The 57,671-nt window shown below is 73.0% G+C and carries 34 protein-coding genes and 1 pseudogene (1 of these 35 running past the window's edge); 27 read left to right on the top strand and 8 right to left on the bottom strand.

Going from position 1 to position 57,671, the window contains the following annotated elements:
* Together ACFQ79_RS09055 and ACFQ79_RS09050 are read right to left on the bottom strand one after the other, a co-directional pair.
* Nucleotides 1-1,073, bottom strand: partial view of a glycerol-3-phosphate dehydrogenase/oxidase gene (locus tag ACFQ79_RS09055; protein ID WP_383580520.1) — the 5' portion only. 511 nt of this gene lie to the left of the window's left edge; only the first 1,073 of its 1,584 coding nucleotides appear in the window; its start codon is at nt 1,071-1,073; its stop codon lies beyond the left edge, outside the window.
* The gene (locus tag ACFQ79_RS09050; protein WP_383580518.1) at nt 1,070-1,669 is read right to left on the bottom strand and encodes a TetR/AcrR family transcriptional regulator; all 600 of its coding nucleotides are present in this window, start codon (nt 1,667-1,669) and stop codon (nt 1,070-1,072) included. Before ACFQ79_RS09050 ends, ACFQ79_RS09055 begins: the two co-directional genes overlap by 4 nt.
* Nucleotides 1,670-1,744: 75 nt before the next feature.
* Between ACFQ79_RS09050 and ACFQ79_RS09045 the strand changes: the two genes are divergently transcribed.
* From ACFQ79_RS09045 to ACFQ79_RS09035, 3 genes are all read left to right on the top strand, one after another.
* A complete protein-coding gene (locus ACFQ79_RS09045; RefSeq protein WP_383580516.1) occupies nt 1,745-3,340 on the top strand; it encodes an FAD-binding oxidoreductase in 1,596 nt (531 codons plus the stop codon).
* 31 nt (nt 3,341-3,371) lie between these two features.
* Nucleotides 3,372-4,253 (top strand): diacylglycerol/lipid kinase family protein, encoded by an 882-nt coding sequence (locus ACFQ79_RS09040; RefSeq protein WP_383580514.1) that lies wholly within the window; start codon nt 3,372-3,374, stop codon nt 4,251-4,253.
* A 194-nt stretch (nt 4,254-4,447) separates the two neighbouring features.
* Nucleotides 4,448-7,867, top strand: coding sequence for a PQQ-binding-like beta-propeller repeat protein (locus ACFQ79_RS09035; protein WP_383580512.1), 3,420 nt, complete (start codon nt 4,448-4,450; stop codon nt 7,865-7,867).
* A gap of 5 nt (nt 7,868-7,872) precedes the next feature.
* On the opposite strand, the gene ACFQ79_RS09030 is transcribed toward ACFQ79_RS09035, so the two are convergent.
* Both ACFQ79_RS09030 and ACFQ79_RS09025 read right to left on the bottom strand, forming a co-directional pair.
* Complete coding sequence (locus ACFQ79_RS09030; protein WP_383580510.1) at nt 7,873-8,412, bottom strand: MarR family winged helix-turn-helix transcriptional regulator; 540 nt, start codon at nt 8,410-8,412, stop codon at nt 7,873-7,875.
* 156 nt (nt 8,413-8,568) lie between these two features.
* Entirely contained in the window at nt 8,569-9,933 is a 1,365-nt protein-coding gene (locus ACFQ79_RS09025) for an MFS transporter (protein ID WP_383580508.1), read from the bottom strand.
* Between the two features lie 292 nt (nt 9,934-10,225).
* On the opposite strand from ACFQ79_RS09025, the gene ACFQ79_RS09020 reads away from it, so the two are divergent.
* From ACFQ79_RS09020 to ACFQ79_RS08965, 12 genes are all read left to right on the top strand, one after another.
* A complete protein-coding gene (locus ACFQ79_RS09020) occupies nt 10,226-11,710 on the top strand; it encodes an aldehyde dehydrogenase (protein ID WP_383580505.1) in 1,485 nt (494 codons plus the stop codon).
* Between the two features lie 169 nt (nt 11,711-11,879).
* Nucleotides 11,880-12,824 carry a VOC family protein gene (locus ACFQ79_RS09015; protein ID WP_383580503.1) on the top strand — a complete coding sequence of 315 codons (945 nt, stop codon included), beginning with the start codon at nt 11,880-11,882 and terminating at the stop codon, nt 12,822-12,824.
* Entirely contained in the window at nt 12,821-13,618 is a 798-nt protein-coding gene (locus ACFQ79_RS09010) for an aspartate dehydrogenase domain-containing protein (protein WP_383580501.1), read from the top strand. The genes ACFQ79_RS09015 and ACFQ79_RS09010 overlap by 4 nt, the downstream gene beginning before the upstream one ends.
* The gene (locus ACFQ79_RS09005) at nt 13,615-14,442 is read left to right on the top strand and encodes an alpha/beta fold hydrolase (protein WP_383580499.1); all 828 of its coding nucleotides are present in this window, start codon (nt 13,615-13,617) and stop codon (nt 14,440-14,442) included. The genes ACFQ79_RS09010 and ACFQ79_RS09005 overlap by 4 nt, the downstream gene beginning before the upstream one ends.
* Nucleotides 14,433-14,954, top strand: coding sequence for a cupin domain-containing protein (locus tag ACFQ79_RS09000; protein WP_383580497.1), 522 nt, complete (start codon nt 14,433-14,435; stop codon nt 14,952-14,954). The genes ACFQ79_RS09005 and ACFQ79_RS09000 overlap by 10 nt, the downstream gene beginning before the upstream one ends.
* Complete coding sequence (locus ACFQ79_RS08995) at nt 14,947-15,702, top strand: SDR family oxidoreductase (protein ID WP_383580495.1); 756 nt, start codon at nt 14,947-14,949, stop codon at nt 15,700-15,702. Before ACFQ79_RS09000 ends, ACFQ79_RS08995 begins: the two co-directional genes overlap by 8 nt.
* 19 nt (nt 15,703-15,721) lie before the next feature.
* Complete coding sequence (locus ACFQ79_RS08990) at nt 15,722-16,510, top strand: SDR family oxidoreductase (RefSeq protein ID WP_383580493.1); 789 nt, start codon at nt 15,722-15,724, stop codon at nt 16,508-16,510.
* A gap of 9 nt (nt 16,511-16,519) precedes the next feature.
* A complete protein-coding gene (locus ACFQ79_RS08985) occupies nt 16,520-18,154 on the top strand; it encodes a thiamine pyrophosphate-binding protein (protein WP_383580491.1) in 1,635 nt (544 codons plus the stop codon).
* Between the two features lie 55 nt (nt 18,155-18,209).
* On the top strand, nt 18,210-19,145 hold the full coding sequence (locus tag ACFQ79_RS08980; RefSeq protein ID WP_383580489.1) for a PDR/VanB family oxidoreductase: 936 nt from the start codon (nt 18,210-18,212) through the stop codon (nt 19,143-19,145).
* A 28-nt stretch (nt 19,146-19,173) separates the two neighbouring features.
* Nucleotides 19,174-19,398: a recombinase-like helix-turn-helix domain-containing protein gene (locus ACFQ79_RS08975; protein WP_030324628.1), complete on the top strand. Its 225-nt coding sequence runs from the start codon at nt 19,174-19,176 to the stop codon at nt 19,396-19,398.
* 3 nt (nt 19,399-19,401) lie between these two features.
* On the top strand, nt 19,402-20,412 hold the full coding sequence (locus ACFQ79_RS08970; protein WP_383580487.1) for a Rieske 2Fe-2S domain-containing protein: 1,011 nt from the start codon (nt 19,402-19,404) through the stop codon (nt 20,410-20,412).
* Nucleotides 20,413-20,591: 179 nt separating this feature from the next.
* A complete protein-coding gene (locus tag ACFQ79_RS08965; protein ID WP_383580484.1) occupies nt 20,592-22,187 on the top strand; it encodes an alpha/beta hydrolase in 1,596 nt (531 codons plus the stop codon).
* A 54-nt stretch (nt 22,188-22,241) separates the two neighbouring features.
* Here the strand turns inward: ACFQ79_RS08965 and ACFQ79_RS08960 are convergent, their stop codons facing one another.
* The gene (locus ACFQ79_RS08960; RefSeq protein ID WP_383580482.1) at nt 22,242-22,610 is read right to left on the bottom strand and encodes a MerR family transcriptional regulator; all 369 of its coding nucleotides are present in this window, start codon (nt 22,608-22,610) and stop codon (nt 22,242-22,244) included.
* Between the two features lie 70 nt (nt 22,611-22,680).
* Here ACFQ79_RS08960 and ACFQ79_RS08955 point away from each other — a divergent pair, with 70 nt between their 5' ends.
* Nucleotides 22,681-23,331 (top strand): flavodoxin family protein, encoded by a 651-nt coding sequence (locus ACFQ79_RS08955; protein ID WP_383580480.1) that lies wholly within the window; start codon nt 22,681-22,683, stop codon nt 23,329-23,331.
* Nucleotides 23,332-23,458: 127 nt separating this feature from the next.
* Here the strand turns inward: ACFQ79_RS08955 and ACFQ79_RS08950 are convergent, their stop codons facing one another.
* Complete coding sequence (locus ACFQ79_RS08950) at nt 23,459-23,800, bottom strand: YkvA family protein (RefSeq protein WP_383580477.1); 342 nt, start codon at nt 23,798-23,800, stop codon at nt 23,459-23,461.
* A 265-nt stretch (nt 23,801-24,065) separates the two neighbouring features.
* Between ACFQ79_RS08950 and ACFQ79_RS08945 the strand changes: the two genes are divergently transcribed.
* The 5 genes from ACFQ79_RS08945 (at nt 24,066) to ACFQ79_RS08925 (ending at nt 31,256) form a co-directional block, all read left to right on the top strand.
* Nucleotides 24,066-25,574: an aldehyde dehydrogenase family protein gene (locus tag ACFQ79_RS08945; RefSeq protein WP_383580475.1), complete on the top strand. Its 1,509-nt coding sequence runs from the start codon at nt 24,066-24,068 to the stop codon at nt 25,572-25,574.
* Nucleotides 25,571-27,097 carry a GMC family oxidoreductase gene (locus tag ACFQ79_RS08940; protein WP_383580472.1) on the top strand — a complete coding sequence of 509 codons (1,527 nt, stop codon included), beginning with the start codon at nt 25,571-25,573 and terminating at the stop codon, nt 27,095-27,097. The genes ACFQ79_RS08945 and ACFQ79_RS08940 overlap by 4 nt, the downstream gene beginning before the upstream one ends.
* Nucleotides 27,094-28,164 carry a glycine betaine/L-proline ABC transporter ATP-binding protein gene (locus ACFQ79_RS08935; RefSeq protein ID WP_383580470.1) on the top strand — a complete coding sequence of 357 codons (1,071 nt, stop codon included), beginning with the start codon at nt 27,094-27,096 and terminating at the stop codon, nt 28,162-28,164. The genes ACFQ79_RS08940 and ACFQ79_RS08935 overlap by 4 nt, the downstream gene beginning before the upstream one ends.
* Before the next feature lie 142 nt (nt 28,165-28,306).
* Nucleotides 28,307-30,280 (top strand): ABC transporter permease, encoded by a 1,974-nt coding sequence (locus ACFQ79_RS08930; protein WP_383580468.1) that lies wholly within the window; start codon nt 28,307-28,309, stop codon nt 30,278-30,280.
* Nucleotide 30,281: 1 nt separating this feature from the next.
* Complete coding sequence (locus tag ACFQ79_RS08925; protein ID WP_383580466.1) at nt 30,282-31,256, top strand: ABC transporter substrate-binding protein; 975 nt, start codon at nt 30,282-30,284, stop codon at nt 31,254-31,256.
* A gap of 45 nt (nt 31,257-31,301) precedes the next feature.
* Here the strand turns inward: ACFQ79_RS08925 and ACFQ79_RS08920 are convergent, their stop codons facing one another.
* Both ACFQ79_RS08920 and ACFQ79_RS08915 read right to left on the bottom strand, forming a co-directional pair.
* Nucleotides 31,302-32,528, bottom strand: a complete 1,227-nt coding sequence (locus ACFQ79_RS08920; protein WP_383580464.1) for a cation:proton antiporter — start codon at nt 32,526-32,528, stop codon at nt 31,302-31,304.
* 140 nt (nt 32,529-32,668) lie between these two features.
* Nucleotides 32,669-33,724, bottom strand: a complete 1,056-nt coding sequence (locus ACFQ79_RS08915) for a GlxA family transcriptional regulator (RefSeq protein WP_383580462.1) — start codon at nt 33,722-33,724, stop codon at nt 32,669-32,671.
* Nucleotides 33,725-33,851: 127 nt separating this feature from the next.
* On the opposite strand from ACFQ79_RS08915, the gene ACFQ79_RS08910 reads away from it, so the two are divergent.
* From ACFQ79_RS08910 to ACFQ79_RS08885, 6 genes and pseudogenes are all read left to right on the top strand, one after another.
* Complete coding sequence (locus tag ACFQ79_RS08910) at nt 33,852-34,775, top strand: NADP-dependent oxidoreductase (RefSeq protein WP_383580460.1); 924 nt, start codon at nt 33,852-33,854, stop codon at nt 34,773-34,775.
* Between the two features lie 243 nt (nt 34,776-35,018).
* Nucleotides 35,019-35,786, top strand: coding sequence for an SDR family NAD(P)-dependent oxidoreductase (locus ACFQ79_RS08905; RefSeq protein WP_383580458.1), 768 nt, complete (start codon nt 35,019-35,021; stop codon nt 35,784-35,786).
* Nucleotides 35,787-36,008: 222 nt separating this feature from the next.
* Nucleotides 36,009-38,756 carry an AAA family ATPase gene (locus tag ACFQ79_RS08900; protein WP_383580455.1) on the top strand — a complete coding sequence of 916 codons (2,748 nt, stop codon included), beginning with the start codon at nt 36,009-36,011 and terminating at the stop codon, nt 38,754-38,756.
* 298 nt (nt 38,757-39,054) lie between these two features.
* Nucleotides 39,055-39,828: a thioesterase II family protein gene (locus tag ACFQ79_RS08895; protein WP_383580453.1), complete on the top strand. Its 774-nt coding sequence runs from the start codon at nt 39,055-39,057 to the stop codon at nt 39,826-39,828.
* A gap of 274 nt (nt 39,829-40,102) precedes the next feature.
* A complete protein-coding gene (locus ACFQ79_RS08890) occupies nt 40,103-57,217 on the top strand; it encodes an SDR family NAD(P)-dependent oxidoreductase (RefSeq protein ID WP_383580450.1) in 17,115 nt (5,704 codons plus the stop codon).
* A 39-nt stretch (nt 57,218-57,256) separates the two neighbouring features.
* A pseudogene (locus ACFQ79_RS08885) lies at nt 57,257-57,671 on the top strand (transposase); the annotation flags it as partial.

Genomic DNA, 57,671 nt, shown 5'->3' with positions numbered 1-57,671 from the left:
AGGGGCCGCAGGCCCGCGAAGGCACCGACCACGTCGGCACGGTGGACGGTGACGTCGAGCGCGGAGCCGAGGACGTCGAGGAGGAAGCCGATGTCGGTCTCGGGGACCTCGGGCACGTCGGGGATGTCGCCGTCGACGGGTTCGTCGGTGAGGCCGACGTACACCCGTCCGTCGCCCTGCGGGAGGACCAGCACGAAGCGGTTCGTCTCGCCGGGGATCGGGATGTGCAGGCCCGCGGAGAGCCGGCCGAGGTCCTCGGAGCGCAGGACGAGATGGGTGCCGCGCGAAGGCCGCAGGCGTACGTCGTCGACGAGGCCGCCCGCCCAGACCCCGGCCGCGTTGACGACCGTACGCGCGCGGATCCGCAGCTCCTGGCCGGTGGTCTCGTCGCGGACCAGCGCGCCGTCGCGGTGCAGCTCGAGGGCCCGGGTGCGGGTGAGGACGCGGGCGCCGTACGCGGCCGCCGTGCGGGCGATCGCGGTGACGAGACGGGCGTCGTCGGAGAGCCTGCCGTCCCAGGAGAGCAGTCCGCCGCGCAGCCCCGTGGGGCGGAGGGCCGGGGCGAGGTGCCGGGTCTCGACCGCGGAGAGCGTGCGCGGCTGGGGCAGCGTGCTCCGCGAGGTGCGGGCGCCCACGCGCAGCAGGTCGCCCGCGAGGAATCCGGCGCGGGCGAGGGCGGCCTGGCCGCGGCTGACGAGCGGGGTGAGGGGAAGCACGAAGGGCTGCGCGCGGACGAGGTGGGGGGCGGTGCGCTCCATGAGGATGCCCCGCTCGACCGCGCTCTCGTGGGCGACGTCGAGCTGTCCGGACGCGAGGTAGCGCAGTCCGCCGTGGATCAGCTTGGAGCTCCAGCGTGACGTGCCGAAGGCGAGGTCGTGGGCGTCGATCGCGGCGACGGTGAGCCCGCGGGTGGCCGCGTCGAGGGCGGCTCCGGCGCCGGTGGCACCCAGGCCGACGACCAGGACGTCGACCACGCTGTCGGCAGCGCCGCCGGCGAGCCGGTCCAGTTCGCGCAGGCGCCGCCGGGCGTCGAGGGAGGAGCCGGGCAGGGCGGGGCTGCTCGTGGGGTTCATGGGGCGATGGTCCTCTCCAGCAGGGTGCGCAGCTCGTCGAGGAAGGCGGCTTCGCTCAGTTCGGGATCGGTGTCGTCGGTCATGGTGCGCAGCGAGAGCGTGAAGGACTGGACGACCAGCAGCAGGGACCTGGCCTGCAGGTCCGCCCGGACGCGGCGTACGGATCCGTCCTCGTGGCCGTCCTCGAGTGCCGTGTGGAGGAGCCCGAGCAGGGCGTCCTGGCTGGCGCCCCGGCGGTCGAGGATGTACGGCAGCAGCAGCTCGGGATCGACGTCGATGATCTTGTGGAAGAGCGGGTGGGCCCGGAACGCGGCCGCTCCCGCGACGAGTCCCTCGACGATCCGCTCCCGCTCGGGCCGGTCCTCGTCGGAGGCCGGCATGGCCCCGGCGGCGACGGCGATCCACTCACGGGTCATCAGGTCACCCACCAGGCTGCGCACATCGGGCCAGCGCCGGTAGATCGTCATCCGGGACACGCCCGCGCGCCGGGCGATGTCGGTGAGGGTGGTTCGCCGTACGCCGACGGCGAGCACACAGTCGCGTGCGGCGTCGAGCACGGGATCTGTGTCTTCATGGTTGTGACGAATGGGCGTCATCTGTCACAGTGTAATGCCAGCGTCGGCCGAGTGGCAGCGCCATCCGTGAAACAGACCGTTAGGAACCCTTTCGAAGTGGACATGTTGTGGAGCGGTTGGGGCGACCCGGCCAAGGCGGCACCCCTGCCCGACTCGGTCACCGGCCTGCTGCGTGACCTGCTCGGCGTCACCCCGCGCGAAAGCGGCCCCGCCGCACTCGCCGACATCGCGCCGCCCGCCCCGGCGCTGCCCGACGAGGCCCGCGCCGCCCTCGTCGAGGCCGTCGGCACGCCGGACTCCCTGCGGGAGGACGCCGAGAGCCGCATCCGGCACACCCGGGGGAAGTCGACCCCCGACCTGCTGCGCATCCGCGCCGGAGAGGTCGACGACATCCCCGCCGCCGTCGTGCTGCCGGGCGACCACGACGAGGTCCTCGCCGTGCTGCGCGCCTGCGCCGAACACGGCGTCTCCGCCGTACCGTTCGGCGGCGGCACCTCCGTCGTCGGCGGCCTCGCGCCCACCACGAAGCGGCCGTTCGTCGCGCTCGACCTGCGGCGGCTCGACCGGCTGACCGCCGTCGACGAGGTGTCCCGCACCGCGACGCTCCAGCCCGGACTGCGCGGCCCGCAGGCCGAGGCGCTGCTCAACGAGAAGGGCTGGACCCTCGGGCACTTCCCGCAGTCCTTCGAGTGGGCGACCGTCGGCGGCTTCGCCGCGGCCCGCTCCAGCGGCCAGGCGTCCGCCGGATACGGCCGCTTCGACGAGATGGTCCTCGGTCTGACGGTCGCGACCCCCGAAGGCACCCTGGAGACCGGCCGGGCCCCGCGCTCGGCGGCCGGCCCCGACCTGCGCCAGCTGGTCCTCGGCTCCGAGGGCGCCCTCGGAGTGATCACGGCGGTCACCGTGCGCATCCGTCCGCTCCCGTCGAAGCGGATCTACGAGGGCTGGCGCTTCGCCTCCTTCGAGGCCGGCACGGCGGCACTGCGCCGACTGGCCCAGGACGGCCCGCGGCCCACGGTGCTGCGGCTGTCGGACGAGTCGGAGACCTTCATCGGTCTCGCGCAGCCGGACGCCATCGGAAGCGCCGAACTCCCGCAGAACCCGGGCTGCGTGGCCATCGTCGGCTACGAGGGCACCGAGGAGGAGACGATGGCCCGCCGTGCCGTCGCCCGCGAGGTCCTCCTCGCCTGCGACGGAGAGCTCATCGGCGAGGAGCCCGGCGACAAGTGGGAGCACGGCCGGTACAACGCGCCCTACCTGCGGGACGCGCTGCTCGACGCCGGCGCGTTCGCCGAGACGCTGGAGACCGCGGCCTTCTGGTCCGCGATCCCCGGCCTCTACGCGGCCGTGCGGGAGGCGCTGACGAGCGCGCTGACCGAGGCCGGCACGCCGCCGCTCGTCATGTGCCACATCTCGCACACCTACGAGAACGGCGCCTCCCTGTACTTCACCGTCGTCTCCGCACAGGGGGAGGACGCCGTCGCGCACTGGGAACCGGTGAAGCGTGCGGCCAACGACGCGATCCTGGCCGCGGGCGGCACCATCAGCCACCACCACGGCGTCGGCACCGACCACCGCGACTGGTACGCCCGGGAGATCGGTCCCCTCGGCATCCGCATGCTGCAGGCCGTCAAGGCCGAGGTCGACCCCTCCGGTGTGCTGAGCCCCGGAGTTCTCATCCCCGTCCGCTGAACCCTACTTCTGCCGCCCGGAGGCCAGATCCATGCGACAGTTCACCGCCGTCGTCAACCCCACCGCAGGGGGTTCCAGCGGCACGGCGGGTCTGCTCCCGCTGGCCCGTCTGCTGCGGGAGGCGGGTGCCAGGCTCGACACCGTCTACAGCCGCAGCCTGGAGCACGCCAGAGAGCTCGCCCAGGACGCCGGGGCGCGGGGGCACGTCGTGCTCGCCGTCGGCGGTGACGGCATGGCCGGCTGTGTCGGAGGTGCGCTCAGCGGTACGGACACGGTCTTCGGCCTCGTCCCGGCGGGGCGCGGCAACGACTTCGCCCGCGCCCTGGGCCTGCCCACGGACGCCCCGCGGCTCGTCGAGATACTGCTCCACGGCGAGCCGCGGGCCGTCGACACGATCGAGGTGGAGTCCGCCGTGCACGCCGGGACCTGCGTCCTCGGCAGTGTGTACGCGGGCGTCGACGCGGTGGCCAACCGCCATGCCAACGCCTCCCGCGTGCTGCGCGGCGCGGCCTCGTACTACGCGGGCGGCCTGCGGGCGGTCCTCGCCTGGAAGCCCGCCGCGTACCGCGTCACCGTCGACGGCGTGCGGCACGGGCGCACCGGCTACACCGTGGTCGTGGCGAACTCGGGCTTCTACGGGTTCGGGAGGAACGTCGCACCGGGTGCGCGGATCGACGACGGGCTGCTCGACGTCGTGATCATCAAGCAGGCGCCCAAGCGCCTCTTCTTCGCCATGATGAACGAGCTGAAGACGGGCGTGCACGTGAACCGGCCCGAGGTCGAGATCCTGCGCGGCAAGGAGGTCCGCCTGGAAGCGGACCGCCCCCTCCCGTACGGCGCGGACGGCGAGGTCGACGCCGTCCTGCCGGTGACCCTCAGGGTGCGGCCCGCCGCGCTGAACGTCCTGGCCTGACAGGACGTCCGCGGGCCCTCGGGCCCGGCGTACCGGATGCCCGGAGAGAGCGACGCCTCCTCCGGGCATCCGGCTCGGCGCTTGTTCACTTCCGTACGAATGTGATCGCTCATGCTGAACTCTTGTGCACAGCATGGTGAAATCAGACGGGTACCGACCGGTATCCGGACGGCGGATGCCTAGCCTCCACCTTCATGAATCCCCTACGCACGGCAGCCGGGCTCGCGCTCGCGCTGCTGTTCCTCGTGCTGGGCATCGGCGCCCAGCCCGCGTTCGCGCACGTCTCGCGCGAGCAGGCCGAACTGGTGCTGGCGACCGGTGACGACGTCACCAGAGGCCGCCTCATCGTGCACCACGGCGTGGTGCCGGCCGACCAGGCGGGCGCCTGGGCGGCCGGACTGCTCAGGGCCGGCTGCCCGGCCACCGGATCCGGCGCGGCCGGCGACAAGGGCGGCGTCCCCGGGGGCGTCGTCGTCGAACTCGCCTGGGGCTGCCGCGTCGACGCGCTCGACCTCACCCCGCTCATCGAGCACGGCGGACTGACCCGGGTCGTCGTCGAGTTCGACGGCACGGCCGCCGACGCCACCGCGGACACCCCGCTCGTCGACGCACACGGTGTCCACGCGCCGCCGGCCTTCCCGTGGACCACCGTGCTCACCGTCGCCCTCGCCGCGGCCGCCGGCTCCGCCCTGCTGATCGCGGCCCTCCGGCCGCGCCGCAGGACGCACCGGATCCGGGTGGCGACCGTGGGCGCCCTCGCGCTCTCCTTCCTCGCACCCCAGGCCGCGTTCGCCGACGGCACCGCCGACCGGGCCGCGACCGCCACCGTCGAGGGCACCGTCTTCAAGGACACCGACGGCGACGGCAAGCGGGACAAGGGCGAACGGCCCATGCCCGGCATCGACGTCACCGACGGCGCCGTGTGGACCACGACCGGCGCCGACGGCGCGTACCGCCTGGAGATCGACCCCGCCCGACGCGAGACCGACCTCGTCGCCATCGTCTCGCCCGACGGCTACACGCCCGCTCTGCGCAAGGACTGGATCCCGCAGTTCTTCCACCGGATCCCCGAAACAGGCGGCACGGGCGTCGACTTCGCGCTCGTCCCCGACCGCAACGCCTCGAACCCCACCGAGAAGTGGGTCATGAACTCCGACACCGAGGTCGGCAACCGCAACGACGACGAGGCCCGCCGCGCCCTGCCCCAGTGGACCGGCCAGGTACGGGCGATGTCCGAGGTCGACGGCGCGACGATGCAGATCGCCACCGGCGACCTCACCGTCACCGACTACGCCGACGAGCCGCGCCGCCAGGGCGGCTACGACCTCTTCAGCAAGGGCCTCGAACAGGGCCGGCTCGGCCACCCCTTCTACCCGGTGATGGGCAACCACGACTTCGGCGGCACGGCGACCTCCCAGGGCTACGCCGGCAGCCTGGAGTACTACCGCCGCAACCTCGCACCCGAGTGGTACAGCTTCGACCGCAACGGACGCCACATCGTCGTCCTGGAGGACAACTACGACGCGAGCGGTCTCGAGCCGCAGCTGGAGTGGCTGCGCCGGGACCTCGCCCGGCACGCCGTCGGCAAGCAGGTCTTCGTCTTCGCCCACCGCTCGCTCTTCACCCAGTGGGGCCCCGGCGCGGGCATGCAGCCGACGATCGACGAACTCGCCAAGTACGACGTACGGATGGTCGCCGCAGGCCACAACCAGCAGGCCGAGTTCCGGCGCGGCGCCTTCAAGAGGTCCGTCGAGATCAACAACCAGGGCACGTACGGCATCGACGGCGCCCGCCCCGACTACAAGGTCCTCGACTTCAGCGGCATCACCGACGACCCGCGTACCCACCGCGACGAGGACACCGGCCATGTGACCGGCATCCACCGCCAGTTCGACGTCGACGACGACGCGGCCCTCGTCAGTCCCGCGGACGGCAGCGTCCACGGCGAACGGGCCGGAGTCCCCGTCGAGGCGTACGCGGAGGACGACGGCCGCACCCCCGCCGAGGCGGTGCTCACCGTCCGGAACGACCGCGGCCGCGTCGTCGACCGCGAGACCGTCCGCTTCGGCAGGGGCGCCTCCCGCCCCGGCATCGAGAACTGCCACACCGCGCCCGGCGGCACGCCGGAGACCTGTCCCGGCGCGCGCGGTGCCTGGACCCGGGCGAGCGGCGCACTGCGCGGGCTCAGGCCCGGCACCTACACCGCCGAGTCCGTCGCGCACGACACCCGGGGCGTGCGGTTCCCCGTCGTGAGGAACACCTTCCGGGTCGTCCGCGACGCCGACCTCGCCAGGCCCGGGACCGGTCGGGACTGGCTGCGACAGGGCGGCGACGAGGCCGGCCGGTCCGCGAGCGCCGACACGCCGGGCGCCACGCTCGACCTCAGATGGGCCCGCCACACCGGCGAGCAGTTCAACCTCAACGGCTCGGTGATAGCGGACGGCCGGCTCATCGTCTCGTCCCGCGCCTTCGACTCGCCGTACAGCATGATGCTCGCCTACGACATCGCCTCAGGGCGCGAGCTGTGGCGCACGTACCTGGACGGCGACGCCGAGTCGGCGCCGACCCTCCACGGCGGCAAGGTCTACCTGACCACCGGAGTCGGCCGCGTCTACGCCCTGGACGCGGCGAGCGGCCGCATCGCCTGGCAGTCGATCGACCGCGAGGAGACCCACGGGGACACCGTGCGTCGCTACGGCCGCGCCGGCGGACCGGTCAGCGTCCTCACCCTCACGGGCGCGGACCCCCGATCGGTCGCCGTCTACCAGGACGCCTCCACGGTGCGCTGCCGCGACGCCGAGACCGGCGGCCTGCTGCCCGGAGGCTTCGGCGCCTCGTTCTCCTGGGGGCAGGCCCACAGCACGGTGATCCGCGAACCCGGCTCCGACACCGCCTATCTGCACTCCATGTCGAGCAACACCGTCATCGCCATGGATCTCGCGACCTGCACCCGGCTGTGGGTCAAGGACACCGCGGGCGACATCGACAGCCACTCCTCTCCCGTCCTGACCGACCCGGCCACGGGCGCGCCGCAGCTGGTGACGTCCACGGCGTACGGCACCCGGGGCCACGACCCGAGGACGGGAGCCGTGGTCTGGGAGTCCAGGCTCGGCGGCGGCAGCACCTGCGAACCGGGGCGCGCCCCGCTCACCAGCCCCGCCGCGTGGGGCGGCACCGTCTACGCCGCCGGCCGGGACGGCGTCGTGCGCGCGTACGACACCGGCGCCGCCGATCCGTCGAAGCCGCTGTGGGAGACCGGCTCCGGCTACCTGGCGGGGGAGAGCCCGCTGGACGACCCGTGGCGCGTGGCCATGGGCTGTGCGGTCGGCGACGGTTCGCCGACGACGCATCCGCTGGTGACGAGGGATCACGTGTACGTGGGGACGTGGGACGGGAGACTGCTCGTCCTCGACCGGGCCACCGGCCGGCGCACCGCCTCGTACGACCTCGGAGCCGGAGTGGCCTCGGCCCTCTCCGTCAGCGGTGACTGGCTGTTCGCCCTCACGGACGACGGCACGGTCCACGCACTCGCCGCTCGCCGGAAGGAGAGGGGAAGCACGGCCGGGGGGACGTCGGCCCCCGCCGTCGCGGCGGGACGGCTCCCGGCGCCGTAGGAGCGCTACGCCGTGGTGTCGGTCGGCTGCTCGTCGGAGGAGACGATCGACACCTCCAGCTTGCGCAGCAGGCGTGCGAGCTGGCGGTGTTCGGAGGGCGACAGGCCCGCGAGCATCCGCCGCTCGTTGTCGAGGTGCTCGGCGAACACCGTGTCCACCGTCGCGAGACCCTTGTCGGTGAGGCGGGAGTAGACGACCCTGCGGTCGTCGTCGTCCCGTTCGCGGACGATGAGGCCGTCCTTCTCCAGGCGGTCGATCCGCAGCGTCACCCCCGCCGACGACACGAGGCCCGAGTCGGCGAGCTGCCCCGCGGTCAGCCGATGGGGGTGCCCGGCGCGCCGCAGCGCGGTGAGGACGTCGAAGCCGGCCACGGACAGGCCGTGACGTTCGATCGAGGCGGTGAGCCGGGTGTTGTAGCGCAGGTAGGAGCGGTGGAGGCGGGCGAGGACCTCCAGCGGGCCGGTATCCAGCTCGGGCCTCTCCCGCGCCCAGTCCTCGATCACGCGCGCGACGGCGTCACGGTCCGCCGGCCTCGATGCAGCCATGCTCTTTCCCCTCGTCCTGCGTCGTCCCCCGATTTCTCACAGCACTGAGAATCTTAGTCCTGAGGTGAAAGCGCGCGGGCGCCCGCTGTGTGCCGGGCGCCCGCTCTCCGTGCCGGGCGCCCGGTCCGTCGCGGGCCCCGCTCCTCGCCGGTCGTCTCAGGCGTTGAGCTCCTCCAGCGTCCTGCCCTTGGTCTCGACGGCGAAGCAGGCGATCGCGGCTCCGACGGCCGCCACCACGGCGAGCTGGGCGAAGACGAGGGACAGGCTGCCGCCCGCGCCGATGATCGCGCCGACGGTGACGGGGCCGAGGATGACGCCCAGCCGGTTCCACACACCGCCGAACGCGGCGCCCCTGGCCCGGCTGGACGTGGGGTAGAGCTCGGGTGAGTACAGGTAGAGCCCCGCGTTGATCGCGTAGAGGAAGAAGGTCGTACAGGAGGCGAAGAGCGCCACCTGGCCGCCCGAGGTCGCGCCCGCCAGGGCGAGCACGCCGAGCGAGAGCACGGTGCCGACGAGCGCGCCCACCAGGGCGGGCCTGCGGCCGACGCGGTCGATCAGGAGGGCGACGACGAACGTGCCGAGCAGGCCGGTCATGTTGCTGAGCAGGCTGTAGACGAGGGCGGTGGTCAGGTCCAGGCCGAAGGTCTTCGTGTAGAGCGAGGGCAGCCAGGTGGAGATGCCGTGGTTGACGTAGTAGGCGACGAACCACAGTCCCGACACGACCGCGGTCCGGCGGAGGTAGCGTCCCCGGAAGAGATCGCCCAGGCGGCCGCCGGCCGGTTCGTCGGCCAGGTCCGCGGCGGGGGCGGGCAGCGCTCCGGAGGCGGAGCGGGCGACCTCGGCCTCGATGCGGGCGATGACCTCCTCCGCCTCGCGGACGCGTCCGCGGGACAGCAGCCACCGGGGGGACTCGGCCACCTGGCGAGGGAGCGCGGCGGCGAGCAGCACGGGGATCGTGCCGATGACGAACATCGCGCGCCAGCCGAAGTGGGGGACCACCCACACGGCCACCAGGGTGGCCGCCGCGAGGCCTGCCGGGAAGATCATCTCGTACAGCAGGACGAACCGGCCGCGCTTGTCGGAGCGGGCGATCTCGTTGATGTACGTGGCGGCGACGGGTACGACCCCGCCGATGCCGAGGCCCTGGACGAACCGGAAGAGCGAGAAGGTCTCGATGCTGCCGGAGAAGGCGACGGCGAGGCTGGCGAGGCCGGTGACGCCGACTCCCAGGGCGACGGTGCGGACGCGGCCGATCCGGTCGCCGAGCCAGCCGGCCGCCAGGGCGCCGAGCAGCATCCCGACGGAGGCGGCGGTCACGGCGAGGGTGGCCTGTCCGGTGGTGAGGTGCCACTCCTTCATCAGGACGGGCAGCGCGGACGCGGCGAGGAGCTGGTCGAACGCCTCGAAGAAGGTGACGGCGCCGATCAGGAACCGGACCTTGACGTGCCACCGGGAGTGCGGAAGTCGTTCGAGTCGCGCGGCTACGGAGCCGAGGGCCTGCTGACCGGCCACAGTCGTCATGGAGGGGGTCCTTCCGCGGGCAGGGGAGTTGCCGAGACAGTAGGGGTCCTTATCTAAGCGGTCAATGGTTAAGCGCCTAGAGATCCCTGACTCGTGGGCCCGGTAGTCATCATCGGCTCCGTGAAGGACGTGCTCAAGGCCGATTCGGCAACGATCTCGAATCGGGGGCTTGTCGAGATTTAGTTAAGCGCTTAGATTTCTAGTGCTTCGACGATTTCGCTCTCGGGATCGAGCCGGACCACGTCCGGGTCCGGAGCCAACTCCCCTTCCGTCCCCGCCCGGAGGTCCACCCGTGCCGCTCCTTCCCACCGACATCCTGATCGCGGGCCAGTGGCGACGCGGTGCGGGCGAGCCCCTCGACACCGTCGACCCGGCCACCGGGCGCGTCCTCGCCACCGTCCACTCCGCCTCCGCCGCCGAGGTCGGCGAGGCGGCCGAGGCCGCGGCACGGGCGGTGGCGGACCCCGCCTGGCGGGACCTGCTCGCCCACGAGCGCGCCCGTCTCCTCCACCGGATCGCCGACCTGGTCGAGGAGGCCGCCCCCGAGCTCGCCGCCGTACAGACCGCCGACACCGGCAAGACCCTCACCGAGACGCGGGCCCTCGCCCTCAGCGCGGCGGGCACCTTCCGGTACATGGCCGCCGCCCTGGAGACGGCCGAGGACACGGTCACGCCGTCCCGCGGCCCGTACGTCACCATGAGCGTCCATGAACCGATCGGCGTGGTCGGCGCGATCAACCCCTGGAACTCCCCGGTCGCCAGCGACGCGCAGAAGATCGCCCCCGCGCTCGCCGCCGGAAACGCCGTCCTCCTCAAGCCCGCCGCCTGGACCCCCCTGGTCTCCCTCGCCCTCGGACGGCTGATCACCCGGGCGCTCGACGAGTCCGGCCTGCCCACCGCCCTCCTGTCGGTTCTGCCCGGCAGCGGCCGGATCGTCGGCGACGCCCTCGTGCGCCACCCCCTCGTCGCCCGGATCGGATTCACCGGAGGCACCGAGACGGGCCGGTCCATCGCCGCGATCGCCGGCGAGAAGCTGGTCCCCGCCTCGCTGGAGCTCGGCGGCAAGTCGCCGACGATCGTGCGCGCCGACGCCGACATCGAACAGGCACTGGCAGGGGTGCTGTTCGGGATCTTCTCGTCCAGCGGCCAGTCCTGCATCGCCGGCTCGCGGCTCTTCGTGGCACGCGAGATCCACGACACCTTCGTCGGCGAGCTCGTCGAGCGGGTCCGCAAGCTGCGCGTCGGCCCCGGCACCGATCCCTCCACCCAGGTCGGCCCCCTGGTGCACCACCGCCACCGCGACGCGGTCGCCGCCCATGTGGACCTCGCCCGCTCCGAAGGCGCGCGCGTGCTCTGCGGCGGGTCGGCGCCCACGGGGGAGCGGTACCGGGACGGCGCCTACTACCTTCCGACCGTCCTCGACGGCCTGGCCAACACCTCCCGTACCTGCCGGGAGGAGATCTTCGGCCCCGTCCTCGTCGCCCTGCCCTACGACGACGAGGACGACCTCGTCCGCCAGGCCAACGACTCCGTATACGGCCTCGCCTGCGGCATCTGGACCCGTGACCTGCGCGCCGCCTGGCGGATCGCCCGCCGGATCGAGGCGGGCACCGTCTGGATCAACACGTACAAGCAGTTCAGCGCCGCCACCCCGTTCAGCGGATGGAAGGACAGCGGCCTCGGCACGGAGAAGGGCCGGGACGCGATCCGCGCCTACCAGCGACAGAAGTCCCTGTACTGGGGCACCTCCGACACCCCCCTTCCCTGGGCCGGCTGACCCGGCCCGCACCCCGAGTCGACCGTCCGGGCCCGCACTCCGAGTCGACCGTCCGGGCCCGCTGCCGAGCCCACCGTCCGGGCCGGCCCCGAGCCCCCTGTCGGGGCCCGCCCCGAGCCCCCTGCCCGAGCCGCCCCTCCGGGCCCCGCCCGCCCGACTGGAGAGACCCATGCAACCCTCACCGCCCGGCCCGATCGCCCGGCTCCGCTCCCTGCGGTACGTCGAGCTGCACACCCCCGCCTTCACCGAGGCCGCCGACTTCTACGAGGAGGTCTGGGGGCTCGAGACCGTCGAGTCCGACAGCGGCGCGCGGTGGCTGCGCGGCACCGGCGACGAACACCACGTCCTGCACCTGACCGCACACGAGCGCGTGGGCCTCGGCCGGCTCGCCTTCGCCGTCGCCACCCCCGCCGAGGTCGACGAGGCCGCCCGCCGCCTCGAAGCACGGGGCATCGTCCCCGTCTTCGGCCCCGGCCCCCTCGGCCAGGCCGGCGGCGGACACGGCCTGCGGTTCACCGACCCCGAAGGGCGCCTCGTCGAGATCAGCGCCCACGTCGACGCGGTCGTCCCGCGCGGACGGGACGGCGCCGTGCCCGTCGGGGTCACCCACGCCGTGCTCAACACCGTCGACATCGACGCCGCCGTCGCCTTCTACCGCGAGGTGCTCGGACTGCGCGTCTCCGACTGGTCCGAGCACCAGATGGCGTTCCTGCGCTGCAACGCCGACCACCACTGCATCGCCTTCAACCAGGCCGAGTGGACCTCGCTCAACCACGTCGCGTACGAGATGAGCTCCGTCGACCACTTCATGCGCGGCCTCGGCCGGCTCCGCCACCACGGCATCACCCCCCAGTGGGGCCCCGGCCGCCACGGCCCCGGCAACAACACCTTCTCCTACTTCACCGACCCGTCCGGGCTCGTGTGCGAGTACACCTCCGAGGTCGCGCAGATCGTCGAGGACACCTGGATCGCCCGCGTGTGGCGACGGGTCCCGGAGCTCTCCGACCTGTGGGGCACGGCCGGCCCGCCGTCGAAGGAGATCCGCTGCCACATGGCGGGCTCGCCGGACCCCGGCCCGCTCGCCCCCGTCGACGCCACGAAGGACACCGCATGAGCACCGTACGCAAGGTCGGAGTGGTCGGCTGGGGCGCGATCGGGCGGACCGTCGGCACCGCGCTCGCCGACGGGCGGGTGGAGGGCGCCGAGCTGGTGTGCGTCGTCGACAACCGCCCGCTCGGCGACGCGGCGCCCGCCCCCCAGGTCCCCTTCGAGGAGGCCCTCGACCTCTGCGACCTGATCGTGGAGGCCGCCGGCCAGGGAGTCGTACGGGAGTGGGGGGAGCGCGTGCTCGCCTCCGGCACCGACCTGCTCGTCGCCTCCAGCGGCGCGATGACCGACGAGGAGCTCGCGAGGCGACTGCTCGCGGCGGGACCGGGCCGGGTGTACTTCACCGGCGGCGCCGTCGGCGGACTCGACCTGCTCCAGGCCGCCCGCTCCCTCGGTCCCCTCGACGAGGTCAGGCTGACCACCACCAAGCTGCCCTCGACCCTCGAACAGCCGTGGATGGACGCCGAGTTGCTCGCCCGGATGCGGACGGCGACCGGCCCGGTCGAGGTCATGACCGGCACCGCCCGCGAGGTCCCGGCGAAGTTCCCCAAGTCGACGAACGTGGCCGCCTCGGTCGCGCTGGCCGTAGGCGACCTGGACGCTGTGCGGGTCCGGGTCGTCGCCGACCCCGCGGCGCGCCACACGCGCCATGTGATCGAGGCGTCCGGCGCGCACGGGGCGTACCGCTTCGAGGTCGCACACCTGCCCGACCCGGGCAACCCGGCGACCAGCCAGGTGGTGCCGTACGCGGTCCTGCGGAGCCTCGCCGCGCTCGCCGGGCGGACGGGCCAGATCCTGTGAGCGCCGACGTCCGCACCCCGGCCGCCACGGACGTCCACGTCGAGGAGGCCGGCGACCACGGCCCCCTCCTCCTGTGCCTGCACGGCATCGGCTCCTCGTCGGCCGCCTTCGCCCCCCAGCTCGCCGAACTCTCCGCGTACGCGCGGGTCCTCGCCTGGGACGCCCCCGGCTACGCCCGGTCGCCCGACCCCGAAGTCCCCCTCACCCTCGACGACTTCGCGGACACGGCGGCCCGGCTGATCCGGCAGCGCGGCGGCAGCGCCCATGTCCTCGGCGTCTCCTGGGGCGGCGTGATCGCCCTGCGGCTCGCCGCCCGCCACCCGGACCTCGTGGCCTCGGTGATCGTCGCCGACTCCAGCCCCGGCTCGGGCACGGACGGGACGAAGGCGGCGGGCATGCGAGCCCGCGCCACCGAGCTCGCCGAACTCGGCCCGCGCGCCTTTGCCGAGGCCCGCGGACCACGCCTGGTGTCACCCGGCGCCCCGGCCGGCCTCGTCCGGCGGATCGTCGACACCATGGCCTCCTCGGTACGGCTCCCGGGCTACGGGTACGCCGCCGAGTCCATGGCCTCGGCCGACCTCCGCGCCGAACTCCCCGCGGTCGCCGCGCCCTCGCTCGTCCTCTGCGGCGACCAGGACCGGGTCACCGGCGTCGAGGGCAGCCAGGCCATCGCCGGAGCCCTCCCCAGGACCGCCTTCGTGATCGTCAAGGACGCCGGTCACCTGGCCAACCAGGAGCAGCCCGCGCGCTTCAACGCCTGGGTCCTCTCCCACCTCCGCATCACCGCACGCATCCCCGAACAGGAGCAGCCCCCATGCCTCTGACCACCACCGCGTACGACAACGGCGACGACCTCGCCGCGTACACCGACTCCCTCATCGCGACCAAGGCCTCCCGGGTCGCCGACTTCGACACCCTCTCCTTCCAGGAGAAGGCCGGCCCGCAGTACCGCCGCGGCCAGATCCGCTACGTCGGCTCCGGCGCCACCGGCAACCACGAGGGCGACAGCCGCATCCTCCCGTCCGGTGGCTTCACCTTCTCCAACATGCTGCTGCCGCCCGGCGCCGAAGGCCCGGCCCACACCCACCACGACGTCGAAGAGGCCTTCTTCGTCCTGGAGGGCGAGGTCAAGGTCGGCATCCACCGAGGCCCCGACGAGGCCGAGTACCGGACCCTCGGCTACCGCGACATGATCGTCGTCCCGGCCGGCGTGACCCGCTCCCTGAAGAACGAGGGGGAGACCGACGCCCTCTTCTGCGTCGTCATCGGCACGCAGAAGCCGCAGGTCCCGACCTACCCCGCGTACTCGCCGATGCACGGCGTCACCCGTGGCTGACCTGCCCCCGGCCGACGCACGCACCGTCGTCGTCACCGGAGCGGGCCGTGGCCTGGGACTGGCCATGGCCCGCCGGGCGGGCGAGGACGGCTTCCGCGTCGTCGTCGCCGAACTGGAACGGGAGCGGGGCGAGCGGGCGGCCGCCGAGCTGCGCGCGGAGGGCATCGACGCCCGCTTCGTCCGCTGCGACGTCGCCGACCCGGAATCCGTGACCGCGCTTGCGGCCGCCGTGCGGGCGATCGGCCCGCTGTACGGCCTCGTCAACAACGCCGCGCTCGCCAACGGCGTGGGCGGCAGGGAGTTCCAGGACATCGACATCGAGGTGTGGGACCGGCTGATGACGGTCAACGCCCGCGGCCCCTGGCTGGTCTCCAAGGCCCTCCACCCGCTCTTCGCGGCGCCCGGCCGGATCGTCAACATCGCCTCGGACGCGGCCCTCTACGGCTCCCCGCGCCTCGCCCACTACATCGCCTCCAAGGGAGCGGTCATCGCCCTCACCCGGGCCATGGCACGCGAACTCGGCGACAGGGGCATCACCGTCAACGCGGTCGCCCCCGGACTCACCGAGGGCGAGGCGACCGAGACCGTGCCCGCCGAGCGGCACGACCTCTACCGCGCGAACCGGGCCGTTTCCAGGCCGCAGCAGCCGGACGACCTGACCGGGATCGTCTCCTACCTGCTCGGCGAGGAGTCCCGCTATCTGACCGGACAGGTGATCGCCGTCAACGGCGGCTTCACCATGAACTGACACGCAGGAGAAACCCGTTATGGATCTGGGCCTCGCCGACCGCACCATCGTGGTCACCGGCGGCAGCTCGGGCGTCGGCCTGGCCACGGTCCGCGCCCTGCTCGACGAGGGCGCCCGCGTCGCCACCTGCGGCCGCGACGCCGACCGTCTCGCCACGGCGGCCGCCGGGCTCGGCGCCGGACGCGACCGCCTGCTCACCGGAGTCTGCGACGTCCGGGACGCCGACGCCGTGGACCGCTTCGTCCGCGCCGCCGCCGACACGTTCGGCGGCGTCGACGGACTCGTCAACAACGCCGGACAGTCCCGCATGAAGGGGCTCGACGACTCGACGGCCGAGGACTGGCGCGACGAACTGGAGCTCAAGTTCGCCGGGGTGCTGAACCCCCTGCGCGCCGCCCGCCCGTTCCTCGCCCGCTCCGGAGCGGCGAGCGTCGTCAACATCAACGCGGTCCTCGCCAAACAGCCCGAGCCCCGCCTGATCACCACCAGCGCCGCCCGCGCCGGCATCCTCAACCTCTCCAAGTCCCTGTCGGCCGAACTCGCCGCCGACGGCATCCGGGTCAACTCCGTGTGCCTCGGGCTCATCGACACCGGCCAGTGGACCCGCCGCCACGCCGCGGCCGCCACCGGCACGAGGTACGAGGACTGGCAGGCGGAACTGGCCGCCGACCGGGGCGTCGCCCTCGGCCGGCTCGGCCGGGCCGAGGAGGTCGCGTACGCGGTCGTCACCCTGCTCTCGCCCCGCGCCTCGTACATCACCGGCACCGGCATCGACGTCTGCGGCGGCGTCGGCCGCTCCATCCTCTGAGGAGACACCATGCGTCACGACAACGGAGGCGATCTCCTCGTCGCCGTCCTGCGCGAACTGGGCATCGACACCGTCTTCGGCATCGTCAGCGTGCACAACCTGCCGCTCGTCGAGGCCGTCGACCGTGAACTCCGCTTCGTCCCCGTACGCCACGAGGCATCGGCCGTGAACGCCGCCGACGCCTACGGACGGGCCCGGGGCTCCCTCGGCTGTGCCCTGACCTCCACCGGAACCGGCGCCGGAAACGCCGCCGGATCGCTGATCGAGTCGCTGAGCGCCGGCAGTTCCGTCCTGCACGTCACCGGCCAGATCGAGAGCGCATTCCTCGGCGGCGGAAGGGGGTTCATCCACGAGACCAAGGACCAGCTCGGCATGCTCACCGCCGTCTCGGCCCACGCCGCGACGGTGCCGGACACCGAGAGGGCGGGCCGGATCCTGCGCGAGGCGGCGCGGGCCGCGCTCCGCGGGCCCGGCGGAACCGGCGGACCGGCGAGCGTGGAATGGCCCATCGACCTCCAGTACGCGCCCCAGACCGACGACCCCGTCGTCCCCGAGTACTCCGCGGTGCCCGCCCCCACCGACGGCGAACTCGCCGCCGCAGGAGCACTCCTGGCCACCGCCCGCCGCCCCCTCGTCTGGGCCGGCGGCGGCACCACCGGAGCCCGCGGGGAACTCGCCCGGCTCCTGGAGGCGACCGGAGCGGGACTCCTCACCTCCAACTCCGGACGCGGCACGGTGCCCGAGGACCACGAGCAGGTCATCGGCAACTTCGCCACCACCCCCGCCGCCCGCGCCCTCCTCGCCGACGCGGACGTGCTCGTCACCGTCGGCACCCACTTCCGCTCCAACGAGACCTCCGACTACACCCTCGAACTGCCCCCGGCACACATCCAGATCGACCTCGACGCGGCGGCCCTCGGCCGGGTCTACCCCGCCGCCCACCCGCTGCACGGCGACGCCGCACCCACCCTCACGGCCCTCACCCGGTACGCCGCGCCGGCAGAGGACGGCTGGCGGGAACGCGTCCGCGCCGTCCGCGACGACGTACGGGCGGCCCTGCACGACGGCATCGGACCGCAGGCCGCGATCTGCGACGCCCTGCGCGCCGCGCTGCCCCGCGAGGCCGTCGTCGCCCGTGACGTGACCATCCCCTCCAGCAGCTGGGGCAACCGCCTCCTGCCCCTGTACGACCCCCGGGACAACGTCTTCCCGCGTGGCGGCGGCATCGGCCAGGGCCTCGGCATGGGCATCGGCGCGGCCCTCGGACGCCCCGGCGCGCCCACCGTCGTCCTCGCCGGCGACGGCGGACTCGCCGTCCACCTCGGCGAACTGCTCACCCTCGCCCAGGAACGGCCCCGGCTCACCCTGATCGTCTTCAACGACGGCGGATACGGCGTGCTGCGCAACATGCAGGACCGCCTCGGCGAGCGCCGCTCCGGCGTCGACCTCGTCACCCCCGACTTCGCCCTGCTCGCCCGCGCCTGCGGTCTGCCCTACCTGCGGATCGCCGCCGAGGAACACGCGGCGCCGGTCCTCACCGAGGCCGTCGCCTCGAACGGTCCGACGCTCGTCGAGGTCGACCTCACGGCCCTCGGCCCGATGAAGAACCCGTTCACCCCACCCGTACGGATCCCCGGCCGGTAGCCCGGCCCCGTCCCGCACCCGCACTGCCCGACCGCCGGTAAGGAGGCACCAGGCCATGAGCGAGAACCCGCTGCAGCTGATCGTCCACCGCATGACATGGGAGGCCGAGGGCGTACTCTCCGTCGAGCTCACCCACCCCGACGGCAAACCCCTGCCCGCCTGGACGCCCGGCGCCCACATCGACGTGCACGTCGGCGGCCGGATCCGCCAGTACAGCCTGTGCGGCGACCCGCACGAGCAGGGCGCGTACCGGATCGGCGTCCTCAACGAGCCCGCCTCGCGCGGAGGTTCACGGCACGTCCACACCCGGCTGCGCCCCGGGCAGTCCGTGACCGTCTCCGAACCGCGCAACCACTTCGCGCTGGAGGACGCCGCCTCGTACGTCTTCGTCGCCGGCGGCATCGGCATCACCCCCCTGCTCGCGATGGCCCGCGAGGCGACCCGCAGGGGCGCCGAGTGGCGCATGGTCTACGGCGGCCGCAGCCGCGCGTCGATGGCCTTCACCGCCGAACTCGCCCTGCTCGAAGGCGAGGTGACGCTCGTCCCGCAGGACGAGCTGGGCCACATCGACCTGGACGCGGTGCTGACCCGACTGCCCGGGGGCGCGCTCGTCTACTCGTGCGGACCCGAACCCCTCCTCGCCGCCGTCGAGGAGCGCTGCCCGGCGGACCGCCTCCGACTGGAGCGGTTCGCCGCCCCCACCGCGGAACGCGGCGGAGACGACGCGGAGTTCGAGGTCGAGTGCCGCGCCTCGGGCCTGACGCTCCGGGTCGACGCGCACACCTCGATCCTCGACGCCGTCGAGAACGCCGGGATCGGAGTCGACAGCTCCTGCCGCGACGGCATCTGCGGCTCCTGCGAGACCAGGGTGCTCGACGGCACGCCCGACCACCGCGACTTCCTGCTCAGCGAGACCGAGCGGACCAACGGCGCCACCATGATGATCTGTGTCTCACGGTGCGCCTCCGGTCGGCTCGTCCTCGACCTCTGACCCTTCCCCCGCCCGCTCAGGAGAGACCGTGACCGACACCTGGCCGTACCTGGACGTCCACCAGTCCCGTACGCACGAGCCCACGCCCTACGAGTACAAGCTCGCCGCCACCCTCGAAGAGGTCTTCACCCACGAGGGCCACGAACTCACCGACGTGGTCCGCGGACTCAACGCCCGCAAGGTGCACACCGCCGACGGCACGCCGTGGACCGAGGAGTCCTTCCGTGCCGAGATGAACCGACTGGGAGCCTGACGAATGACGCTGTCGTCCACCGCAGCCGCGGACCGCATCTACGCCACCGGTCTCCGCAACCAGTGGCACCCCGTCGTCCCCTCGCGCTTCGTCGCCCCCGGAGCCATGCGCAAGGTGACCGCGCTCGGCGAGCAGTGGCTGCTCTTCCGGCGCTCCGACGGAGCGCTCTCGATGCTCGCCGACCGGTGCCCGCACCGCGGAGCACCCCTGTCGCTGGGCAGGCACCTCGGCGACCGGGTCGCCTGCTGGTACCACGGCGTCGAGGTCGGCACCGACGGCACGGTCACCTCCGTGCCGGGTCTGCCCGGCTGCACCCTGGAGGGAAAGAAGCTGGTCACCTCGCTGCCCGTACGCGAGGTCGGCGGCGCGATCCTCGCCTGGTTCGGCGACGAGGAACACCCCGAGCCGGCCGGACTGACCCTCCCCGACCCGCTGGCTGACCCCGCCGTCGACGCGTTCCTCTGCTACGCCGAGTGGGACGTGCCCTGGCGGTACGCCGTGGAGAACCTGCTCGACCCCATGCACGGCGCCTTCCTCCACCACGAGTCGCACACGATGTTCGCCGGCGACACGACCGCCAAGTTCCGCATCCGCGAGACCGACCGCGGCTACTTCTTCGAGAAGACCGACCAGCGGGGCGTCAACTTCGACTGGGTCGAGCTGTGCCGCACCGGCGTCGACTGGGTCGACCTGTCCATTCCGTACCCGCCGTCCGCAGGCCCGGGCGGACCGTTCGGGATCGTGGGCATGGTCTGCCCCGTCGACGAGCGGCGCTCCGGCGTCTTCTTCTGGCGCTACCGCCGGGTGGCTGACTGGCAGCGTGCGACCTGGCGCTTCCTGTACAGGACGCTGATCGAGCAGCGCCACTGGGAGGTCCTGGAGCAGGACCGGGTGATGCTGGAGGCCATGCCCGCCGACGCCGACCAGCGGGAGAACCTGTACCAGCACGACCTGGGAGTGGTACGGCTCCGCCGCCTGTACCGCGCGGAGGCCGAGGCACAGTCGAGGGCCTGACGGCGCGGAGGCCGGACGCGAAAACCGCGGGTCGCGTTCTCCGCCTCGGGAACCATTCCCCGGGGCGCGGTCCTCCTGTGGTCGGACGCGGGGATGGCCGGGGGAGGGATTTCGCACAACTGCCCGTTGCGCAAAGGTGCATGAGACGCCTCATCCACCTCCCGCAAGGATCTGACTCTGTGCGAAGCACACGCATAGCGCCCCTCGTGGCCATCAGCGCGGTCGCGGCCCTCGTGCCCGCTCTCACGCCCGCCGTCGCCTCCGCGGCCGAACCGGTCACCCGGCGGACGGTCACCGCCGATCCCCTGAAGCAGTACACCCAGCAGACCCCGCGCTGGAAGCGCTGCGAGGCCCAGGGACCGGCGAACCACCAGTGCGCGACCCTCAAGGTCCCGCTCGACTACACCCGGCCGGGCGGCAGGAAGCTCGATGTCGTCGTGTCCCGGGTCAAGGCGACCAGCCCCCAGAAGCGGCGCGGCGTCCTGCTGCTCAACCCCGGTGGTCCCGGCGGCCCCGGCCTGGACATGCCGCTGTGGTTGGCGCCGGAGCTGCCCACCGCGGTGAAGGAGCAGTACGACCTCATCGGCTTCGACCCCCGGGGCGTCGGCCAGAGCTCGCCCGTGAGCTGCGGCCTGAACGAGGAGGAGCTGAACTGGCAGCGCCCGTACAAGGCCGCGACGTTCGAGAAGGACGTCCGGTGGGCGCGGACCGTCGCCGAGAAGTGCCGTGCGAGGGGCGGGGACGTCCTGCCCCACCTGACCACCCGCAACACCGCGCGGGACATGGACGTCATCCGTGCCGTGCTCGGCGAGAAGAGGATCTCGTACCTGGGGTACTCCTACGGCACCTACCTGGGCGCCGTCTACACGCAGATGTTCCCGAAGCGGACCGACCGGTTCGTGCTGGACAGCGCGGTCGACCCGCAGCGCATATGGCGCGGCATGATCCAGGTGTGGGCGGAGGGCGCGGAGCCCGCGTTCAAGCGCTGGACCGAGTGGACCGCCGAGCGGCACACCACCTACGGGCTCGGTGACACCCCGGCCGCGGTCGGGAAGACCTTCTGGGACCTGGTCGCCCGGGCGGACCGCGAACCGATCGACATCCAGGGCACCCTCCTGACCGGCGACGACATCCGCGCGGGCCGGGCCGTGTTCTTCGACGTCAAGGGCGCCGCCGAGGCGCTCGTCGAGCTCAAGAAGGCGGCCGAGGGGACCCCCGCCCCGGCGCCGTCGAGGCGGAGCACCGCGCCCCGGCACGTGCCGCCGTCGTTCGCCCGCGCCGTGCCCTCGGACAACTCGGACGCGGCCTTCTGGGCCGTGGCGTGCGCCGACACCCGCGCGTGGCCGCGCGACCCGGAGCAGTACCGCCGCGACGCGATCCGCGACAAGGCCCGGTACCCGCTCTACGGCGACTTCGCGTCGAACATCAAGCCGTGCGCGTTCTGGAAGAACGGGTCCGAGCCCGCCACGAAGGTGAACAACTCCGTCGGAGCGCTCATCCTCCAGAACGAATGGGACTCCCAGACGCCGCTGGTCAGCGGACAGGGGCTGCGCCGGACCATGAAGGGCTCCCGGATGGTCACCGTCCTCGGCGGCCAGGGCCACGGCGTCTACGGCTCCAAGTCCTGCGCCGACAAGACCGCCACCGCCTACCTGACGACGGGCAGGCTGCCGGCCGCGGACCTGACCTGCCGGGCCACCCCGGCCCAGGCACAGAACCGTCTGGACCTCCCGCTGCCGACGCCGCCGGGCATCCCGGGGCCGCACCGCTCCTGACCGGCACGGCGAACAGCCGGTGACAGGGGGCCCTCGCGCCACGAGGGCCCCCTGTCACCGGTGCGGGGCAGGCTCCTCGGCGGTCGTGGCCAGAAAGCCGGCGAGGGTGCTGCGGCGGCGGTGGAGGTCGTCGATGCGGGCGTCGGTGGCCGCCAGTTCACGGAGCATCAGCTCCCGGATGTCGGCGCACCAGTCGAAGCCCGCCCCGTCCTCGCCGGTGCACGGCAGCACGACCCGGATCACCTCGGTGGGCAGCCCGGCGGCGAGCAGGGCGCGGACCTTGCGGACCGCGGTCACCGCGTCCTCGTCGTACGCGCGGTAGCCGTTCGGGCCGCGCCGTGCCTCCAGCAGCCCCTGCGCCTCGTAGTAGCGCAGCAGCCGGGTGCTCACCCCGGTACGCCGGGACAACTCCCCGATCAGCATGCGTGCCCCGCCTTCCGCCCCGTCCGGATCGTTTGACCTTGACATCAGTGTCAACGGTTAGCGTCGAGCCATGACGAATCATTCCCCGCGTCCCGCGGACCGCTCCTTCCTGTTCGTGCTCGGCAGCTCGCGAGCCGACGGCAACACCGGGATACTCGCCAGGGCCGCCGCCGAAGCGCTGCCCGCCGACATCCCGCAGCGATGGATCGACCTGAACAGTCTGCCGTTGCCGGACTTCCAGGACGGACGCCACGAGGAGGGCGACTGGCCCGTCTCGGAGGCCGAGAGGACACTCCGGGAGGCCACTCTGGAGGCCACCGACATCGTGATCGCCTCCCCGTTGTACTGGTACACCCTCTCCGCCCAGACGAAGCGCTATCTCGACTACTGGTCGGGCTGGCTCGGCGTCCCCGGCCTCGACTTCAAGAAGCGGATGGCGGGACGGACCCTCTGGGCGGTGGCGGCCATGGCGGACGAGGACGAGGCCGTCGCCGACGGCATGTCCACCACGCTCAACAACACGGCGGCGTACCTGCGGATGCGCTTCGGCGGAGTCCTCCTCGGCAACGGCTCCCGCCCGGGCCAGGTGCGCGGCGACGAGCGCGCGCTGATCAGGGCGAAGACGTACTTCGAGGGGGAGACCCCCCTGGCGCTGTTCCCGCAGGAGAAGCGGGCGGAGCAGGAGGAGCGAGCGGCCGAGACCGCCGGCGCGACGGCCTGACCACGCGGAGGCGAAGGAACGGAGGGGGCTGACGCACCCGGACACGGTGGTTGCGCTGTGTGACGAACGCGTCGGCAGAGAGGCGTCTGGCGGGCGGAAGCCCAGGTCAGGCGCCTCAGCGCTGCCCTCAGCGGCGCGGCGGCACCTTGCTCGGACCGCTGAGCGGGGCATCCGGGCCCGTGGGCAGGCCCTCGGGGGCCGCCCCGCTCCTGGCGACCGCCGCGTGCAGTGCCCGCAGGGCGATCAGGAGGACGCCGATGTCGTCCAGGTAGACGGGGTCCGGGATCAGGTCGACCGGCGAGACCGTGTAGACCACCGCCGCCCAGAACAGGGCCTTCGACTGCAGCGGGACACCGGCGTCCACGAGCAGCCGGCGGGTCCGGAGGACCCGGAAGAGCAGAACGGCCGCGCATCCCGCGACCGCGAGCAGAAGTACCAGGGCCACGACGAGCCAGAGACTGCCGTCCACGCCGCTCTCCTTCCTCCGCGAGCTCCAGCCGCGCCGATGTGCGCAGGTTGTCAGGGTACGACGTCGGGCCGGGTGCCCGGCGTCATCGGCCAGGTCGTCCGGCGCACCGGCCAACCTGCGGTATGCCCCGTTTAGACCCCCTTGAAGCGTGACTCAGAACACTCTCCGCAACGCATTGCGCATGGATTCGAGAAGCCAGGGCAGGCGGCCGAACCGCCGGTGACACCGGCAGGGGGACTCAGAGGAACGAAAGGCCATACGCGACGTGACGGCAGCACAACAGACCATCCATGTGGGCGGAGAGTGGCGCACGGCCCTGACCGGGGCCACGCGCGAGATCATCGACCCCGTCGACGAGACCGCCTTCGCGGTCGTGGCGGAGGGTGGTGTCCTGGACACCGACGACGCCGTGGCCGCGGCACGAGCCGCGTTCGACGACGGCTCCTGGCCGCGTACACCGGTCGCCGAGCGGGCCGCCCTGCTGCGGCGGGTCGCCGACCTGCTCGAGCGCGACCGCGAGCGGATCGGAGCCCTGGAGAGCCAGGACGCGGGCAAGACCCTCGAGGAGGGCCGCGTCGACGTCGACTGCGTCCGCGACGCCTTCCGCTACTTCGCCGACCTCGTCGAGAAGGAGGACGGCGGACGGGTCGTCGACGCCGGTTCGGCCGACATCCGCAGCGTCGTCGTGCACGAGCCCGTCGGGGTGTGCGCCCTGATCACGCCCTGGAACTACCCGCTGCTCCAGGCCAGCTGGAAGATCGCACCGGCCCTCGCCGCCGGCAACACGTTCGTGATCAAGCCCAGCGAGATCACCCCGCTGAGCACCGTCGTGCTGGTCGAACTGCTCCTGGAGGCCGGACTGCCGCTCGGCGCGGCCAACATCGTCACCGGCCCCGGCCACACCGTCGGCGCCCGGCTCGCCGAGCACCCCGACGTCGACCTGGTCTCGTTCACCGGCGGTCTCGTCAGCGGCACGAAGGTCGCCAAGGCCGCCGCCGACAGTGTGAAGAAGGTCGCCCTCGAACTGGGCGGCAAGAACCCCAACGTCGTGTTCGCCGACGCCTGCGCGACACCCGAGGGCTTCGACACCGCCGTCGACCAGGCGCTCAACGCCGCCTTCATCCACAGCGGCCAGGTCTGCTCCGCCGGCTCCCGCCTCATCGTCGAGGAGCCCCTGCGCAAGCGCTTCGTCGCCGAGCTCGCACGCCGGGCCGAACTGATCCGGCTCGGCCGCGGCACCGACGAGGGCGTCGAGTGCGGCCCGCTGGTCTCCGCCGCCCAGGTGGCGAGGACCGAGGAGTACGTGGCCTCCGCACTCGGCGAGGGAGCGGTGCTGCGCGCGGGCGGCGAGCGCCCCGCCGGTCCCGGCTACTTCTACCGGCCCACCGTCCTCGACCGGTGCCACCGCCGCATGCGCGTCGTCCGCGAGGAGATCTTCGGCCCCGTCCTCACCGTCGAGACCTTCCGCACCGAGGAGGAGGCCGTCGCCCTCGCCAACGACACCGAGTACGGCCTCGCCGGAGCGGTGTGGACCTCCGACGCGGACCGCGCCCGGCGGGTCGCGGCCCGACTGCGCCACGGCACCGTCTGGATCAACGACTTCCACCCCTACCTGCCCCAGGCGGAATGGGGCGGCTTCGGCAAGTCCGGCATCGGCCGCGAACTGGGCCCCAGCGGTCTCGCCGAGTACCGCGAGGCCAAGCACATCTACCAGAACCTCGCTCCGCGCCCCGTGCGCTGGTTCGCGGGCGCGACGGCGAAGGACCAGGCATGAACGACCAGCACCTGTACGACTACGTCGTCGTCGGCGGCGGCACCGCCGGTTCGGTGATCGCCTCCCGGCTGACCGAGAACCCGGACGTCACCGTCGCCGTCATCGAGGGCGGCCCCAGCGACGTCGGCCGCGACGACGTCCTCACCCTCCGCCGCTGGATGGGCCTGCTCGGCGGCGAGCTGGACTACGACTACCCCACCACCGAACAGCCGCGCGGCAACTCGTACATCCGCCACAGCCGCGCGCGGGTCCTCGGCGGCTGCTCCTCGCACAACACCCTCATCGCCTTCAAGCCCCTGCCCTCCGACTGGGACGAGTGGGCCGAGGCCGGCGCGGAGGGCTGGGACGCGGCGGCGATGGATCCGTACTTCGCCCGGCTGCGCAACAACATCGTCCCCGTCGACGAGGCCGACCGGAACGCGATAGCCCGGGACTTCGTCGACGCGGCGCAGACCGCGCTCGGCGTGCCGCGCGTCGAGGGCTTCAACCGGCAGCCCTTCCACGAGGGCGTGGGCTTCTTCGACCTCGCCTACCACCCCGAGAACAACAAGCGGTCCTCCGCCTCGGTCGCCTATCTGCATCCGTTCCTGGACCGGCCGAACCTGCACATCGCCCTGGAGACCTGGGCGTTCCGCCTCGAACTCGAGGGCACCCGCGCCACCGGCGTGCACATCCGCACCAAGGAGGGCGAGGAGCACGTCGTACGTGCCCGGCGCGAGGTCCTGGTGTGCGCCGGGGCCGTGGACACCCCGCGCCTGCTGCTGCACTCCGGCATCGGACCGCGGGCGGACCTGGAGAAGCTCGGCATCCCCGTCGTCCACGACCTGCCCGGTGTGGGGGAGAACCTCCTCGACCACCCCGAGTCGGTCATCGTGTGGGAGACGCACGGCCCGATCCCGGAGAACTCCGCGATGGACTCCGACGCCGGGCTCTTCGTCCGCCGCGACCCGGAGTCCGAGGGGCCGGACCTGATGTTCCACTTCTACCAGATCCCCTTCACCGACAACCCCGAGCGGATCGGCTACGAACGGCCCCCGCACGGCGTGTCCATGACCCCGAACATCCCCAAGCCGCGCAGCCGCGGCCGGCTCTACCTCACGAGCGCCGACCCCGAGGTCAAACCCGCCCTCGACTTCCGGTACTTCACCGACGAGGACGACTACGACGGCCGGACGCTCGTCGACGGGATCCGCATCGCACGGGAGATCGCGGCGAGCGAACCACTGGCCGGATGGCTGAAGCGCGAGGTCTGTCCGGGCCCCGAGGTCACCTCCGACGAGGAGCTCAGCGCCTACGCCCGTCATGTCGCCCACACCGTCTACCACCCGGCCGGCACCTGCCGGATGGGCTCCGCGGACGACGAACTCGCCGTCGTCGCACCCGATCTGAGGATCCGGGGCCTCGACGGCATCCGGATCGCCGACGCGTCCGTCTTCCCGACCATGACCGCCGTCAACCCGATGATCGGCGTCCTCATGGTCGGCGAGAAGTGCGTGGACCTGCTGGGAGGCACCCGACGATGAACGAACCGACGCAGGACACCGCCGCACCCGTCTTCTCCGTACGCGAGCTGTGGAAGGTCTTCGGTCCGAAGGCCGACCGCGTGCCCGCGGACCAGGAGCTCGCCTCGCTCGACGCCACGGAGCTGCGCGAGCGCACCGGCTGCACCGCCGCCGTCCGCGACGTCTCCTTCGACGTCCGCAAGGGCGAGGTCTTCGTCGTCATGGGCCTCTCGGGCTCCGGCAAGTCGACGCTCGTCCGCTGCCTCACCCGGCTCATCGAACCGACCTCGGGCAGCATCTCCATCGACGGCGAGGACGTGCTGTCCATGGACACCGGCCGGCTCCGCGCGCTGCGCCGGCACCGGGCGGCCATGGTCTTCCAGCACTTCGGTCTGCTCCCGCACCGGACGGTGCTCGACAACGTCGCGTACGGGCTGGAGATCCAGGGCATGGGACGCGCCGAACGGCGCGAGCACGCCGCCGAGTTCGTCACCAAGGTCGGCCTGGAGGGCATGGAGCACCGCAGGCCGAGCCAGCTGTCCGGCGGCCAGCAGCAGCGGGTCGGACTGGCCCGCGCACTCGCCGTGGACCCCGAAGTCCTCCTGTTCGACGAGCCGTTCAGCGCACTCGACCCGCTCATCCGCCGGGACATGCAGGAGGAGGTCGTCCGCCTGCACCGCGAGGAGGGCCGCACGATGGTCTTCATCACCCACGACCTGAGCGAGGCGCTGAAGCTCGGCGACCGCATCGCGCTGATGCGCGACGGCCGGATCGTGCAGCTCGGCACCCCGGAGGAGATCGTGGGCACCCCCGCCGACGACTACGTCAGGGACTTCGTCCGGGACGTGCCGCGCGAGCAGGTGCTGACCGTCCGCTCGGCGATGCGCCCCGCGCTCGCCGACGAGCACGAGGCCGGCCCCGCGCTCGCGCCGAGCGCCACCGTTCACGAGGCCATCGAGGCAGTCGCCCGTACGGGCGTCAACGCGCGGGTCGTCGAGAACGGCCGCTGCCTCGGCGTGGTCGACCACGCGGGACTCCTCGGTGTCGTCGCCGGGGTCCCGGCCACGACGCGGAAGGCGGTGGCCTGATGTACGCCCATACGACCTGGCCGCCGCCGGGCGGCACGACCGGCGCACCGAACCGGGCGCCGCGGCGCGCCGCAGCCGACGCCGTGAACCGGGCGCCGCGATTCTCCGCGACCGCCTCCGACGCCCTCGGGCGGTGGGGCCGATGACCGCCACCGTCACCCCCGCCCCGCCCCGCCCCACGACCCCCTCCGACGCCGCGCCCGGTGCGCTGCGCACGCTCGCGCGCCACCGCGGCCGGCTGATCGGCGCCGGCGCGGCCCTCGCGCTCGTCCTCGGAGCCGTACTCCTGGGCGGCGGAAGCTGGCCCTCGTCACTCGCCGTCGATCTGTCCGGGCCGCTGGAGCGCACCAGCGACTGGATCATCGACAACCGAGACGGCCACCCGCTGTTCCTCTACTTCCTCGGACACGTCAGCAACGTCGTGGTCGTGTCCGTCCGCGCGGTGTACCTGCTGCTGCTCGCCCTCGGCTGGGCCGGCGTCACCGCGGGCGCCGGACTGCTGGCCTGGCGGGTCGCGGGCCCCCGCCTCGCGCTGACCTCCGTCGCCGCCTTCGGGGCCTGCGGACTGCTCGGCATGTGGGTGCCCACCATGCAGACACTCGCCCTGATGGTCGTCGCCGTCGCCGCGTCCGTCCTGCTCGGCGGTCTCCTCGGCCTGGCCGCCGGCCTGTCCGACCGGATGGACAGGATCCTGCGGCCGGTGCTCGACACCATGCAGGTCCTGCCCGCCTTCGCGTACCTCCTGCCCGTCGTCCTCGTCTTCGGCATCGGCGTACCCGCGGCCGTCCTCGCGACCGTCGTCTACGCCGCCCCGCCCATGGCCCGGCTCACCGCCCTCGGGCTGCGCGGCGCTGACGCCGGCGTGATGGAGGCCGCCGCGTCGCTCGGCGCCACCGGCAGGCAGCGACTGCTGACCGCCCGGCTGCCGCTGGCCCGCAAGGAGCTCCTGCTCGGCGTCAACCAGTCGATCATGATGGCGCTCGGCATGGCCGTCATCGCGTCCGTCATCGGCGCGGGCGGTCTCGGCGACCGCGTCTACCAGGCCCTTGCCTCCGTCGACGTCGGTGCCGCCCTGGCCGCCGGCGTGCCGATCGTGCTGCTCGCGATCGTCCTGGACCGGGTCACCGCCGCGGCCGGCGAGCGGATCGGCGCGGCCCCGGCCGGCCGGGCCCGGCTCGGCTGGGCCGTCGCCCTCGTGGCGACCGCCGTCGTCGCCGCCGCGGGCCGCCTGACCGACCGCCTCACCTGGCCGGCCGCGTGGACGGTCGACATGGCCGAGCCCGTGAACACGGCCGTCGACTGGATGACCGCCCACCTCTACTCAGGAGTGCCCGTCGTCGGAGGCACCGCCGACTGGGCGGGCCGGTTCACCACCTGGGTCCTCAACCCCCTGCGCGACGGCCTGCAGTGGCTGCCCTGGTGGTCGGTCCTGCTGACCGTGGGCGCCCTCGCCCTCGTCATCGGCACCTGGCGCACGGCCGTGACCGCCGTCCTCGCGATGGCGGCGATCGGTGTGCTGGGCGTCTGGGCCCCGGCGCTCGACACCCTGTCGCAGGTCCTCGCCGCCGTCGCCGTGACGCTGGTGCTCGGTGTCGCGCTCGGTGTCGCCGCGGCCCGCAGCACGCGCCTCGGACGCGCGCTGCGCCCGGTGCTCGACGTCTTCCAGACGATGCCGCAGTTCGTGTACCTGATTCCCGTCGTCGCCCTCTTCGGCGTGGGCCGCGCCCCGGCGGTCGCCGCCGCCGTGGTCTACGCGCTGCCCGCGGTCGTACGGATCACGGCCCAGGGCGTACGCGGGGTGGACCCGGCCGCCATGGAGTCCTCGCGCTCGCTCGGCGCGACCGGACGGCAGCAGCTGTTCCAGGTCCAACTGCCGCTGGCACGGCCCGCGCTGCTGCTCGCCGTCAACCAGGGTGTGGTGCTCGTCCTCGCCGTCGTCGTCATCGGCGGCCTCGTGGGCGGCGGCGCGCTCGGCTACGACGCGGTCTTCGGCCTCGCCCAGGGCGACCTGGCCACCGGTCTGGTCGCGGGCGCGGCGATCGTCTGCCTCGGCCTGATGCTCGACCGTGTCACCCAGCCGACGCAGCGCCGTGACCTCGCGGGAAAGGGGGCCTGAGATGGCTCGCACACGTATCGCACTCGGCGGCTCCGCACTCGTGACCGCCGCCGCACTGACGGTGGGCCTCACGGGCTGCGGCGCCGCCGACATGACCCGCCAGTCCTCCCCGTACGCCGACGCGAAGGGCTCCCGTACGGTCACGCTCTCCGTGCAGTCGTGGGTGGGCGCGCAGGCCAACGTCGCCGTCGCCCAGTACCTCCTGGAGCACGAGCTCGGCTATCGGGTGGACACCGTGCAGATCGACGAGGTGCCCGCCTGGGACGCGCTCAGCCAGGGCCGGGTGGACGCCATCCTGGAGGACTGGGGCCACCCGGAGCAGGAGAAGCGGTACATCGACGACAAGGGCACCATCCGGCGCGGCGGCGACCTCGGGGTCACCGGCCACATCGGCTGGTTCGTGCCGACGTACTTCGCCGAGCAGCACCCCGACGTCACCGACTGGAAGAACCTGAACAAGTACGCCGACGAGCTCCGCACCGCGGAGAGCGGCGGCAAGGGCCAGCTCCTCGACGGCTCCCCGTCGTACGTGACGAACGACAAGGCGCTGGTGGACAGCCTGGACCTCGACTACCAGGTCGTGTTCGCGGGCTCCGAGGCGGCGCAGATCACCCAGATCAAGCAGTTCGCCAAGGAGAAGAAGCCCTTCCTGAGCTACTGGTACAAGCCCCAGTGGCTGTTCGAGAAGGTCCCCATGACGGAGGTGAAGCTGCCCGCCTACAGGGAGGGCTGCGACGCCGACCCGGAGAAGGTGGCCTGCGCGTACCCGCACACCCCCCTGCAGAAGTTCCTCAACGCCCGCTTCGCGGACGGCGGAGGGGACGCGGCCGCCTTCCTGAAGAGGTTCCGCTGGACGACCGACATGCAGAACGACGTCGCCCTGATGATCGCGGACCAGAAGCTGTCGCCGCAGGAGGCGGCGGGCCGCTGGGTGAAGGAGAACGAGGCCACCTGGCGGACGTGGCTCCCGTCCTGACCGGGTGCGGCGGGCCGAACGCGAACACCGGCCCGCCGCACGGCCTCACCCCCGGACCCGGGGTTCCGCCGAGGCGCGCCGCCCTCGGGCGTACCGGCGGCCGAGGGGCTCGGCGCTCAGACCGTGCAGCACGATGCTGACCATGACGGTGATCACCATCACCCGCGAGATGAAGTCACCGCCGCCGGCGGCGGGCAGTTCGATCGCGGCGAGGAGGCCGAAGACCACCGAGGCCACTCCTCTGGGCCCCATCCACCCCAGGAACAGCCGGTCGGACAGGGACAGATCCGTGCCCACGAGGGCGAGCATCACCGGCACCAGGCGGACCAGGGTGCAGGCGAGGACGGCGTAGAGCACGACGGACAGGTGGAAGCCGTCCCAGAACTCGTCGCTGACCAGCTGGCCGAAGAGGAACCACAGGGCGAGGGTCGAAAGGGTGACCAGGTCGTCCGTCATCCGCACGGTGCCCTCGGGGAGGTGCCGCATCGCCGGGGCGACGCAGACGCCGGCGACGAACGAGGCCACGAAGCCGTTGCCGCCGAGGAAGACGGACAGGGAGTACGCGGCGAGGGGCACGCTCAGCACCGCGAGTCTGGCCGCGGCGGGCAGCGTCCAGCCCTTCGCCCAGGACCGGCGCAGCAGCCGTCCGGCCAGCCAGCCGACGAGCGATCCGGCTCCGACGGCCCAGCCCGCCGCTCCGACGGCGTCGAGGAGCGCCTCGGCGTAGTCCGAGCCCGCCGTGTGGTACTCGGCCGCGGCGGCGACGCAGATCAGGAACACCGGTGAGACGATCCCGTCGCTGAGCCCGCCCTCGACGTTGAGCACCTCCCTGAGCCGCGCCGGGATGCGCTCGTCCCGCACGAGGGTCGCGGCGGGCGCCAGGTCGAGGGGGACGACGACCGTCGCCAGGGTCGCGAGCACCCATCCGGGCCGGTCGGGGAAGAACGCGAGCGCGGCCAGGAAGGCCGCTCCCAGGGTCAGCGGCAACGCGCCGCCCAGGAGACGGGCGACGACGCTCCTCTCCCGGCGGATGCCCCCTGCCGGAACCTCGGTCGCGTCGACGAAGAGCAGCAGGGCCAGGACGACCTCCACCGCGCGTTCGAAGCCGGCCAGGTCGCCGAAGTCGAAGACGAGCGGCGGGTCCGAGCCGCTGGTGAGGGCGATGCCCGCCACCATCATGGCGATCGGTGCGGTGATGCTCCACAGCGCGAGGCGGCGCGACAGGACGCACCAGGTGAACAGAATGCCCGCGATGACGGTGACGGCAAGCAAGACATCCGCGCTTTCGGGGAGGCTCGGTCCCGGCGGGTTCGTCCCGGCGTTGCAGCGTAAGGCGGATGCCGCGCCGTCCCGTGACAGCACGCCGACGGCGTCCCTCCAGGGGCGGTGCCCACCGGGGAACCGCTCACCGCTCAGGCGGAGTGTTCCCTCTCCTGCCCGTGCCCCGGTACGCCTCCGGTGCCGAACGCGCGGCGGTAGGCGGCGGGCGAGACACCGAAGGCCGTACGCATGTGCGCCCGCAGGGAGTTCCCGGAGCCGAGGCCCGCGCGGTGGGCGACGAGGTCGATCGGAAGGTCGGTCGTCTCCAGGAGCTGCCTGGCCAGTTCGAGCCGTTGGGCCGTGAGCCACTGCACCGGGGTCACCCCGACCTCGTCGCGGAACCGCCGGGTGAAGGACCGCAGGCTCATCCGGGCGTGCTCGGCGAGCCGGGCCAGGGTGAGGGGCTCGGCGAGGTGCTCCAGGGCCCAGGCGCGGGTGGCGGTGGTGCTGGCGAGGGTGGGCTCCGGCACGGGCCTGTCGATGAACTGGGCCTGCCCGCCGTCCCGCCAGGGAGGCACCACGCACATGCGGGCGGCGCGGTTGGCGACCGATGCGCCGTGGTCGCGGCGGATCATGTGCAGGCAGAGGTCGACCCCCGCGGCCACCCCCGCGGAGGTCAGCACGTCGCCGTCGTCGACGAAGAGCACGTCCTCGTCCACCTTGACCCGGGGGTAGGCCCGGCGGAACTCCGGGGCCAGGTTCCAGTGCGTGGTGGCCGGCCGGCCGTCGAGGAGCCCGGCGGCGGCCAGCACGTACGACCCGGTGCAGATGGACACCAGCCGGGTGCCGGGCCGGATCCCGTCGATGGCCGCGGCGACCTCGGGCGGCAGCGGGCCGCCACGGCCGAGCTCGGGCATGGCGTGCGTGGGCGGCAGGACCACGGTGTCTGCGGCGGCGAGCGCCTCTGGACCGGCCGAGGGCTGGACGATGAACCCGGCGTCGCTGAGGACCGGGGCGCCGTCGGCCGTACAGATCGTGACCTCGTACAGGGGACGGCCGCCGTCGTCCTCGGCGCTGCCGAAGACCCGGGAGGGGATGCCGAGCTCGAACGGAGGCACTCCGGGCAGCGCGAGCACGGCGACCCGGTGCGGCGGCGCCGGCGCCTTCTCCTCCGTGGTCCCCCTCGTCCGGTCTGCGTCTCTGCCCATGGCCAGATCCTGTCACATGCTGGCCAAACGGCCAACACCAGGGAGGACCGCGGTACCGGATCGTGGACGCATCGCCGCCGGAACGGTCCGGGGGCACACCGATCGAGACGGAAACGAGGCGGACGGCATGCGTGCGGTGGTCGTGGAGCAGTGGGGCGGACCCGAGAACCTGGTCGAGCGCGAGGTGGAGCGCCCCGAGCCCGGCCTGGGCGAGGTCCTGGTGCGGGTCCACGCGGCCGGGGTGAACCCCGTGGACTGGAAGACCCGCGCCGGCGGGGCCCTCATCGAGTGGGGCGCCGTCCCGGCCGTCGGGTGGGACGTGTCCGGCACGGTCGAGGCCGTCGGCCCCGGGGTGGGAATCCTCCGACCCGGCGACGAGGTCTTCGGCATGCCGCTCTTCCCCCGGCAGGCGGGCGCGTACGCCGAGTACGTGGTGGCCCCGGCGCGGCACCTCGCCCCCAAGCCCGCCTCCCTGACCCACGTGGAGGCCGCGGCGCTGCCGCTCGCCGCGCTCACCGCCTGGCAGGCCCTCGTCGACGCGGCGGACGTCCGCCCCGGAGAGCGGGTCCTCGTCCACGCGGCGGCCGGCGGAGTGGGGCACCTCGCCGTGCAGATCGCCAAGGCCCGCGGGGCGTACGTCATCGGCACGGCGAGCGCGGGCAAGCACGACCTGCTGCGCGAACTGGGCGCGGACGAGGTGGTCGACTACCGGGAGACCCGCTTCGAGGACGTCGTCTCCGACGTGGACGTCGTCCTGGACGGCATCGGGGGAGAGACGGCGGAACGCTCCCTGAAGGTGCTCCGTGACGGGGGCAGGCTGATCACCCTGCCGGGCCCGGACGACGTCCCCGCCGCGCAGGACGGTGTACAGGCGTCCTGGGTCCTCGTGGAGCCCGACCACCTGGGCCTGCGCGAGATCGCGGCCCTGGTGGAGCGCGGGCTGCTCAGGCCGGTGGTCGACGTCGTCGTGCCGCTCGCCGAGGCGGCGAAGGCCCACGCGATCGGCGAACAGGGCCGCACCACGGGCAAGATCGTCCTGACGGTCGTCTGAGCCACGGGCGGGAGCGTCCGGGTGGTGGTGTGAGCCTCGGGCGGGAGCGTCCGGGTGGTCGTCTGAGCCACGAGCGGGAGCGTCCGGGGGGTGGTGTGAGCCACGGGCCTGATGGTCCGGGCGGTGGTCCGCGCCTCCTGGCGGTGGTCCGCGCCTCCGGCCGGATCGTCCGGGTGGTGGTCCGCGCCGCGGGGCCGCCGTGCAGAATGATCTTCGTTACGTTCCCGCGCGGAAGGCCCCCCGATGAAACTGCCCGGTTCCGGCCGTCGTGTCCTCGTCAGCGGTGCCTCCAGAGGACTGGGCCGGGCGGTCGCCCAGGCGTTCGCGGCCAACGGCGACCGGGTCGCCGTCCACTTCGGCTCGCGCGCCGAGGAGGCCCGCGTCACCCTGGAGTCCCTCGACGGAACGGGCCACGCCCTCGTCGGGGGCGACCTCGCGGACCCGGCGGGCGCCGTGGCCGTGGCCGACGCGGCGGCCGAGGCGCTCGGCGGGATCGACGTACTGGTGAACAACGCGGCGGTGAACCTCCGCCACCCCCTCCCCGAGACCCCGTACGAGGAGTGGGCGGCGGTCTGGCAGCGGCACGTGTCCGTGAACCTGCTCGCCACCGCGAACCTGAGCCATCTCGCCGCCCGGCGGATGATCGACCAGGGTACGGGCGGCCGCATCGTGAACATCGGTTCCCGCGGGGCCTTCCGCGGCGAACCCGACCACCCTGCCTACGGCGCCACCAAGGCGGCCGTCCACGCGCTCGGTCAGTCCCTCGCGGTCTCCCTCGCCCCGTACGGGATCGCCGTCGCCTCGGTCGCGCCCGGATTCTTCGCCACGGAGCGGGTCTCGTCCCGCTTGGAGGGGGCCGAAGGAGCCGCGATCCGTGCCCAGAGCCCGTTCGGCCGGGTGGCGGAGCCCGTCGAGATCGCGGAGGCGGTGCTGTGGCTCGCGTCTCCCGCCGCGGAATGGTCGTCCGGGGCGATCCTCGACCTCAACGGAGCGTCGCACCTCCGTAGCTGACCCCGATCGTCGACGATGCCGGCCGAGACATGTCTCGGCCGGCACTTCTTTTTGCCATGAATGGCCGGACGTTTGTGTGATATCGGGGAAATGAAACGATTGGCTGGCTTTGGGTGACGGCCCCCGGGAGGGGATCTTGACTGCCCGTCGGGGGCGAAGTTACGTTGAAGATGCAGTTAAGTGGTTAAAGTAAGTGCAAAGTATAATTCGGGGAGCTGTTCCGTGGTCGTGATCGAGAAATACGTCGAACTTCAAAGCCTCAAGCGAATGCTGAACGAGTGCACGACGAACGGCCGGACAGTCGCCCTCGTCACAGGCCCGGGTGGTGTCGGGAAGACAACACTCCTGTCCAGCTTCTCCGGGTACGCGAAGAGCGCCGGCGCTCTGGTCCTGAGTGCGTCGGGGGCACGCTCGGGGCAGCTCCACTCCTTAGGCGTGCTGTCCCAGTTATTCCGCTCCATCGAGCTGAACGCCGAGCAGGGCGAGCGGTTCGACCGGATCCTGGCACTCCAGGGAACGGATTCCCCGAACCTTTCGCTGAGCGCCTGCGCAGTGGACGAACTCACCGAACTCCTCCTCGAAGCCGCTGGTGGGCAAACCCTGGTACTGGCCGTCGACGACACGCAGTACGCGGATCCGGCCAGTCTGCACGCTCTCCTTCTGATGCTTCGCCGACTCGCGTCGAGTCCCGTCGTCGCCGTGTTCGCCGAGTGGCGCATATTCAGCTCCAAGCCTCCGCTAGTGCTGGCGGAATTCATCAAGCAGCCCTATTTCCATCTCCTCAACCTGCAGCCGCTCTCACTCGAAGGCGTGACCGAATGGCTGCGGCAGCGACGTCTCGGCGAGGCGAGCGCAGAATGTCTCGCCCCTTCCTTCCTGGCTGCGACAGGAGGAAGTCCGCTCCTTTTGCAGGCGCTTTTCCAGGACCAGTGCCGTGGGTTCTACGAGCGTGAACCAGGAGACGTCGATTCGGTATCCGCGATGGACGCGGCACTCAAAGGCGCTCACTTCAAAGTCGCCGTCGAGGCGTGCCTGCACCGCTGGGATCCGCAATTGCTCGATGTGGCGCGCGGCCTGGCCGTTCTCGGCGCTCCGACATCGGCCGACGGACTGGCGCGGCTGCTCAACAGCGAGCAGCGCACGGTCGTGGAGGCGTTGAACGCCCTCGCCGAGACGGGACTCCTCAGCTCCGGCTGGTTCAGCCACCAGGCCGCCCGCGCCGCCGCGCTCAGCGGCCTCGACGGTGAGGCGCTCGCCGCGCTCTACGAGCGCACCGCACTGCTGCTGCACTCCGACGGGGCCGTGCCGTCGGAGGTGGCCGAACGCCTGGTCGCCGCCGGAGGCATCGCGGAGAACTGGTCCGTGGACGTCCTCCGCAACGCTGCCTGGCAGGCGCTGAGGGAAGGGAACCCGAGCCGCGCGGCCGAGTTCCTCGAGGTCGCCCGTCAAGCCTGCGGCGATGCCCAGGAGCGGGCCGAGGTCATGGGGGCGCTGGTACGGGTCCTGTGGCTGACCAAGCCGACAGCGGTGACCTCGCTGCTCGTGCCGCTGTACTCCCTGCTCCAGGACGGGAGTCTGGCCACGCGGGACATCGTCGCGCTCAGTACCTTCCTCGCCTGGCAGGGCCGCGCCGACGAGGCCGCCCTGGCGCTCGACCGGGTCGAGATGAAGGAGGACGAGTGCGACCTGACCGGCACGGCCGAGTGGGCGCTCGCGCGTCAGTGGATTCGCTGGGTGGTGCCCTTCAAGGGCACGGACGGCGCGGAGGAGATCTTCTCGACGCGCCGCAGCGAGGAGGCAGCCGGGTGCGAGTCGTGGAGCGACCTCGTCAAGAGCGCCGAACAGGTCCTCCAGTGCTGCAGGATCGCCGACGCCCTCCCCGTCACCGTGCTGTCCGCCCTGCTCGTCCTCACCTTCGACGACAGGTTGGACGATGCCCAGGGCTGGTGCGAGACGCTCAGGCCGGAGGCCGAAGCGCTCCAGGCCGTGGCCTGGGTGGCGATGCTCGCGGCCGTCCAGGCGCTGGTGGCGGTACGCAGGGGAGACCTGGTCGACGCCGAGCGGCACTCCCGCCGCGCCCTGACCGTGATGCCCCAGCACAACTGGGGCGCCGCCCTCGGCCTGCCGCTGTCCTGCCTCGTCCACGCCACCACGGCCATGGGCAGGACGGACGAGGCGGAGACGCTCATCAAGGAGGCGCTTCCCGAGGCGCGCCGAAATCCGTTCTGGCTGCACTTCCTGCACGCCCGCGGACGGTTCTACATCGGGAACAACCGTCCGTACGCGGCGTTGGCGGACTTCCAGACCTGCGGTCGCCTCCTCTCCGGAACCGTTCTCGACCACGCGAATTTCGTTCCCTGGCGAAGCGACCTGGCGGAGGCGTGGTTGCGTCTCGACGACACGCGCAGCGCCAAGGCCGTCCTCGACGAGCAGTTGACCCTCGCGAACGTCGACAACAAGCGCGTGCGTGGCCGCACTCTGCGGATCATGGCCGCGACGCTCAAGCAGCCGACCCGGGCGGCCATGCTGCGGGACGCGGTGAAGGTCCTCCTCGATTCCGGCGACCGGCTCGAACTGGCCCTCGCCCTCGCCGATTCGAGCGACGCCGAACTCGACTGCGGCCACTTCGCCGAATTCAGACTCATTTCCCACCAGGCGAAGCGGATGGCCAAGATGTGCGGGGCCGAGCCGCTCTACTGGAGGCTGCAGAATTCCGGCGGAGCAGAGGAACCGGGCGAGACCCCGACCTTGCGGAAGACCATCCACCGCTTCGCCCTGCTCAGTGAGGCCGAGCGCAAGGTCGCGGCGCTGGCGGCCCAGGGGCGGAGCAACCGCGAGATAAGCCAGACCCTCTTCATCACGGTGAGCACGGTGGAGCAGCACCTCACCAAGACCTACCGGAAACTCGGAGTGAGCAGTCGCTTCGGCCTGCCCGTGGAGCTGGGCCTGGTGGGCTCGGCGGACCACTGAACCGCCCCCGCGTCCGGTCGGGAGCACGACCGGGCCCCTGCCACCCCGAGCGCCGCCCCTAGGGGTGGTAGGGGTGGTAAGGGCGGGCGTTCAGGCCGTCCCATGCCTGGTGAGGGGGCGATCGGGGGCGACGGCCTGGGGCTGTGCGGCCGCACGGCAGGGGTGGGGTTAGGGGTGTGATCGCTGTCGCCGCGCAGGCGGCGCCGGTTACGTTGAGGTTCGAATGGCCGAGACGATACTGAGGCTTGTCAGGCGGCGGATGCGCCGGCTGACTGCGCTGAGACGGGGTTTCCTGCCGATGTCCGTAGCCGCGGATCGGGACCAGTGGTTCCGCCGATACGAACCTGCGTTGCCGGGCACGGTCACGTTGCTCTGCCTGCCGCACGCGGGCGGTGCGGCGTCACAGTTCCTGCCCCTGGCCCGACGCCTGGCACCTGCCGTGGACGTGGTCTGCGTGCAGTATCCGGGCCGTCAGGACCGGCGGAAGGAGACGCCGATCGAGGACGTGCACACCCTGGCGGACCGGATCTGCGAGCTGCTGGCGCCCACCCCGGAGCAGCAGCTCGTTATCCTGGGGCACAGCATGGGATCGGTCGTCGGCTTCGAACTGGCCCTGCGGATCGAGCGATCGGCCCCGGGCGCGCTGCTCGGCCTGATCGCCTCCGGCCGCCGGGCTCCGGTGATCCACCGGAACGAGAACGTGCACCTGCGGAGCGACGACGACATCATCGCGGAGATCCGCGCCCTGAGCGGGACCGACCCGAGTCTGCTGGCCGACGACGAACTGCTGCGCATGGTCCTGCCGGCCCTGCGGGCCGACTACCGGGCGGTCGAGACCTACCGCCACCGCGAGGGCGACCGGCTCAAGGCCCCGATCGGCGTGTTCGTCGGCGACCGCGACCCCCGGGTGAGCCACGCCGACGGCGTCGCCTGGGAGCAGGTCACCGACGGTGGCTTCTCGATGCGCACGTTCCCCGGAGGGCACTTCTACCTGAACGACCAGCAGGCCGAGGTGGCCTCGGAGGTCGGCGACCGCATCGCCGCGTTCCAGGACCTGTCCCGTGTGTCCTGACGCCTGAGCCGTAGACCGTCGGGACAGCAGCCCCCCCAGGCGCGGGATCCGCCACCGGGGCCGACGCCCTGCGGAGGCGTACGTCGAGGGATCGAGGACCGGCGACGCCCCGCTCCGCCGCCCCGACCCGACCACCCCCCCTTCTCCCTCCTCGCTTCCCGCGTACCCACCCCAGCCGGACGCCTACGGCGCTGCGGGCGTTCCGCCGCGCGCCGGCACTCCGAGTCCGACCGTCCCCGTTCGTTTTCCTCATGACCCGGAGGTGACTTCAGCAATGCTGGAATCGGCGACTGACGTCGACGGCGGTACCGGCTGCGAGCCGATCGCCGTGGTCGGGATGTCCTGCCGGCTCCCCGGGGCCGCCACGCCCGAGGAGTTCTGGCGACTGCTGACGGACGGCCGCAGCGCCGTCGGGCAGGTGCCGGCGGGCCGATGGCAGGAGGAGCCCACCGAGGAGGCGGCCCGCCGGGGCGCCTTCCTCGACGAGGTGGACCGGTTCGACGCGGGGTTCTTCGGTGTCTCACCGCGCGAGGCGCGGAGCATGGACCCGCAGCAGCGGCTGACGCTCGAACTGTGCTGGGAGGCAATCGAGGACGCGGGAATCGTCCCGGAGACGCTGCGCGGCCGGGCGGCAGGGGTGTTCGTCGGCGCGATCGCGGACGACTACGCCCGCCTTTCGCACCGCCAGGGCATGGCGACGATCGGCGCGCACAGCTTCACCGGCCTGCACCGGAGCCTCATCGCCAACCGGGTCTCCTACCGCCTCGGCCTGAACGGGCCGAGCCTGACCGTCGACACCGGCCAGTCGTCGTCCCTGGTCGCGGTGCACCTGGCGGCGGAGAGCCTGCGCCGGGGAGAGTCCGAGATCGCGCTCGTCGGCGGAGTGCACCTCAATCTCGCTCCGGAGAGCGCCGTGGCCGCCGCCCGCTTCGGCGCCCTCTCGCCCACGGGCCGCAGCCACACCTTCGACGACCGCGCCGACGGATTCGTACGCGGCGAGGGCGGGGCCGTGGTGGTGCTCAAGCCCCTGGACCGGGCGCGGGCCGACGGCGACGTCGTCCACTGCGTGATCCGGGGCAGCGCCGTCAACAACGACGGCGGCGGCGCGAGCCTGACCAGCCCCAGCACACGGGCGCAGACGGAGGTGCTCCGGGCGGCGTACCGGCGTGCCGGAGTGACACCCGACCACGTGGGATACGTGGAACTGCACGGCACCGGCACGCGCGTCGGCGACCCCGTCGAGGCGAGCGCGCTGGGCGCCGCACTCTCCGCGGGCCGGCCGGCGGCCAGGCCGCTCCTCGTCGGATCGGTGAAGACCAACATCGGCCACCTGGAGGGCGCCGCGGGCATCGCCGGTCTGGTCAAGACCGTCCTGTCACTGGCCCGTCGCCGGATCCCGCCGAGCCTGAACTTCACCCGGGCCCACCCGGACATCCCCCTGGACGAGCTGCGGCTGAGCGTCGTCCAGGAGCCCACGCCCTGGCCCGAGGGCACGGGCCCGGCCTTCGCCGGTGTCAGTTCGTTCGGCATGGGAGGCACCAACTGCCATGTCGTGCTGGCCGCCGCACCCGACGGGTCCGGCGCCGGGACCGGAGGCAGCGACGGCGAGGGCGCGGGGGAGGAGACCCGGCACCGTACGGTGCCGTGGGTGCTCTCGGGCCGCTCCGCCGACGCGCTCCGCGACCAGGCGGAACGCCTGCGCGCCCGCGTCGAGTCCGCACCGGACCTGCGGCCCGCCGACGTCGGCCGCACACTGGCCGACCACCGCACGCTGTTCGAGCACCGGGCCGTGGTCCTCGGCGACGACCGTACGGCACGGACGGGTGCGCTGGCGGCGCTGGCGGACGCGAAGCCCTCACCGGACGTGGTGACGGGGCGGGCCGTCCCGGGTGACGTCGTGTTCGTCTTTCCCGGCCAGGGCTCGCAGTGGGCCGGCATGGGGCTGGAACTGTACGAGGAGTTCCCGGTCTTCGCCGAGCATCTGCGGGCGTGCGCAAGGGCGTTGCGGCCGCACGTCGACTGGTCGTTGCTGCCGGTGCTCCGAGGGGAGCCCGGAGCACCCTCCCTCGACCGGGTGGACGTGGTGCAGCCCGCCCTGTTCGCGGTGATGACATCACTGGCCCGGCTGTGGCAATCGCTGGGCGTGCGTCCGGCGGCGGTGGTGGGCCACAGCCAGGGCGAGATCGCGGCCGCCCACGTGTCGGGGGCGCTGTCCCTGGAGGACGCGGCCCGCATCGTCGCCGTGCGGAGCCGGGCGCTGCGGAGCCTGTCGGGCCGGGGCGCCATGGCCGTGGTGTCGCTGCCCGCCGACGAGGTCGCCCGACGTGTCGAAAGCGCCGCGGGTGATCTGTCCGTCGCGGCCGTGAACGGGCCGGTGTCGACGGTGGTCGCCGGTGCACCCGACGCGGTGGACCGCTTCGTGGACCAGGTGGCGGGGGAGGGCTTCCAGGCCCGCCGTCTGCCCGTCGACTACGCCTCCCACTCGACGCAGACCGAGGAGATCGGTGAGGACCTCGTCCGGTCCCTCGCCGGTGTGTCCGCGCGTTCGGGAGAGATCCCCTTCTACTCGACGGTCACCGGCGGGGTCGTGGACACCACCGCTCTCGACGCCGCCTACTGGTTCCGGAACCTGCGGCGCACGGTCCGGTTCGAGGAGACCGTACGGCTGCTGCTGGCCGACGGGCACCGGCAGTTCGTGGAGTGCAGTCCGCACCCGGCCCTGCTCGCCGCCGTGGCCGACACCGCCGAGGCGGCCGGGGTGCCCGCCGCCCGCACGGGCTCGCTGCGCCGGGACGACGGCGGCAGCCGGCGGTTCCTGACCAGCCTGGCCGAGGCCCACACCCAGGGCACCGCCGTGGACTGGTCGGCGTTCCTCGCCGACCCGGACGGACGGCGCGTGCCGCTCCCGACCTACCCCTTCCAGCGTGAGCGCCACTGGTGGGAGGCGCCCGCCGGAACGGCGCGGGAGACCGTCTCACCGCCGGCCGCCTCCCCGCTGCTCCCAGCCCCGGAGACCGACGAGGACGAGGAGCCGCCCACCACGGCAGCCGGTCGGCAGCCCCTGGCGGACCGGCTCGCCGGGCTCCGACAGGCCGACCGCGACCGGATGATGCTCGACCTGGTCCGCCACGGGGCGGCACTCGTCCTGGAGCACGACTCCGCGGAGGGCATCGAGGCCGACCGGTCGTTCCGGGACCTCGGCTTCGACTCGATGACGGCCGTCGAGATGCGGCGGCGGATGAACACCGCGACCGGCCTGCGCCTGCCCGCCACCGTTCTGTTCGAACACCCGACCCCGGCCCGCCTGGCCCGCCACCTGTGGAACGAACTGCTCCAGGCGGCGCCCGACGCCACGATCGCCCCCGGCCCGGTCCCCGACGAGGCCGACCCGGTCGCGATCGTCGGCATCGGCTGCCGCTTCCCCGGCGACGTCCGGTCCCCCGAGGACCTGTGGCGGCTGCTCGCCGAAGGAACCGACGCCATCACGGAGTTCCCCGAGGACCGCGGCTGGCGGCTCGACGAACTGTTCGACCCGCACCCGGAGAACGGCCCGCGGAGCTACGTACGACAGGGCGGCTTCCTGCACGACGCGACCCGGTTCGACGCGGCCTTCTTCGGCATCAGCCCGCGCGAGGCCGACGCGATGGACCCCCAGCAGCGGCTGCTCCTGGAGACCTCGTGGGAGGCACTGGAGCGAGCCGGGGTCGACCCCACCGTGCTGCGCGGCAGCGACACCGGTGTGTTCCTCGGCGCGACCTCGCAGGACTACGGCTCCCGTCTCGACGACGCGCCCGCCGGCTACGAGGGGTACGTGCTCACCGGCAGCTCCTCCAGCGTGGCGTCCGGGCGGGTGGCGTACACGCTGGGCCTGGAAGGACCGGCGCTGACCGTCGACACGGCGTGCTCCTCCTCGCTGGTGGCGCTGCACCTGGCCCGGCAGGCGGTGCTGCGCGGCGAGTGCTCCATGGCCCTGGCCGGCGGTGTGACCGTCATGGCGACGCCCGGGATGTTCGCCGAGTTCAGCAGGCAGCGCGGACTGGCCCCGGACGGGCGCTGCAAGCCGTTCGCCGAGGCCGCCGACGGCACCGCCTGGAGCGAGGGCGTGGGCGTCCTCCTCATCGAGCGGCTGTCCGACGCGACCCGCAACGGACACCGGGTCCTGGCCGTCCTGCGCGGCTCCGCGGTGAACCAGGACGGTGCCAGCAACGGCCTGACCGCACCCAACGGAGGAGCCCAGCGCCGAGTCATCCGGCAGGCGCTGGCCACGGCCGGACTCGCGGCGGCCGACGTGGACGCCGTCGAGGCACACGGCACCGGCACGACCCTGGGCGACCCGATCGAGGCGCAGGCCGTCCTCGCCACCTACGGCCAGGACCGCCCCGCCGACCGGCCGGTGCTGCTCGGATCGCTCAAGTCGAACATCGGGCACCCCCAGGCCGCCGCCGGAGTCGCCGGCGTGATCAAGATGGTCATGGCGATGCGGCACGGCGTGCTGCCCCGCACCCTCCATCTGGACCGCCCGTCCTCGCACGTCGACTGGGACGCGGGCGCCGCCGCGCTGCTGCCCGAGCCCAGGCCCTGGCCGGAGGTGGACCGGCCGCGCCGCGCCGGCGTGTCGTCGTTCGGCATCAGCGGCACCAACGCCCACGTCATCCTGGAACAGCCGCCGGGGGAGCGGGAGTCCGAGACCGCCGGTCCTGTCCCGGCGGCCGTGCCGTGGCCGCTGTCCGCCCGCGACCCGCGCGCGCTGCGCCGCCAGGCCGAGCTGCTGCACGACTGGCTGCGCGACCACCCCGACGCCCCTCCCACCGACGTCGCGCACACCCTCGACGCGGGACGGGCCGCGCTCACCCACCGGGCCGTGGTGATCGGCGGCGACCGCGACGCCTTCCTGACCGGCCTGCGTGCGCTCGCCGACGGCGAGACCGCCCGCCACCTCGTCCAGGACACCACCACGACCACCACCGCCACCGCCGACCGCAGGACCGTCTTCGTCTTTCCCGGCCAGGGCTCCCAGTGGGCCGGGATGGGCGTACGGCTCATGGACGAGTCACCGGTCTTCCGCGAGCACCTGACCGACTGCGCCGCGGCGCTCCAGCCGTATCTGGAGTTCTCGCCCCTGGCCGTGCTGCGCGGAGAGCCGGACGCGCCCACCCTCGACCGGGTCGACGTCGTCCAGCCGGTGCTCTTCGCGGTGATGGTCTCCCTGGCCCGCACCTGGGAGACGCACGGTGTCCGGCCCGACGCGGTCGTCGGGCACTCCCAGGGAGAGATAGCCGCGGCGCACCTCGCGGGCGCGCTGTCCCTGGACGACGCCGCCCGGATCGTGTGCAGGCGCAGCCAGGCCCTCGCGGTGCTCGCCGGCCGGGGCGGCATGGCGTCCCTGCCGCTGCCGCTGCCCGAGGTCGCCGAGCTGATCGGCCCCTGGGGCGACCGCCTGGAGGTGGCGGCCGTCAACGGCCCCAGGGCCGTCGTCGTCGCCGGAGACGCGGACGCACTGACCGAACTGCTCGCCGCATGCGCCGGGCGCCAGGTGTCCGCACGGCGCATCGCCGTCGACTACGCCTCGCACTCCGCGCAGGTCGAACCCGTCCGGGAGCAACTGGCCGTCGATCTTGCCGGGATCACACCGCGGCGCGGCGACATCCCCTTCCACTCCACCGTCACCGGCGCCGAGATCGCCGACACCAGGACGCTGGACGCCGACTACTGGTTCCGCAACCTCCGGCAGACGGTCCGCTTCGCCGACGTCACCGGCGAACTGCTCGCCGCCGGACACCGGAACTTCGTCGAGATCAGCCCGCACCCGGTCCTCACCCTCGCCCTCCAGAGCACCTTCGAACACCACGGCGACGACGGCGCGTCCGCGTCCGTCACCGGCACGCTGCACCGGGACGAGGGCGGCCTGGCGAACGTCCTGACCTCCCTGGCGGGCCTGCACGTCACCGGCACCCCCGTCCGCTGGGACCCGCTCGACCGGACCGCTCCCGCGCACCCGGTCGAGCTGCCCACCTATCCCTTCCGGCGCCGGCGCCACTGGCTGACGCCTTCGAGCGGCGCACCGGACGTGTCCGCGGCAGGGCTCGACACCACCGCACACCCGCTGCTCCCCGCGGCCGTCCCCCTCGCCGACGACGGCGGGGCCGCGCTCACCGGCACGCTGTCGCTCCAGACCCAGCCCTGGCTGGCCGACCACGCCGTGCACGGCACCGTCCTGCTGCCCGCCACGGCCTTCGTCGAGCTGGCCGTCCAGGCCGGCGACCGGACAGGCTGCCCGGACATCGAGGAACTGGTGCTCCAGGCCCCCCTCGTGCTGCCCACCGCCGGCACCGTACGCACCCAGGTGGTCGTCGGAGCCCCGGACGCGGACGGCCGACGGCCCGTCGCCGTCCACTCCGCCGACAGCGGCGAGCGGCCCGCGTGGACCTGCCACGCGCGCGGTACCCTCGCGCCCGCCGCCGACGCGTCCCTCCCGTCGGAGCCTGTCGCCTCCTGGCCACCGGCCGGGGCCGAGGCCGTCCCGGTGGACGAGGCCTACACCCACCTCGACGCACTGGGCTTCGGCTACGGGCCCGCGTTCCGCGGACTGCGCCGGCTCTGGCGCCTGGGCGACGACCTGTTCTGCGACGTCGAGCTGTACGGCCCGCTCACACCGGACGCCGGAGCGTACGGACTGCACCCCGCTCTGCTCGACGCCGCCCTGCACCCGCTGGTGTGGGACGACACCCGGGTCCGGCTCCCCTTCTCCTGGACCGGGGTACGGCTGCGGGCGACTGCCGCGACCGCGCTGCGGGTGCAGCTGCGCCGGCGGCCCGACGGCGCCACCCGCCTGACCGCGACCGACCCCGCTGGGGGGCTCGTCGCCGAGGTGGACGCGCTGACGCTGCGCCCGGTCGACGTCGAGCAGCTCGCCGCCCCCGCCGCCCAGCACGATCTGTACCTGGTCGACTGGACCACCCTCGCGGCGCCGGACGTCCCCCGGCCGGCCCGCGAACGGGCGGTCGTCGACCCGTCGCCGCACGGCGCCCACCCCCGGGGCGCCGACACCTACCCCGGGCTCGCCGAACTGGCCCGCGCGGTGGACAGCGGCACGCCGGTTCCGGCGCTGGTCTCCTACCACCCTGGGCAGACCGGCGCCGGAACGGCGGAGGATCCGGCGCAACCGGCGCGCACGCACGACCTGGTGACCGAGACGCTCGGCTTCCTCCAGGAGTGGCTGGCAGACGAGCGGTTCACGGACGTTCCGCTGGCCGTCGTCACCCGCTCGGCCGTCCGCACCGGCCCGGCCGACGGCCCCGTCGATCCCGCGGCCGCCGCGGTCTGGGGCCTGCTCCGGTCGGCACAGTCGGAATACCCCGGCCGGTTCCTCCTGCTGGACACCGACACCGACACCGACACCGACACCCACATCCAGACCGACACCCAGGCCGAAGCCGACACCCGCGCCGATGCCGACACCCGTGCCGACGCCGATCCGGCCGCCGACACGCACGCCGAGGCCGACACCCGCGCCGACGCCGAGACCCGCGCCGACGCCGATCCGGCCGCCGACACGCTTGCCGTCGCGATCGCCACCGGGGAGACGCAACTGGCCCTGCGCGCGGGTGAGATCCGTACGCCCCGGCTCGTCCACCGGCTCCGTGCCGAAAGCGGTACGCCCTTCCGTCCGGCAGAGGGCGGCACCGTACTGATCACCGGCGGCACCGGCACCCTCGGCCGGCTGCTCGCCCGGCGCCTCGTCACCCACCACGGCGTGAGCCGACTCCTGCTGACCAGCCGTCAGGGTGCCGACGCGCCGGAGGCCGAGACCCTGCGCGCCGAACTCACCGTCCTGGGCGCCGAGGTCACCCTCGCCGCGTGCGACACCGCCGACCGCGCCCCGCTCGCCGCGCTGCTCGCCGACATCCCGGCCGAGCACCCGCTGACCGCGGTGTTCCACGCCGCCGGCGTGCTGGCCGACGCCACCCTCCCGGCACTCGAGGAGACCCACGTCCAGGCGGCCCTGCGCCCGAAGGCGGACGCCGCCTGGCACCTGCACGACCTGACCCGGCACATGGATCTCACCGCCTTCGTCCTCTTCTCCTCCGTGATGGCCACCCTCGGCGGACCGGGACAGGCCAACTACGCGGCGGCCAACGCCTACCTCGACGCCCTCGCGCACCGGCGACGCGCCGACGGCCTGCCCGCCCTCTCCCTGGGCTGGGGCCAATGGGCCCAGGCCAGCGGCATGACCGGCCACCTCGGCCGCGCCGACCTGGCCCGCATGCACCGAGCCGGACTGCGCCCGCTGCCCACCGAGGAGGCACTGCTCCTGCTGGACGCCGCGCTGGCCGGTCAGGACGCCCACCTCGTACCCGCGAAGATCGACGCGGCCCGGGCGCCCGCGACCGGGATGCTGCGTGCCCTGGCCGCCCCCGCGCCCTCGCGGCGGGCCGCCGCAGCCACCCCGCCGAGCACGGCGGAACCGTCGGACGACGACCTCCGGGCACGGCTGGACGCGCTGTCGGGCACCGAGCGGGCCACCCGGCTGCTCGACCTGGTCCGCAGCAACACCGCGGTCGTCCTCGGCCACACCTCCCCGGCACACGTCGACACCGACCAGTCCTTCCAGGACGCCGGGTTCGACTCCCTCACCTCCGTCGAACTGCGCAACCGCCTGGCCGCCGCGACCGGACTGCGGCTGCCGGTGACGCTGCTCTTCGACCATCCCACCCCGGCCGCCGTCGCGGGCCTGCTGCACGAGCTGCTGTTCCCGGCCGACAGGGCGCACGGGACCGTCGCGTCGCCCTCGGCCGAGAACCTCCACGCGGAGGCGGCCGCCGAGCCGATCGCCATCGTGGGAATCGGCTGCCGCTTCCCGGGCGGTGTGAGCTCCCCCGACGACCTCTGGCGCATGGTCGCCGACGGCGTGGACGGCGTGGGGCCGTTCCCCGCCGACCGGGGATGGGACGTCGAGGGACTGTACGACGCCGACGCGGGACGCCTCGGACACAGCTACGTCCGTCAGGGCGGATTCCTGCACGACGCCGCCGAGTTCGACGCCGACTTCTTCGGGATCAGCCCGCGCGAGGCCCTGGCGACGGACCCGCAGCAGCGGCTGCTCCTCGAAGTCGCCTGGGAGACGCTGGAGGACGCCGGGGTGGACCCGGCGGGACTCCGGGGAAGCCGCACGGGCGTGTTCGCCGGGCTCATGTACCACGACTACGGCTCGCGGCTGAGCGCCGTGCCGTCGGAGCTCGAAGGCTATCTCGGCAACGGCAGCGCGGGCAGCGTGGCCTCCGGCCGAGTGGCGTACACCTTCGGCTTCGAGGGCCCGGCGGTGACCGTGGACACCGCGTGCTCCTCCTCGCTCGTGGCGCTGCACATGGCGGCGCAGGCCTTGCGCTCCGGCGAGTGCTCCATGGCCCTGGCCGGCGGCGTCTCCGTGATGTCGACGCCGCAGACCTTCGTGGAGTTCAGCCGGCAGCGGGGCCTTTCGGCCGACGGACGGTGCAAGGCGTTCTCGGCGGCGGCGGACGGGTTCGGTCCCGCCGAGGGCGTCGGCCTGGTGCTGCTCGAACGCTTGTCGGACGCGGTGGCGAGCGGTCACCGGGTGCTTGCGGTGCTGCGCGGATCGGCCGTCAACCAGGACGGCGCTTCGAACGGCCTGACGGCGCCGAACGGCCCGTCGCAGCAGCGGGTGATCCGGCAGGCCCTGGCGAACGCGGGTCTGTCCGCCGGTGATGTGGACGTCGTGGAGGCGCACGGCACCGGGACGAGGCTGGGTGACCCGATCGAGGCGCAGGCGCTGCTCGCGACGTACGGCCAGGACCGGCCCGAGGACCGTCCGTTGTGGCTGGGCTCGGTGAAGTCGAACATCGGGCACACGCAGGCCGCCGCGGGTGTGGCCGGGGTCATCAAGATGGTGATGGCCATGCGGTACGGGCGGCTGCCGGAGACCCTGCACGTCGACGAGCCCTCCCCGCACATCGACTGGTCGGCCGGTGACGTGCGTCTGCTGACGGAGCCGGTGCCCTGGCCGGCGGAGGGGCGGCTGCGACGTGCGGGCGTGTCGTCCTTCGGGGTCAGCGGCACCAACGCGCACGTGATCCTGGAGGAGGCGCCCGAGGCCGCGCCCGTTCCCGAGCGCGAGGTGGACCTGTCCGGCCCGGTGCCCTGGGTGGTGTCGGGGCGGGACACGGCGGGCGTACGGGGCCAGGCTGCGCGCCTCGCCGAGTTCGTCCGCAGCCGGCGGGCCGCGGGCCCGGCCGACCGGGAGTGGATCGCGGGTGTCGCTGCGGGGCTGGCCGGACGGGCCGCCCTGGAGCAGCGGGCCGTGGTGGTCGGCGCGGACGCGGACGAACTCCTTGCGGGACTCGAAGAGCTGATGGCCGCCGAGCGGTCGCTGCCCGCGCGGACGGACTCCGGAGTCGTCTTCGTCTTCCCCGGTCAGGGTGGTCAGTGGGTGGGGATGGGTCGTGAACTGCTGCTTTCGTGGCCGGTGTTCGCGGAGCGGATGGCCGTGTGTGAGCGGGCCTTGGACCCGTTCGTGGACTGGTCGTTGCGTGATGTGTTGACGGGTGCGGACGAGGAGTGGTCGGCCCGGGTGGATGTGGTGCAGCCGGTGTTGTGGGCGGTGATGGTGTCGCTGGCTGAGGCGTGGCGTGCGGCGGGTGTGGTGCCGGATGTGGTGGTGGGTCATTCGCAGGGTGAGATCGCGGCTGCGGTGGTGGCGGGTCGGTTGACGGTGGAGGACGGCGCTCGGGTCGTTGCTCTGCGGTCGCGCGCGTTGCGGCAGCTGGCCGGTCACGGTGCGATGGCCTCGGTCTCGCTGGACGTGGAGAAGGCGGAGGCGTACCTGCCGTCGGGTGTCACCGTGGCGGCGGTGAATGCTCCCGGGCAGATCGTGGTGAGCGGTCCGCCCGAGGAGATCGCCGCACTGTGTGCCCGGCTGGAGGGGCTGGGGATACGGGCCCGGCGCATCGAGGTCGACTACGCCTCGCACCACGCGCAGGTGGAGCAGATCGCCGGGGAGTTGCGGGCCGGACTCGCGGGCTTGTCCTCGTGTGGCAGTGAGGTGGCGATGTGGTCGACGGTCACCGGTGAGCTGGTCGCCGATGAGGAGCTGGACGCGGGGTACTGGTACCGGAACCTGCGACAGCCGGTGCTCTTCGAGACCGCTGTCCGCGCCGCGTCCGGCCGGGGGCGGGGCATGTTCGTCGAGGTCGGCCCCCACCCGGTGCTCGGGCTCGCCCTGTCGACCGTCCTCGGCGACGGCGACCGCGATGGAAACGGGCGGGTGCTGCATACCCTGCGTCGCGACCAGCCCGAGGCCGCGCAGCTGCTGTCCGGTCTGGGTGCGGCCTGGGCTGCCGGTCTGCCGGTGGCGTGGCGGGAGTTGCTGCCCGTCGTCGAGCCGGTGGCCTTGCCCACGTACGCCTTCCAGCGTGAGCGTTACTGGCTGGGCGCGCCGCCGGTGGCGATGGGGACTGGCATCTCCGATTCCGACGCGTGGCGTTATCGGGTGGGCTGGACGCCGCTGGCGGCCCGGCACGCAGGTGGGCTGCCTCGGAAGTGGCTGCTGCTCTGCCACGACGTAACCGAAGCCGGCGACGTGCGGGCGGCGTTGGAGCAGGCCGGTGCCCAGGTCGAGGTGCGGGTGCTGCCGACCGACCGCGACGCCGATCGCGCCGGTGTGACGGAACTGCTCGCGGGCGCCGAGCACATCGCGTACCTGCCGGCCGGCTTCGACCATGGTGCTGGTGCCGATACCGAAGCCGCGTCCGCTGCCGCCTCCGATGGCGCGACGGGCGGCCTGTCGGTTCGCCTCGCCGCTGCGCTCGCGGTGATGCAGGGTGTCGTGGAGTGCGAGGGTGCCCGGTTGTGGGTGGTGACGCGGGGTGCGGTGTCCGCGCCGGGGAACGGTTCGGTTGCTGATCCGGTGTCGGCGGCGGTGTGGGGTCTTGGCCGGGTCTTCGGTCTTGAGCACCCGGCTCGTTACGGTGGTCTGGTCGATCTGCCGGCGGTGTGGGAGTCCGGTACCGGTGGTCTGTTGGTGACGGCGTTGGCGTCGGTGGAGGATCAGCTGGCGGTCGGTGCGGATGGGGTCTTCGTTCGTCGGTTGCGTCGTGCTCCTGTGCCGGTCGTTGGTGGTGGTGGGCGGTGGCGGCCGAGTGGGACCGTGGTGGTGACGGGTGGTACGGGTGGTCTGGGTTCGCATCTGGCGCGGTGGCTGGCCGGGAACGGGGCCGAGCGTCTGGTTCTGGTCAGCCGGTCGGGGCCGGCGGCTCCGGGTGCGGTCGAGCTGGCGGAGGAGCTGACTGCGGCCGGTACGCCGACCACGGTCAGGGCCTGTGACATCACGGATGCGGGGCAGCTGGCCGAGGTCCTGGATGACACGGGCGCCGGAAACCCGCCGATCACCACCGTCATCCACGCCGCCGCGATCATCGAGCTGGCCCGCCTGCGCGACGCCACGCCGGAGCATCTGAGCACCGTCCTGGGCGCCAAGTGCACCGGCGCCACGCACCTCGCCGATCTGCTCGCCGCGCACCACCCCGATGTCCGGCTGGTGCTGTTCTCGTCCATCGCCGGAATCTGGGGCAGCGGCGTGCACGGCGCGTACGCCGCCGCGAACGCGTATCTCGACGCGCTGGCCGAGAGCCGGGCCGCGTCGCAGCCGATCACGTCCGTGGCATGGGGCATCTGGGACACCGAGCTGGCCCTCGGACGCGTCGACCCCGACCAGATGTACCGTCAGGGATTGCCGTTCCTCGACCGCGAGCGGGCGCTGGACGCGCTCGCCCAGGTCCTCGCCGGCGAGGAGACGGTCCTGGCGATCGCCGAGGTCGACTGGCCCACGTTCGTTCCCGTCTTCACCGCGGCGAGGCCGCGGCCCCTGCTCTCCGAGCTTCCCGAGGTACGTGCCCTCGAGCCCGCCGCGCAGGACTCCACGGCCCCGGCCGCCTCCTCATCGGCACTGGTGGAGAGGCTGGCCACGGCGACCGAGGCCGAGAGGGACGCGGCCCTCCTCGAGACCGTTCGGACCGAGGCGGCCTCCGTGCTCGGTCACACCGGCCTGGACGCCATCGGCCCCCACCGCGCGCTCCGTGACGTCGGGTTCGACTCGCTGACCGCCGTCGACCTCCGCAACCGGCTCGGTGCCGCTCTGGGGATCCGGCTGCCCGCGACGGTGGTGTTCGACTACCCCACACCGCGTGCTCTCGCCGCCTTCCTCAAGGCCGAGGTGTGGGGCGGTCGGCCCGCCACCGAGAACGCCCCGCGGCCCGTGGCGTTCAGCGGGGAGCCCATCGCCATCGTCGGCATGAGCTGCCGTCTTCCCGGCGGTGTGCAGTCCGCGGAGGACCTCTGGGACCTCCTCTCCGCACAGGGCGAGACCGTTTCGGGCTTCCCCTTCGACCGCGGGTGGGACGCCGGTTCGCTGCGTCGGCCGGACCGTGAGGGCTCGAACGGCGTGTCCGCCCGGGGCGGAGGCTTCCTGCACGACGCCGCCCTCTTCGATCCGGAGTTCTTCGGCATCAGCCCCCGTGAGGCCCGCGCGATGGACCCGCAGCAGCGGCTGCTCCTCGAGACCGCGTGGGAGGCCTTCGAACGCGCCGGGATCGACCCGGAGTCGCTGGCGGGAACCTCGACGGGCGTCTTCGTCGGCTCCAACTACCAGGACTACGGAGCGAACCTGGCAGCCGTTCCGGAGGGCACCGAGGGGCATCTGCTCACCGGTGGTGCGTCGAGTGTGCTGTCGGGCCGTATCGCGTACACCTTCGGTCTCGAGGGGCCGGCGGTCACCGTCGACACGGCGTGCTCGTCGTCGCTCGTCGGTGTGCACCTTGCCACCCAGGCGCTGCGGCTCGGGGAGTGCTCGCTCGCGCTCGCCGGAGGCGTCGCCGTCATGGGGTCGCCGGGAGCACTGCTCGCGTTCAGCAAGCAGGGCGCGCTGTCGCCGGACGGCCGGTGCCGGTCCTTCTCCGCCGACGCGGACGGCATGGGCATGGCCGAGGGCGTCGGTCTGCTGCTGCTCGAACGGCTGTCGGACGCGGTGGCGAACGGTCACCGGGTGCTGGCCGTGGTACGCGGCTCCGCAGTGAACCAGGACGGTGCGTCGAACGGTCTGACGGCACCGAACGGCCCGTCGCAGCAACGGGTGATACGCCAGGCGCTTGCGAACGCGCAGGTCGACGCCGGCGAGGTCGATGCCGTGGAGGCCCACGGCACGGGCACCAGGCTCGGTGACCCGATCGAGGCACAGGCCCTTCTGGCCACGTACGGCCAGGACCGGCCGGAGGGCCGGCCCCTGTGGCTGGGCTCGGTCAAGTCGAACATCGGACACACACAGGCCGCCTCCGGCGTGACCGGTGTGATCAAGATGGTGATGGCGCTGCGGCACCACCAGCTTCCGGCCACGCTGCACGCCGACACCCCGTCGCCGCACGTGGACTGGGCGACCGGTGACGTACGGCTGCTGACCGAGCCGGTGCCGTGGCGGACCGAGGGCCGCCCGCGGCGGGCGGGTGTCTCCTCGTTCGGCGTCAGCGGCACCAACGTCCACGTGATCCTGGAGGAGGCGCCCACGGCAGACGTGGCCACGACAGGGGCGCCCACGGCCGTGGAGCGGACGGCAGGGGCGAAGCCCCCGGCGACGTCGCTGGGTGAGGGTCCGGTGCCGTGGGTGGTGTCGGGCCGTGGTGACGACGGCCTGCGCGGTCAGGCGGCCCAGCTGGCCGGCTTCGTACGGGCTCGGCGGGCTGCGGGTGTGGTCGACCGCGAGTGGATGGCGGGAGTGGCGGCCGAGTTGGCCGGCAGGGCCGCCCTGGAACAGCGGGCTGTCGTCGTCGGCGCTGACGTGGCTGAACTGCTGGATCGACTTGACGAGTTGGTCGCCGACGGGCGGTCGCCGCTGAGGCGGACGACGGACTCCGGTGTGGTGTTCGTCTTCCCCGGACAGGGTGGTCAGTGGCTGGGGATGGGGCGTGAACTCCTGCTCTCGTGGCCGGTGTTCGCCGAGCGGATGGCCGTGTGCGAGCGGGCTCTGGAGCCGTTCGTCGACTGGTCGCTGAGGGCGGTCCTGTCGGGTGAGGAGTGCGACTGGCTGGACCGGGTGGATGTGGTTCAGCCGGTGCTGTGGGCGGTGATGGTGTCCCTCGCGGAGGTCTGGCGTGCGGCGGGTGTGGTGCCTGATGCCGTGGTGGGTCATTCGCAGGGCGAGATCGCGGCTGCCGTGGTCGCGGGTCGGCTGAGTGTCGAGGACGGAGCCCGGGTGGTCGCGCTGCGGTCGCGCGCGTTGCGGCAGCTGGCCGGCCACGGTGCGATGGCCTCGATCTCGCTGGACGTGGAGAAGGCGGAGGAGTTTCTGCCGCCGTCGGTGACGGTGGCGGCGGTGAACGCGCCGGGGCAGATCGTGGTGAGCGGTCCGCCCGAGGAGATCGCCGCACTGTGTGCTCGGCTGGAGGGGCTGGAGATACGGGCCCGGCGCATCGAGGTCGACTACGCCTCGCACCACGAGCAGGTGGAGCAGATCGCCGGGGAGTTGCGGGCCGGACTCGAAGGGCTGTCCTCGTGTGGCAGTGAGGTGGCGATGTGGTCGACGGTCACCGGTGAGCTGGTCGCCGACGATGAGCTGGATGCCGGGTACTGGTACCGGAACCTTCGGCAGCCGGTGCTGTTCGAGACCGCCGTCCGCGCCGCGCACGGCCAGGGCCGGGTCCTGTTCGTCGAGGTCGGCCCTCACCCGGTGCTCGGGCTCGCCCTGTCGACCGTCCTCGGCGACGGCGACGGCGACGGCGACACGCACGGCGGTGACGGCGACGGCGAAGGGCGGGTGCTGCACACCCTGCGCCGCGACCAGCCCGAAGCCGTACAGCTGCTGACCAGCCTGGGTGCGGCCTGGGCCGCCGGTCTGCCGGTGGCATGGCGTGACCTGCTGCCCGCCGTGGAGCCGGTCGAGTTGCCCACGTACGCCTTCCAGCGGCAGCGGTACTGGCTCGACGCGCCCGCCATCACGGCGTCCGCTACTGCGGCGGACGTCGTGCAGCAGGTCGGTGCCTCCCCGAGCGACGTCTGGCGCTACCGCGTGGGCTGGACACCGCTGGCCGCCCGGCACGCCGATCGGCTGCACCGGCGGTGGCTGCTGCTGTGCCACGACGAGACCGAAGTCGGCGATGTTCAGGCGGCGTTGGAGCAGGCCGGTGCCAAGGTCGAGGTGCGGGTGCTGCCCGCCGATCCCGACCCCGACCACGACGTCCACCGCGCCGGCCTCGCTGAGCTGCTCGTGGGCGCCGAGCACATCGCGTACCTGCCGACCGGGTTGGACCGGAGCCATCCGCGACACCCGGACCTGCCCGTCGGGCCGGCCGCCGTACTGGCGGTCCTGCAGACCGTCGTGGAGCAGGAAGGCGCCCGGCTGTGGGTGCTGACCCGTGGTGCGGTCAACGCACCCGGGAGCAGCGGGGCCCCGGACCCGGTGTCAGCTGCGGTATGGGGTCTCGGCCGGGTCTTCGGCCTCGAACACCCCGACCACTACGGCGGTCTGATCGACCTGCCCGCCGCCTGGCAGCCCGGTACCGGTGCCCAGTTGGCCGCCGCGCTGGCCGAGCCGGTCGAGGACCAGCTCGCCCTCCGTCCGGGCGGCACCTTCGCCCGCCGGCTCCAGCACGCGCCGGCGCCCCCGCGCGGCGACCGGGAGTGGAAGCCCCGTGGCACCGCGCTGATCACCGGAGGAACCGGAGCGCTCGGTGCCCATGTGGCCCGCTGGCTGGCCCGGAACGGCGCCGAGCGGATCGTGCTCGTCAGCCGTACCGGGCCGGACGCGCCCGGCGCGGGCGATCTGGCCCGCGAGCTGACGACGGGAGGCACCCCCACCACCGTCGTCGCCTGTGACATCGCCGACCCCCAGCAGGTGGCCGGCCTGTTCGGCGGCGATGGTGATCACCCGCCGATCACCACGGTCATCCACGCCGCCGGGGTACCGCAGCGCACCACGCTGCAGGAGTCGGACCCCGCCGCGTTCGCGGAGCTGCTGCGGGCGAAGGTGACCGGAACACGGAACCTCCTCGCGGCCCTCGACGAGCACCCGGTCGACGACCTGGTGCTGTTCTCCTCCAACTCGGGGGTCTGGGGCAGCGGGCTGCACGGCGCCTATGCCGCCGCCAACGCCTACCTGGACGCGGTGGCGGAGCAGCTGCGGGCTCGCGGCCGGCGGGCGATCTCGGTCGCCTGGGGCCTGTGGGGCGGCGGAGGCATGGCCGAGGGAGACGGCGAGGAGTACCTGGCGCGCGTCGGCATCCGTCCGATGGCGCCCGACCTCGCCGTCGAGGCGCTGCACGAGGCGCTCACCCTCGACGAGACGTTCGTGGCCGTGGCCGACGTGGACTGGGAGCGGTTCGTTCCCACTTAGACGTCGTTTCTTATGGTGTGATCGTTCGTTGAGCCGTGCATGACGGATCTCATCGAGCGGTTGGTGCCAGACGAGTTATGGGTCTTGTTCAGGCGAGTGGTGCCTCCGACGGTGGTGATACGTCCGCAGGGCGGTGGCCGCCGTCGGTCAGGAGACCGTGAAGCCCTGGCCGCGATCATCTACGTGGCGACCTCGGGCTGCACCTGGCGGCAACTGCCGCCGGTGTTCGGCCCCGCCTGGCCCACGGTCTACCGCCGGTTCGCCCAGTGGAGCCGGGACCGGGTCTGGGCGAAGCTCTACCGCGTGATCCTCGACGAACTCGGAGCGCGGGGCGAGCTGGACTGGTCGCGGTGCGCGATCGACTCGGTCAGCCTGCGGGCGGCAAAAGGGGGCCACTGGCGGGACCGAATCCGACCGACCGCGGCAAATTGGGATCGAAAATCCACCTGATCTG

Source organism: Streptomyces sp. NPDC056480 (genome assembly GCF_042795405.1).
Taxonomy (GTDB): Bacteria; Actinomycetota; Actinomycetes; order Streptomycetales; family Streptomycetaceae; genus Streptomyces.
The sequence above is the reverse complement of the archived record's forward strand: the minus strand, read 5'-3'. Positions and strand labels throughout refer to the sequence as shown.

Bases quoted from the DNA above. Each gene is read 5' to 3' on its own strand.
- ACFQ79_RS09050 (WP_383580518.1), bottom strand. From the start codon at position 1,669: ATGACGCCCATTCGTCACAACCATGAAGACACAGATCCCGTGCTCGAC.
- ACFQ79_RS09040 (WP_383580514.1), top strand. From the start codon at position 3,372: ATGCGACAGTTCACCGCCGTCGTCAACCCCACCGCAGGGGGTTCCAGC.
- ACFQ79_RS09035 (WP_383580512.1), top strand. From the start codon at position 4,448: ATGAATCCCCTACGCACGGCAGCCGGGCTCGCGCTCGCGCTGCTGTTC.
- ACFQ79_RS09030 (WP_383580510.1), bottom strand. From the start codon at position 8,412: ATGGCTGCATCGAGGCCGGCGGACCGTGACGCCGTCGCGCGCGTGATC.
- ACFQ79_RS09025 (WP_383580508.1), bottom strand. From the start codon at position 9,933: ATGACGACTGTGGCCGGTCAGCAGGCCCTCGGCTCCGTAGCCGCGCGA.
- ACFQ79_RS09015 (WP_383580503.1), top strand. From the start codon at position 11,880: ATGCAACCCTCACCGCCCGGCCCGATCGCCCGGCTCCGCTCCCTGCGG.
- ACFQ79_RS09010 (WP_383580501.1), top strand. From the start codon at position 12,821: ATGAGCACCGTACGCAAGGTCGGAGTGGTCGGCTGGGGCGCGATCGGG.
- ACFQ79_RS09000 (WP_383580497.1), top strand. From the start codon at position 14,433: ATGCCTCTGACCACCACCGCGTACGACAACGGCGACGACCTCGCCGCG.
- ACFQ79_RS08990 (WP_383580493.1), top strand. From the start codon at position 15,722: ATGGATCTGGGCCTCGCCGACCGCACCATCGTGGTCACCGGCGGCAGC.
- ACFQ79_RS08985 (WP_383580491.1), top strand. From the start codon at position 16,520: ATGCGTCACGACAACGGAGGCGATCTCCTCGTCGCCGTCCTGCGCGAA.
- ACFQ79_RS08980 (WP_383580489.1), top strand. From the start codon at position 18,210: ATGAGCGAGAACCCGCTGCAGCTGATCGTCCACCGCATGACATGGGAG.
- ACFQ79_RS08970 (WP_383580487.1), top strand. From the start codon at position 19,402: ATGACGCTGTCGTCCACCGCAGCCGCGGACCGCATCTACGCCACCGGT.
- ACFQ79_RS08960 (WP_383580482.1), bottom strand. From the start codon at position 22,610: ATGCTGATCGGGGAGTTGTCCCGGCGTACCGGGGTGAGCACCCGGCTG.
- ACFQ79_RS08955 (WP_383580480.1), top strand. From the start codon at position 22,681: ATGACGAATCATTCCCCGCGTCCCGCGGACCGCTCCTTCCTGTTCGTG.
- ACFQ79_RS08940 (WP_383580472.1), top strand. From the start codon at position 25,571: ATGAACGACCAGCACCTGTACGACTACGTCGTCGTCGGCGGCGGCACC.
- ACFQ79_RS08935 (WP_383580470.1), top strand. From the start codon at position 27,094: ATGAACGAACCGACGCAGGACACCGCCGCACCCGTCTTCTCCGTACGC.
- ACFQ79_RS08930 (WP_383580468.1), top strand. From the start codon at position 28,307: ATGACCGCCACCGTCACCCCCGCCCCGCCCCGCCCCACGACCCCCTCC.
- ACFQ79_RS08925 (WP_383580466.1), top strand. From the start codon at position 30,282: ATGGCTCGCACACGTATCGCACTCGGCGGCTCCGCACTCGTGACCGCC.
- ACFQ79_RS08915 (WP_383580462.1), bottom strand. From the start codon at position 33,724: ATGGGCAGAGACGCAGACCGGACGAGGGGGACCACGGAGGAGAAGGCG.
- ACFQ79_RS08910 (WP_383580460.1), top strand. From the start codon at position 33,852: ATGCGTGCGGTGGTCGTGGAGCAGTGGGGCGGACCCGAGAACCTGGTC.
- ACFQ79_RS08905 (WP_383580458.1), top strand. From the start codon at position 35,019: ATGAAACTGCCCGGTTCCGGCCGTCGTGTCCTCGTCAGCGGTGCCTCC.
- ACFQ79_RS08895 (WP_383580453.1), top strand. From the start codon at position 39,055: ATGTCCGTAGCCGCGGATCGGGACCAGTGGTTCCGCCGATACGAACCT.
- ACFQ79_RS08890 (WP_383580450.1), top strand. From the start codon at position 40,103: ATGCTGGAATCGGCGACTGACGTCGACGGCGGTACCGGCTGCGAGCCG.